This is a genomic window from Virgibacillus sp. GM2-2 (assembly GCF_055329585.1).
In genome coordinates, this window is record NZ_JBUZWC010000002.1 from 1 (window position 1) to 57671 (window position 57671).

General features: G+C 36.2%; 51 protein-coding genes, 2 tRNA genes and 1 other annotated feature (1 of these 54 running past the window's edge). Of the genes, 46 read left to right on the forward strand and 7 right to left on the reverse strand.

Annotated features, from left to right (window positions below; genetic code table 11):
- Positions 1–659: 659 nt before the first annotated feature.
- Positions 660–1592: a ribonuclease HIII gene (gene rnhC, locus ACY9Z2_RS03745; protein ID WP_463608280.1), complete on the reverse strand. Its 933-nt coding sequence runs from the start codon at positions 1590–1592 to the stop codon at positions 660–662.
- Between the two features lie 144 nt (positions 1593–1736).
- Here rnhC and zapA point away from each other — a divergent pair, with 144 nt between their 5' ends.
- The 12 genes from zapA to uvrC all read left to right on the forward strand — a co-directional run bounded on the left by zapA (position 1737) and on the right by uvrC (position 15845).
- Entirely contained in the window at positions 1737–1997 is a 261-nt protein-coding gene (gene zapA / locus ACY9Z2_RS03750; RefSeq protein ID WP_463608281.1) for a cell division protein ZapA, read from the forward strand.
- Between the two features lie 3 nt (positions 1998–2000).
- Entirely contained in the window at positions 2001–2558 is a 558-nt protein-coding gene (locus tag ACY9Z2_RS03755; protein ID WP_463608282.1) for a CvpA family protein, read from the forward strand.
- 125 nt (positions 2559–2683) lie between these two features.
- On the forward strand, positions 2684–4402 hold the full coding sequence (gene polX / locus ACY9Z2_RS03760; protein ID WP_463608283.1) for a DNA polymerase/3'-5' exonuclease PolX: 1719 nt from the start codon (positions 2684–2686) through the stop codon (positions 4400–4402).
- Positions 4403–4586: 184 nt separating this feature from the next.
- The gene (locus ACY9Z2_RS03765) at positions 4587–6932 is read left to right on the forward strand and encodes an endonuclease MutS2 (protein WP_463608284.1); all 2346 of its coding nucleotides are present in this window, start codon (positions 4587–4589) and stop codon (positions 6930–6932) included.
- Positions 6933–6957: 25 nt separating this feature from the next.
- Entirely contained in the window at positions 6958–7365 is a 408-nt protein-coding gene (locus tag ACY9Z2_RS03770) for a DUF350 domain-containing protein (RefSeq protein ID WP_463608285.1), read from the forward strand.
- A gap of 651 nt (positions 7366–8016) precedes the next feature.
- Entirely contained in the window at positions 8017–9711 is a 1695-nt protein-coding gene (locus ACY9Z2_RS03775) for an AMP-binding protein (protein ID WP_463608286.1), read from the forward strand.
- 221 nt (positions 9712–9932) lie between these two features.
- On the forward strand, positions 9933–10520 hold the full coding sequence (fadR, locus tag ACY9Z2_RS03780) for a fatty acid metabolism transcriptional regulator FadR (protein ID WP_463608287.1): 588 nt from the start codon (positions 9933–9935) through the stop codon (positions 10518–10520).
- A gap of 15 nt (positions 10521–10535) precedes the next feature.
- Positions 10536–11309 carry an enoyl-CoA hydratase gene (locus ACY9Z2_RS03785; protein ID WP_463608288.1) on the forward strand — a complete coding sequence of 258 codons (774 nt, stop codon included), beginning with the start codon at positions 10536–10538 and terminating at the stop codon, positions 11307–11309.
- 213 nt (positions 11310–11522) lie between these two features.
- Entirely contained in the window at positions 11523–12296 is a 774-nt protein-coding gene (locus ACY9Z2_RS03790; protein ID WP_463608289.1) for an electron transfer flavoprotein subunit beta/FixA family protein, read from the forward strand.
- 28 nt (positions 12297–12324) lie between these two features.
- Positions 12325–13296 carry an electron transfer flavoprotein subunit alpha/FixB family protein gene (locus ACY9Z2_RS03795; protein WP_463608290.1) on the forward strand — a complete coding sequence of 324 codons (972 nt, stop codon included), beginning with the start codon at positions 12325–12327 and terminating at the stop codon, positions 13294–13296.
- Between the two features lie 146 nt (positions 13297–13442).
- Positions 13443–13757, forward strand: a complete 315-nt coding sequence (trxA, locus tag ACY9Z2_RS03800; RefSeq protein WP_463608291.1) for a thioredoxin — start codon at positions 13443–13445, stop codon at positions 13755–13757.
- Positions 13758–14069: 312 nt separating this feature from the next.
- Complete coding sequence (uvrC, locus tag ACY9Z2_RS03805; protein ID WP_463608292.1) at positions 14070–15845, forward strand: excinuclease ABC subunit UvrC; 1776 nt, start codon at positions 14070–14072, stop codon at positions 15843–15845.
- Between the two features lie 105 nt (positions 15846–15950).
- Here the strand turns inward: uvrC and ACY9Z2_RS03810 are convergent, their stop codons facing one another.
- Positions 15951–16388 (reverse strand): YslB family protein, encoded by a 438-nt coding sequence (locus ACY9Z2_RS03810; RefSeq protein ID WP_463608293.1) that lies wholly within the window; start codon positions 16386–16388, stop codon positions 15951–15953.
- Positions 16389–16781: 393 nt separating this feature from the next.
- Here ACY9Z2_RS03810 and ACY9Z2_RS03815 point away from each other — a divergent pair, with 393 nt between their 5' ends.
- From ACY9Z2_RS03815 to ACY9Z2_RS03830, 4 genes are all read left to right on the forward strand, one after another.
- Entirely contained in the window at positions 16782–17402 is a 621-nt protein-coding gene (locus ACY9Z2_RS03815; protein ID WP_463608294.1) for a succinate dehydrogenase cytochrome b558 subunit, read from the forward strand.
- Between the two features lie 31 nt (positions 17403–17433).
- The gene (gene sdhA / locus ACY9Z2_RS03820) at positions 17434–19185 is read left to right on the forward strand and encodes a succinate dehydrogenase flavoprotein subunit (RefSeq protein ID WP_463608295.1); all 1752 of its coding nucleotides are present in this window, start codon (positions 17434–17436) and stop codon (positions 19183–19185) included.
- Between the two features lie 17 nt (positions 19186–19202).
- On the forward strand, positions 19203–19967 hold the full coding sequence (sdhB, locus tag ACY9Z2_RS03825) for a succinate dehydrogenase iron-sulfur subunit (RefSeq protein ID WP_463608296.1): 765 nt from the start codon (positions 19203–19205) through the stop codon (positions 19965–19967).
- Between the two features lie 179 nt (positions 19968–20146).
- Positions 20147–20590 (forward strand): acyl-CoA thioesterase, encoded by a 444-nt coding sequence (locus tag ACY9Z2_RS03830; RefSeq protein ID WP_463608297.1) that lies wholly within the window; start codon positions 20147–20149, stop codon positions 20588–20590.
- A gap of 391 nt (positions 20591–20981) precedes the next feature.
- Here the strand turns inward: ACY9Z2_RS03830 and ACY9Z2_RS03835 are convergent, their stop codons facing one another.
- The gene (locus tag ACY9Z2_RS03835) at positions 20982–21206 is read right to left on the reverse strand and encodes a helix-turn-helix domain-containing protein (protein WP_089531918.1); all 225 of its coding nucleotides are present in this window, start codon (positions 21204–21206) and stop codon (positions 20982–20984) included.
- 190 nt (positions 21207–21396) lie between these two features.
- Here ACY9Z2_RS03835 and ACY9Z2_RS03840 point away from each other — a divergent pair, with 190 nt between their 5' ends.
- From ACY9Z2_RS03840 to ACY9Z2_RS03930, 19 genes are all read left to right on the forward strand, one after another.
- Positions 21397–22902, forward strand: a complete 1506-nt coding sequence (locus tag ACY9Z2_RS03840; protein ID WP_463608298.1) for a potassium/proton antiporter — start codon at positions 21397–21399, stop codon at positions 22900–22902.
- Between the two features lie 107 nt (positions 22903–23009).
- A complete protein-coding gene (locus ACY9Z2_RS03845; protein ID WP_463608299.1) occupies positions 23010–23462 on the forward strand; it encodes a MarR family winged helix-turn-helix transcriptional regulator in 453 nt (150 codons plus the stop codon).
- Positions 23463–23485: 23 nt separating this feature from the next.
- Positions 23486–24304 carry a glutamate racemase gene (racE, locus tag ACY9Z2_RS03850; RefSeq protein ID WP_463608300.1) on the forward strand — a complete coding sequence of 273 codons (819 nt, stop codon included), beginning with the start codon at positions 23486–23488 and terminating at the stop codon, positions 24302–24304.
- 274 nt (positions 24305–24578) lie between these two features.
- The gene (locus tag ACY9Z2_RS03855) at positions 24579–25634 is read left to right on the forward strand and encodes a GerMN domain-containing protein (protein WP_463608301.1); all 1056 of its coding nucleotides are present in this window, start codon (positions 24579–24581) and stop codon (positions 25632–25634) included.
- Positions 25635–25890: 256 nt separating this feature from the next.
- Positions 25891–26661, forward strand: coding sequence for a ribonuclease PH (rph, locus tag ACY9Z2_RS03860; RefSeq protein ID WP_463608302.1), 771 nt, complete (start codon positions 25891–25893; stop codon positions 26659–26661).
- The gene (locus ACY9Z2_RS03865; protein WP_463608303.1) at positions 26661–27254 is read left to right on the forward strand and encodes an XTP/dITP diphosphatase; all 594 of its coding nucleotides are present in this window, start codon (positions 26661–26663) and stop codon (positions 27252–27254) included. The genes rph and ACY9Z2_RS03865 overlap by 1 nt, the downstream gene beginning before the upstream one ends.
- 26 nt (positions 27255–27280) lie before the next feature.
- Entirely contained in the window at positions 27281–27793 is a 513-nt protein-coding gene (locus tag ACY9Z2_RS03870) for a metallophosphoesterase (RefSeq protein WP_463608304.1), read from the forward strand.
- A gap of 109 nt (positions 27794–27902) precedes the next feature.
- Positions 27903–27976: transfer RNA gene (locus ACY9Z2_RS03875), tRNA-Gly, on the forward strand.
- A gap of 95 nt (positions 27977–28071) precedes the next feature.
- Positions 28072–28145: transfer RNA gene (locus ACY9Z2_RS03880), tRNA-Arg, on the forward strand.
- Positions 28146–28413: 268 nt separating this feature from the next.
- On the forward strand, positions 28414–29232 hold the full coding sequence (locus ACY9Z2_RS03885) for an N-acetylmuramoyl-L-alanine amidase (RefSeq protein ID WP_463608305.1): 819 nt from the start codon (positions 28414–28416) through the stop codon (positions 29230–29232).
- Positions 29233–29364: 132 nt separating this feature from the next.
- Positions 29365–30453: an N-acetylmuramoyl-L-alanine amidase gene (locus ACY9Z2_RS03890; RefSeq protein WP_463608306.1), complete on the forward strand. Its 1089-nt coding sequence runs from the start codon at positions 29365–29367 to the stop codon at positions 30451–30453.
- 140 nt (positions 30454–30593) lie between these two features.
- Positions 30594–31571: a DUF3196 family protein gene (locus ACY9Z2_RS03895; protein WP_463608307.1), complete on the forward strand. Its 978-nt coding sequence runs from the start codon at positions 30594–30596 to the stop codon at positions 31569–31571.
- Positions 31572–31713: 142 nt separating this feature from the next.
- Positions 31714–33000 carry a trigger factor gene (tig, locus tag ACY9Z2_RS03900; RefSeq protein WP_463608308.1) on the forward strand — a complete coding sequence of 429 codons (1287 nt, stop codon included), beginning with the start codon at positions 31714–31716 and terminating at the stop codon, positions 32998–33000.
- Between the two features lie 451 nt (positions 33001–33451).
- On the forward strand, positions 33452–34729 hold the full coding sequence (gene clpX, locus ACY9Z2_RS03905) for an ATP-dependent protease ATP-binding subunit ClpX (protein ID WP_463608309.1): 1278 nt from the start codon (positions 33452–33454) through the stop codon (positions 34727–34729).
- A 379-nt stretch (positions 34730–35108) separates the two neighbouring features.
- Positions 35109–37439: an endopeptidase La gene (gene lon / locus ACY9Z2_RS03910; protein ID WP_463608310.1), complete on the forward strand. Its 2331-nt coding sequence runs from the start codon at positions 35109–35111 to the stop codon at positions 37437–37439.
- Positions 37426–38007 (forward strand): ribosome biogenesis GTP-binding protein YihA/YsxC, encoded by a 582-nt coding sequence (yihA, locus tag ACY9Z2_RS03915; protein WP_463608311.1) that lies wholly within the window; start codon positions 37426–37428, stop codon positions 38005–38007. Before lon ends, yihA begins: the two co-directional genes overlap by 14 nt.
- 473 nt (positions 38008–38480) lie before the next feature.
- The gene (locus ACY9Z2_RS03920; RefSeq protein ID WP_463608312.1) at positions 38481–39296 is read left to right on the forward strand and encodes a transporter substrate-binding domain-containing protein; all 816 of its coding nucleotides are present in this window, start codon (positions 38481–38483) and stop codon (positions 39294–39296) included.
- A 111-nt stretch (positions 39297–39407) separates the two neighbouring features.
- Positions 39408–40058, forward strand: a complete 651-nt coding sequence (locus ACY9Z2_RS03925) for an amino acid ABC transporter permease (protein WP_463608516.1) — start codon at positions 39408–39410, stop codon at positions 40056–40058.
- Positions 40059–40073: 15 nt separating this feature from the next.
- Complete coding sequence (locus ACY9Z2_RS03930; protein WP_463608313.1) at positions 40074–40814, forward strand: amino acid ABC transporter ATP-binding protein; 741 nt, start codon at positions 40074–40076, stop codon at positions 40812–40814.
- 34 nt (positions 40815–40848) lie between these two features.
- Here ACY9Z2_RS03930 and ACY9Z2_RS03935 read toward each other — a convergent pair whose 3' ends face one another.
- The gene (locus ACY9Z2_RS03935) at positions 40849–41331 is read right to left on the reverse strand and encodes a LiaI-LiaF-like domain-containing protein (RefSeq protein WP_463608314.1); all 483 of its coding nucleotides are present in this window, start codon (positions 41329–41331) and stop codon (positions 40849–40851) included.
- A 343-nt stretch (positions 41332–41674) separates the two neighbouring features.
- Here ACY9Z2_RS03935 and hemA point away from each other — a divergent pair, with 343 nt between their 5' ends.
- The 8 genes from hemA (at position 41675) to ACY9Z2_RS03975 (ending at position 50655) form a co-directional block, all read left to right on the forward strand.
- On the forward strand, positions 41675–43051 hold the full coding sequence (gene hemA / locus ACY9Z2_RS03940; protein WP_463608315.1) for a glutamyl-tRNA reductase: 1377 nt from the start codon (positions 41675–41677) through the stop codon (positions 43049–43051).
- Positions 43052–43069: 18 nt separating this feature from the next.
- The gene (gene ccsA / locus ACY9Z2_RS03945; RefSeq protein ID WP_463608316.1) at positions 43070–43888 is read left to right on the forward strand and encodes a cytochrome c biogenesis protein CcsA; all 819 of its coding nucleotides are present in this window, start codon (positions 43070–43072) and stop codon (positions 43886–43888) included.
- Positions 43889–43899: 11 nt separating this feature from the next.
- The gene (gene hemC / locus ACY9Z2_RS03950) at positions 43900–44829 is read left to right on the forward strand and encodes a hydroxymethylbilane synthase (RefSeq protein WP_463608317.1); all 930 of its coding nucleotides are present in this window, start codon (positions 43900–43902) and stop codon (positions 44827–44829) included.
- The gene (locus ACY9Z2_RS03955) at positions 44829–45581 is read left to right on the forward strand and encodes a uroporphyrinogen-III synthase (RefSeq protein ID WP_463608318.1); all 753 of its coding nucleotides are present in this window, start codon (positions 44829–44831) and stop codon (positions 45579–45581) included. Before hemC ends, ACY9Z2_RS03955 begins: the two co-directional genes overlap by 1 nt.
- Before the next feature lie 6 nt (positions 45582–45587).
- Entirely contained in the window at positions 45588–46568 is a 981-nt protein-coding gene (gene hemB / locus ACY9Z2_RS03960; protein WP_463608319.1) for a porphobilinogen synthase, read from the forward strand.
- A 31-nt stretch (positions 46569–46599) separates the two neighbouring features.
- Positions 46600–47889 carry a glutamate-1-semialdehyde 2,1-aminomutase gene (gene hemL / locus ACY9Z2_RS03965; protein WP_463608320.1) on the forward strand — a complete coding sequence of 430 codons (1290 nt, stop codon included), beginning with the start codon at positions 46600–46602 and terminating at the stop codon, positions 47887–47889.
- 951 nt (positions 47890–48840) lie between these two features.
- Positions 48841–49752 carry a LysM peptidoglycan-binding domain-containing protein gene (locus tag ACY9Z2_RS03970; RefSeq protein ID WP_463608321.1) on the forward strand — a complete coding sequence of 304 codons (912 nt, stop codon included), beginning with the start codon at positions 48841–48843 and terminating at the stop codon, positions 49750–49752.
- 171 nt (positions 49753–49923) lie between these two features.
- The gene (locus tag ACY9Z2_RS03975; protein ID WP_463608322.1) at positions 49924–50655 is read left to right on the forward strand and encodes a hypothetical protein; all 732 of its coding nucleotides are present in this window, start codon (positions 49924–49926) and stop codon (positions 50653–50655) included.
- On the opposite strand, the gene ACY9Z2_RS03980 is transcribed toward ACY9Z2_RS03975, so the two are convergent.
- Entirely contained in the window at positions 50652–50840 is a 189-nt protein-coding gene (locus ACY9Z2_RS03980; RefSeq protein ID WP_463608323.1) for a YszA family small membrane protein, read from the reverse strand. The genes ACY9Z2_RS03975 and ACY9Z2_RS03980 overlap by 4 nt on opposite strands.
- A gap of 134 nt (positions 50841–50974) precedes the next feature.
- Positions 50975–51196, forward strand: a binding site (T-box leader).
- A 55-nt stretch (positions 51197–51251) separates the two neighbouring features.
- Between ACY9Z2_RS03980 and ACY9Z2_RS03985 the strand changes: the two genes are divergently transcribed.
- On the forward strand, positions 51252–53897 hold the full coding sequence (locus tag ACY9Z2_RS03985; RefSeq protein ID WP_463608324.1) for a valine--tRNA ligase: 2646 nt from the start codon (positions 51252–51254) through the stop codon (positions 53895–53897).
- Between the two features lie 185 nt (positions 53898–54082).
- Here the strand turns inward: ACY9Z2_RS03985 and ACY9Z2_RS03990 are convergent, their stop codons facing one another.
- Positions 54083–54937 (reverse strand): ATP-grasp domain-containing protein, encoded by an 855-nt coding sequence (locus ACY9Z2_RS03990; RefSeq protein ID WP_463608325.1) that lies wholly within the window; start codon positions 54935–54937, stop codon positions 54083–54085.
- A 1-nt stretch (position 54938) separates the two neighbouring features.
- Positions 54939–55841 (reverse strand): ATP-grasp domain-containing protein, encoded by a 903-nt coding sequence (locus ACY9Z2_RS03995; protein ID WP_463608326.1) that lies wholly within the window; start codon positions 55839–55841, stop codon positions 54939–54941.
- A gap of 76 nt (positions 55842–55917) precedes the next feature.
- Between ACY9Z2_RS03995 and ACY9Z2_RS04000 the strand changes: the two genes are divergently transcribed.
- Together ACY9Z2_RS04000 and ACY9Z2_RS04005 are read left to right on the forward strand one after the other, a co-directional pair.
- Positions 55918–57189 (forward strand): bifunctional folylpolyglutamate synthase/dihydrofolate synthase, encoded by a 1272-nt coding sequence (locus ACY9Z2_RS04000; protein ID WP_463608327.1) that lies wholly within the window; start codon positions 55918–55920, stop codon positions 57187–57189.
- Positions 57190–57286: 97 nt separating this feature from the next.
- Positions 57287–57671, forward strand: the 5' portion of a protein-coding gene (locus ACY9Z2_RS04005) for a sensor domain-containing diguanylate cyclase (RefSeq protein WP_463608328.1). Its footprint extends 1334 nt past the window's final position; only the first 385 of its 1719 coding nucleotides appear in the window; the start codon lies at positions 57287–57289; the stop codon falls past the right edge of the window.

Sequence of the window (57671 nt, forward strand, 5' to 3'; positions counted from 1 at the left end):
ACCCCTTGCCGGGGCAAGGAGGCTCACCAGCCGCCCTAAGGTGCGCGACTGCCCGTAGCGGAAATCAACGTTGCTGGTACCCTAAACATGAAATTCATTAGTTCGCAGTTTACGAATATTAAGAAAAACTTATTAATGTGAGAAAGACTACTAGTAGAAAAATTAAAATTAGCGGACACTAGAGCCCTTATTTGAACAAAATTTGGGTAAATGGGCTTGTTTGCGGACACAGAAGACCTTATTTAGTAAAAAAAGCCTGTTTTCAACCTGTTTTTACCTAAATAAGGTATCCTCAGTCCGCTAAACCCATAAAACACGCCTAAAAAGTTATAATAAGGGCTTCTGTGTCCGTTATCCAGCAGTGCCTGGCCACTATGTCTAGTTCGCAGTAGTTTTTGCAATTCTAAGAAAATAGCCTAAATAATTAGTACCTGAATTTCCTTCGTTTATTAAGAAAAGGAAATTCAGGTACTATTTTTGTTAGCTAAGTTTTGCCTGGCTTGTATTTCATGCTATTCGGACAGTATTTTTATTATTTGGCTTGTAATTCTTCAATTTGGCTAGTAAACCTTATGATTCGGCTAGTAATGCCATTTTAAATCCATTTATTCCATGATTTGTTCATCTGTATATTAATACAGCATAACGTTCAAGAAGTATTAGAGGTAGGCTTCGGCTTTTTTAGTATTCACAAAATGAGTTTTTGCACAAGCATTCAGTGCTTTTTCACCTTTTTGATTCATAATCTTTGCTATCGTTTGATCAACCTGTTTAGAAGCCCCTTTGGGCAAGGTTATCCCCATTTCCTCTGATAAATTATCCATTTCCTTTAAAAAACTTGTTCTTGCAATAATGGAAGCTGCTGCAACAGCGATGGAATAACTCTCAGCTTTCGTAATGAAATATGTTTTTGGAGCACTTTTTTCTTTTTCACTCGCAATATATTTATTGTATAATCCAGGTTCACAAAATTGATCGATAACGATTCCTTCAAATGCATCTTCTGCAACATTTTTGATTACATTTCCGATTGCATGGTGGTGAAGCATAGCTTTCATCTTTCCTTGTGACCATCCGCGAGCTTTTAGAGCATTATATTTGGGGTTTCTTAAGACAAGTAAGGAATACGTTATGTCTAGATTTAATATTTCCTTAGATAGACGTCTAATTGTTACGTCAGTTAGATTTTTTGAATCCTTTACGCCAAGTTTCTTCAGCAATTCGATTTCTTCCTTTTTCACATAAACCGCTGCTACTGTCATTGGACCAAAATAATCACCTGTACCCGCTTCATCAGAGCCAATATGTGACAACTGATAAATGTTTTGTGGTGGTGTAAACTGATGTTTTGACTTCGGTACTTCTTTCGTTTGTTGTGATTTTTCTACATATTCGTCAATCCACTTTATTGATTCAAACTCTGCTCCCTTTCCTTGGAACATGACTTTTCCAGATTTATATGCCGTAATAACACCATTAGAAGTTTTTGCCCGGAAGATGGCTCCTTGTGGGATGTTTGTGATCGATTCCTTATAGTGTTCTTTCATTTTATTAATTTTCTCAATAGAAAACGTATGTATTTCCTGTGACAAAGTCCAACACTCCATTCTAATTCATATTCAAACTATAGCAAAAATCACGCCGCAATGGAATGTAGGACATTGTCGAATGCTTTCCTAAATGGCTGGGTTCATGTTAAGATAAAGTGTATTATTTTTACATAAGGGGGCAATCGTGTGACCCAGCATGATAAAACGCGAACTACTGTTGAAATACATAATAAATCTTATACCATTGTTGGGAATGAAGACGAGCGACATGTGCGTTTAGTGGCGAGTCTTGTCGATCAAAAAATGAATGAAATACAAAAGATGAATACATCATTAGAAACTACTAGGTTGGCAGTTTTAACTGCTGTAAATACAATGAGTGACTATCTTAAATTAAAAGAAGAATACGCTACACTGTTAGGAACAATGAAAAAGAAAGAGGACTAATGTATGGTTGATATTATCTTATTACTTTTATTAATTTTTGGATTTTTGATGGGATTAAAACGTGGTTTTATTTTACAACTGTTCCATCTAATAGGTTTTATTGCGGCATTTATTGTTGCGGTTTTATACTATGATAAATTAGCTTCACGTTTGGCGTTGTGGGTACCTTATCCGGAACTTCCTGACAAAAGTGCTTGGGCTAATTTTCTACAAAATCTTCCGTTGGAAACAGCCTTTTATAACGCTGTTGCTTTTGCGATAATCTTTTTTGCAGTAAAAATTGTCTTGCAAATCATCGCGTCCATGCTAGATTTTGTTGCGGAGTTACCATTGTTACACTCTGTTAATAAGATTCTTGGAGCAATTTTAGGATTCATTGAGATATATTTAATTCTATTTATTGTTTTATACATTCTTGCGTTAACCCCTCTACCTACTATTCAAGCATGGGTTAATGATTCAGGTATTGCTTTATTTATTATCGAGAATACCCCGTTATTTTCTGAAAAAATAAGAGAACTTTGGTTTACGCATGTTCAAGGTTTGATTCAAACTAAATAGCAATTTGGAAAAGTGCTGATTCTTAATAGGTAGAAATACATTTGTTACAACTGTACAATGTATATAACCTAGTTCGGATCAGCTTTTTCACTGAAAACAGTACAAGTGTTAGTGAGGTGCAAAAAATGACTGTGAATAAAAAAGACGTATTAAAGCTATTAGAGAAAATCGCAATATATCTGGAGTTAAAAGGTGAAAATGCATTTAAAACTTCTGCTTATCGAAAAGCAGCGATGGCGCTTGAACAAGATGATCGATCGCTTTCCGAAATAGATGACTTTACGAAGATAAAAGGGATTGGAAAGGGTACTAGCTCGGTTATCGTTGAATTTATCGAAAATGAGAGATCAGAGGCATTGGAGCAGCTAGAGAAAGAGGTTCCCCAAGGATTGGTCCCACTTCTTAATTTGCCTGGGCTCGGTGGTAAAAAGCTAGCGAAGCTCTATCAAGAGCTTGGTGTAACAGATGCAGAATCGTTAAAAACAGCATGTGAATCGGGCGAAGTGGAAAAGCTTGCTGGTTTTGGGAAGAAAACAGCCGAAAAAATACTGCAAGCATTGAAAGAAGCGAACAGCCGTCCTGAACGATTGCCAATTGCTATGATGTTACCAATTGCAGAAAAAATTGAATCGTTTTTAGCAACAATTAATGAAATTGAACGTTTTTCAAGGGCTGGAAGTTTACGTCGTATGCGTGAAACAATTAAAGATATTGATTTCATTATTGCCTCTACGAAACCTAATGATGTGCGAGATGCTTTACTTAAAATGGGAAATATTAAAGATGTAATAGCAAAAGGCGACACAAAGGTATCTGTAATAATCGATGATGTATATGATATAAACGTTGATTTTCGAATAGTGGATCCGAGTGAATTTGTTACAACACTACATCATTTTACTGGCTCAAAGGACCATAATGTAGCGATGCGCCAGCTAGCCAAAAAACGTGGTGAAAAAATAAATGAATATGGTATAACGATTGATGAAAGCAATGAAATCGTTACATTTTCCAAAGAAAGCGAATTTTTTACTCATTTTGGACTTCCATATATTCCACCTGAAATTCGAGAGAACCAAGGTGAAATGGTGGACTTCACAGATGAAATGTCATTACTAGAGTTAGCGGATATACGCGGAGACCTTCACATGCATACAACATGGAGTGATGGTGCGCAATCGTTAGAAGAAATGGTTAACCAAGCGAGACAACTTAATTATGAATACATCGCTATTACGGATCACTCGAAATTTTTGCGGGTAGCAAATGGACTGGATGAAGACAAACTGCGACGCCAACGTGAGGAGATAGAACGCGTAAAAAGTAAATATAACGATATCCATGTTTTTGCAGGTGTTGAAATGGATATTTTGCCTGACGGTAAGCTTGATTTCGATAATGAATTTTTGCAAGAATTAGATTTTGTAATTGGAGCAATCCATTCTAGCTTTAATCAACCAGAAGAAAAAATAATGAAACGGTTAGAAAATGCCATGGAAAATCCGTATGTAACGTTTATTGCTCATCCAACTGGTAGACTAATTGGGAGAAGGTCAGGATATCCTGTTAATATGGAAAAGCTTATTGCTCGTGCAAAGGAAACAGGTACGGCACTTGAAATTAATGCTAATCCTAATAGGTTAGATATTTCCGCAGAATGGGCAAGAAAAGCACAGGAAAATGATGTTAATATTGTTATAAATACCGATGCACATAGTTATCAAATGCTTGAGCATATGAAGCATGGTGTTGGGATGGCACGTCGTGGTTGGATTGAAAGGAATACCGTTATAAACACGTGGCCAAAGGATAAATTAATGCAATTTATGAAACAAAAAAGGTAGTTTTTTCGTATAAGAGGATGTTCAAAAAGTCCGGTAAAAGTGACACGTCGAATTTCTTCGTTAGCTTGCTTTTCCGTTACTCACGTATTAAAAGCATACGTTTCGTTACTCAAAGCTACGCTGCCTCGAAATTCTCGGTCCTTTTTATCCTCCTTTTTGAACACACTATAAAGGAGTAAGTAATATGAATGATCGAATTCTTCGTGTATTAGAATTTAATAAAATAATTGACCAACTCAGTTCACATGCGGCTTCTAGTCTTGGTAAGAATAGGGCATCGCAGCTTAAACCGCTTACTAGTCTAGACGGTGTTTTAGAGATGCAAAGGGAAACTGATGAGGCTGCCCAAATTGTTCGGTTGAATTTGGCTATTCCATTGGGCGGAATAACAGACATACGTGCTAGTATTAAGCGAAGCGTTATTGGTGGTGTTTTAGATACTAGTGAATGCTTGGATGTTGCGAACACCATTTATGGCGGTCGCCAAGTCAAAAACTTTATTCAAAAACTTGAAGAGGAATTACCAATCTTAAAAGAACTAGTGGAACGAATTGAACCACTACGAGAATTGGAGCAACAAATAAAAAGCAGTATTGATGACCATGGGCATGTAATGGATAGTGCCTCAACGAAATTGAAGAGTATACGATCGTCAATCCGTACTTTTGAAAGCAGGGTACGAGAAAAACTTGATGGTTATACGAGAACAAAAAGCGCAATGCTTTCTGATCCGATTGTAACGATCCGTAACGAACGCTATGTATTACCTGTTAAACAGGAATATCGCGGATCAATTGGTGGTATTGTTCATGATCAATCAGCATCTGGTGCAACATTATTCATGGAACCTAAATCGGTAGTAGATTTAAACAACCAACTACAGGAATCCTATGTAAAAGAAAAGCATGAAGTGGAACGGATTTTACGTGAACTGACACAGAAAATTGCTGAAGAAGAATTGTTTATAATGGAGAATGTAGAGGTTCTCAGCAAAATAGATTTTATGTTTGCTAGAGCAAAACTAGGCCAATCCATGAAAGCATCCATGCCGAAGATGAATGATAAAGGTATCATCAAGATGCAACAGGCAAGACATCCATTAATTCCAATAGAAGAAGTTGTACCGAATGATATCGAAATTGGCGAAGACTATACTTCCATTGTAATCACTGGCCCGAATACTGGAGGAAAAACCGTTACATTAAAAATGGTCGGACTCTGCACGTTGATGGCACAATCTGGTCTTCAGGTTCCAGCCCACGATGGTTGTGAAATGGCTGTTTTTAATGAAGTGTTTGCTGATATTGGTGACGAACAGTCGATCGAACAAAATCTTAGTACATTTTCATCACATATGACAAATATCGTCGACATCATGAAAAAAGTTGATTACCAATCATTAGTTTTGTTTGATGAGTTAGGAGCAGGAACTGATCCGCAAGAAGGGGCAGCTCTTGCGATGTCAATTTTGGATGAGGTAATCGAACGAGGTGCACGTGTTATAGCAACAACACATTATCCTGAACTCAAAGCATATGGATATAACAGAGAAAATGTTGTGAACGCTTCAGTTGAATTCAATGTAGAGTCATTGAGACCAACGTATCGACTTCTACTAGGTGTTCCTGGTCGAAGTAATGCATTTGAAATTTCCAAACGCTTGGGACTAAATGAATCGATAATTAGCAATGCCAAAGGTCTTATCGGTGTCGATTCAAAAAGTGTAGAAAATATGATTGCTTCACTTGAGAAATCAAAGCGTCAATCAGAAAAAGACTATGAAGCTGCACACCAAACGATGCTTGAAACGGAAAAGTTAAAACGAGATCTTGAGGTGCAATGGAAAGCGTTCGAGGATAAACGAGAAATGCTTTATAAAAAGGCAGAAGAAAAAGCGAATAAGGCATTGCAGGATGCACGAGAAGAAGCAGAGCTTATCATTGATGAAATAAGAAAAATGAAAACAGATGCATCAATAAAGGAGCACAAATGGATTGAAGCCAAAAAAATGCTGGACGATGCTAAACCCAACTTATCTTCTGAAAAGCAGATTGATAATCAACAAGCTTCATCCAAAAAAGCAAAAGATTTAAATTCAGGCGATACCATAAAATTATTAACCGTCAATCAACAAGGTACTGTATTGGAAAAAATAAGTGCCAATGAATATATGGTGCAAGTCGGAATTATGAAAGTAAAAGTAAAGCGTAAAGACCTTCAGTTTATCAGCGAAAAGAAAGAGTTTACAGAAAAGCCATTGGCAACAGTAAAAGGGTCGAGTTATCATGTTCATCCCGAACTTGATTTGCGTGGAGAACGTTATGAAGATGCTATTTTGCGGTTAGAAAAATATATTGATGATGTAATTCTTGCCAATTACCACAAAGTTTCGATCATACATGGAAAAGGGACGGGAGCACTTAGAAAAGGTGTACAAGATCTAGCGAAAAATCATTCAAGAATTGCGAGTATCCGCCCAGGAATCAGTGGTGAGGGTGGAAGTGGCGTAACAATTATAGAACTGAAGTAATGCGTTAAGGAGATGGACAAATACAATGGATAGCTTTTGGGAGATCACTTACGTTGAAATACCAGCCAGGTTAAGTGTGATAATACTATGTACAGTACTATTTTTAGCTGTATTTGAGTTGGTAACATCCTATAAAAACTGGGACGAAATTAAAAAAGGTAATTTTGCAGTTGCCATGGCGACTGGTGGTAAGATATTTGGGATTGCTACCATATTCCGCTATTCGATTGAGCATAACGATACCATTCTTGAGAGTGTGGGATGGGGAATATTTGGCTTCATTTTATTGTTACTAAGTTATTTTATTTTTGAATTTTTAACACCAAAGATCAAAGTTGATGAAGAAATAGGTAATGGGAACCTAGCAGTCGGGTTTATTTCGATGTTGATTTCAGTGGGTGTTGCGTTTGTGATTGGTGCAAGTATTGGTTAGGAGCGAAAATTAAATGGAGACATTAGCAAAGGTTTTAATTGTAGTGGCAATTATATTTGCAGTTGTAGGAATTGTATACTTAGCTAAATAAAAAATAGTCTTTACCATTTTTACATGGTGAGGGCTATTTTTTTAGGTTTTTAAAATATAATGTCGAGATTCTTATTTAATTTTTTGATAGGTTGTTGTCTTGTAACAATACCCGTAAAGTGCGAAGTAAGCAGGGGGCTAGCGACTGCTTGGTATCGGACTGAGGGTTCCTTATTTACCTTACTTACCTTTATTTTGAGGGTTAACGGACACACGATTCCTTATTCAGCTAAAAAACATGATTTTTAACTGTTTTTACCCAAATAAGGAATCCTGAGTCCGATAAGAACCGCATTTACCCTTATTTTACCCAAATAAGGGATCGTGTGTCCGCTAGCTGACTTCCTGCATGCAATCTTTCCTGTACGTTACTTCACTAGCCTTGCCCGCAGCGGAAATCAACGTTGCTGTTACCATAAGTATGAATTTTCATTAGTTCGCAATTTACTTCAAATACATATCAAAAAGACAAAAAAATGTGTAAAATTTAAAAATAAGATTTCAAAAAATACAAATTAGTCGGTATAATGAATATACATAGATATAAAGGAGGAGAAAATAATGGAAGAACGTGTTTGGCATGCCCACTATCCAAAGGAAATTCCCACTAGTATTGATTACGATACAAAGCCTCTACATCAGTTTCTTGTTGAAAATGCGAAAATTTACAAAGAAAAGAAAGCGCTTCATTTTTTGGGGAAGGAACTAACATTTGATGAACTCTTTACACAAGCAAAAAAGTTAGCATGTTATTTCCAATCGCTAGGATTAGAAAAAGGAGATCGTGTAGCTATCATGCTACCAAACTGTCCACAAGCGGTGATTAGTTATTATGCTTCACTAATGGCCGGCGGAATAGTTGTGCAAACCAATCCATTGTATATGGAACGGGAACTAGAATACCAATTAAATGATTCTGGTGCTACATTTATCGTTTGCTTAGATATTCTATTGCCAAGAGTGACGAATGTTAAAGGTAATACTGCAATCAAGCATACTATTGTTACTGGAATTAAAGACTATCTCCCCTTCCCGAAAAATTTAATTTATCCCTTTATCCAAAAAAAGCAATACAACATGGTAGTAAAGGTGGAACAATCTGACGAAACGCATGTTTGGAATACCATACAAGAACATTCAACTACAAACTATCAGCCAGTAGAAGTGGACGCAAAAGAAGATTTAGCGTTACTTCAATACACCGGTGGAACAACAGGTCATCCAAAGGGTGTTATGCTAACCCATTATAACCTTGTAGCAAATGTACAAATGAGTAAAGCGTGGTTGTATAAGACCCGAGAAGGTGGAGAAACCGTTTTAGGTATATTACCGTTTTTCCATGTATATGGAATGACGACTGTTATGAATATGTCTATTATGCAAGGTTCAAAAATGATATTGTTACCGAAGTTCGAGGTAGAGGATGTATTGAAAACAATTCAAAAACAGAAACCTACACTTTTCCCTGGAGCGCCAACAATTTATGTTGGGTTACTGAACCATCCAAATCTCAAAAAATACGATTTATCATCAATTGAAGCGTGTATAAGTGGCTCAGCCCCACTACCAATTGAAGTGCAAGAACAATTTGAACGAATTACAGGAGGTAGATTAGTAGAAGGCTACGGATTAACAGAATCATCCCCAGTGACACATTCAAATTTTGTTTGGGAGAATCGAGTGAATGGTAGTATTGGCGTACCATGGCCGGATACGGATTGCAAAATTTTTCAAACCGGTACGATGGAGGAAAACCCTGTTGGAGAAGTGGGAGAAATAGTTGTCAAGGGACCACAGATTATGAAGGGGTATTGGAACAATCAGGACGAAACGGATAATGTCCTGAAAGATGGCTGGTTATTTACTGGGGATTTGGGGTACATGGATGAAAACGGTTATTTCTATATTGTAGACCGAAAGAAGGACATGATTATAGCTGGTGGTTACAATATATACCCGAGAGAAATAGAAGAAGTATTGTACGAACATGAAGCAATACAGGAAGCGGTTGTGGCTGGGATACCAGATCCTTATCGCGGTGAGACAGTAAAAGCGTACGTAGTGTTAAAATCTGGGTCTAAACTGACGGAAGAAGAGTTGAATAGCTACTGCCGTGAAAACCTGGCTGCGTTCAAGGTGCCACGAATTTATGAGTTTAGAGATGAATTACCAAAAACTGCTGTTGGGAAAATACTACGTCGTTCACTTATCGATGAAGAAAAAGAAAAATTACAACAATCCACCAAAACTGTTTAAGAATTACGGCTTTACGACACGACGATTTAAACTATATAGATAATTGTTTCCTTACAATTAAGGCTTTCGCCGTTATTGCTGGCGTAAAGCCAAGTTTTTTATTACAATAAATGTACAAGCTATATATGGATTGACATAAATGGAATGCCTCGGTACAATAAAATATGAATGACCATTCATTCAGTTTGCGGCTACGGTCTTTGCTAAGGGGAATGACTTAAATGAAACGAAATAAACCAAAATATAACCAAATTATAGAGGCTGCTGTGCAAGTAATTGCGGAAAACGGTTATCATGCATCACAAGTTTCCAAGATTGCTAAAAAAGCTGGGGTTGCAGATGGAACGATCTATCTTTATTTTAAAAATAAAGAAGATATACTCGTTTCACTTTTCGAAGTGAAAATGGGACAGTTTGTCGAACAGATTAAACAAAGTACAAATGAAAAACAAGGTGCTAGTGAAAAACTTCTTACACTAATTGAGATGCATTTTCGCCAGCTAGTTGAAAATCATTATTTAGCGATTGTAACGCAACTCGAACTTAGGCAGTCGAATAGTGAATTACGATTACAAATTAATAAAGTACTTAAACCCTATTTAGCAGAAATAGATCACATCATACAAGAAGGAATTGATGAAAAAAGCTTTCGGGGAGATTTAAATCTGCCGTTAGTACGTCAAATGATTTTTGGCACCTTAGATGAGGTGGTTACAAACTGGGTTATGAATGAACAGCGATATGATTTACTCGCACAAGCACCTGCAGTACACGCATTAATTATTAACGGACTATCTGTTAGAGAATAGTAGAGGAGGATGAACGTGGCAACTATAGCTTATGAAAAAAAGAACCATGTAGCAATATTAACCATTCAAAAGCCACCTGCAAATGCATTGTCCAGTACACTGATAAAAGATATTGATAAGCATTTGGATGAGATTGAACGTGATCCTGACATTAAAGCAGTAGTATTAAAAGGAGAAGGTAAATTTTTCTCAGCTGGGGCTGATATTAAAGAATTCACTGATCTTCAGGAAGCATCTGATTACGAAGCATTATCTCGAAATGGTCAGCTTGTTTTTGATCGGATTGAGGGACTTTCTATTCCTGTCATAGCTGCGATTCATGGTGCAGCCTTAGGAGGAGGGCTTGAATTAGCAATGTCATGTCACATTCGCTTGGTAACTGAAAGCGCTAAACTAGGGTTGCCGGAGTTGACATTAGGCATTATTCCAGGATTTTCTGGTACACAGCGACTTCCGAATTACATTGGTGCGGCTAGAGCGTATGAAATGCTTCTCAGTGGCACACCAATTACAGGAAAAGAAGCTGCGGATTATGGACTAGCAAATCGGGTTGTGCCAGATGATGCAATTTTCGATGAAGCTATGAAACTAGCAGAAAAAATTGCTTCAAAAAGTAAACCAACAATTAATCATGTAATGCGCTTGATTCCTTTTGCGAAATCAGATAAGTTAAATGATGGGGCATTGGAAGAAGCTAAAGCATTTGGAAAAGTATTTGGATCTGAGGATGCCAAAGAAGGAATCCAAGCGTTTCTTGAAAAGCGGAAACCAAACTTCCAAGATAAGTAAAAAGAAAAGCGAAGGCGACTGTTTAGCGGCGTACAAATAGATAGGCAGGTGAAAAGTAGGAGCATTTTCCCTACGTTCATCCTGACTACCTATTTGCTAGGCGCTAGGAGCCGTAGCTAGACAAGAAAAGCAAAGGCCTAGGAGCCATTGCTGGACAAGAAAAGCACTTGGGGATACCCACATACTAGACAAGTAGATTAAGGAGGAAATCACATGAACATTTATGTTTTGTTAAAGAAGACATTTGACACAGAAGAGAAAATTGCTGTATCAAATGGGCAAATTGAGGATGATGGTGCAGAATTTATCATTAATCCATATGACGAATACGCAGTCGAAGAAGCAATAAAACAACGTGACGAGCATGGTGGCGAAGTTACTGTTGTGACTGTCGGTGACGAAGATTCAGAAAAACAATTACGTACAGCTCTTGCTATGGGGGCAGATAAGGCAGTATTAATTAATACAGAAGACGATCTTGAAGAAGGAGATCAATTCACAACTGCTAAAATTCTTGAAGCATATTTTGAAGAAAAAGATGTTGATCTAATTTTAGCTGGTAATGTTGCAATTGATGAAGCAAGTGGTCAAGTTGGTCCTAGATTAGCAGAACGCATGGGAATTCCATTTGTAACTACAATTACAAGCCTTACAATTGATGGTGATACGGTAAACATTGATAAAGATGTTGAAGGTGACGTAGAAAAAGTAGAAACTAGCTTACCTGTACTAGTTACATGTCAGCAAGGTTTAAACGAACCACGTTACCCATCACTTCCAGGAATCATGAAAGCAAAGAAAAAACCACTTGAAGAATTAGAAATAGATGATCTTGATCTAGATGAAGATGAACTAGAAGCAAAAACAAAAACAGTCGATATCTATCTTCCACCAGAAAAAGAAGCTGGTAAGGTACTTGAGGGAGAATTAGAAGATCAAGTAAAAGAATTGGTTTCATTATTAAAAACAGAATCTAAAGTATTATAAACCTTCATAGAGGAAAGGAGAAACTTTCGTGAGCGATAAATTATTAGTTATTGGTGAATCAAGAGATGGTTCTTTACGTAACGTAACATTTGAAGCAATTGCAGCAGCAAAAAAAATAAATGAAAATGGAGAAGTTGTCGGAGTCATCTGTGGTGACGAAGATCTTCAAAATCAAGCACAAGAAATGATTTATTATGGGGCAGACCGTGTAGTGACTGTTCAACACGATAATCTGAAAACGTATACATCTGAAGGGTACGGTCAAGCAGTAATGGCTGTTATATCTGATGAAGAGCCTGCTAGTATTATTATGGGACATACAGCAATTGGAAAAGATTTAACGCCAAAGATTGCATCTAAATTGGAAACAGGTCTAATTTCCGATGCTACGGATATAGAAGTTAAAGATGGAAAAGCAATCTTTACTCGACCTATTTATTCTGGTAAAGCGTTTGAGAAAAAGATGATAACAAGTGGTATTACATTCGCTACAATCCGACCTAACAATATTGCAGCCCTAGATCGTGATGAATCACGTTCAGGTGACATTTCTTCGAAAGATCTTGATATTACTGATATTCGTACAGTAATCAAAGAGGTTATCCGCAAGGCATCTGAAGGAATAGACTTATCTGAAGCAAAAGTAATTGTAGCTGGTGGACGTGGAGTGAAGAGCGAAGAAGGTTTTAAACCTCTACAAGAACTTGCTGATGTGCTAGGTGGTGCAGTTGGCGCTTCACGTGGTGCATGTGATGCCGATTATTGTGACTATTCCTTACAAATTGGTCAAACAGGTAAAGTAGTAACACCAGATTTATATATTGCAGTCGGTATCTCGGGAGCTATTCAACATTTAGCAGGAATGTCCAACTCAAAAGTTATTGTTGCAATTAATAAAGATCCGGAAGCAAACATCTTTAATGTTGCAGATTATGGTATTGTTGGTGACTTGTTTGAAGTAGTACCAATGCTTATAGAAGAAATTAAGAAAATGAAATAAGTTGAAATGAGTAGAGCTTGATCAATAAGTTTGATCAAGCTCTACTCAAGTGAGTAATAAAAAGAATAAGCAGGATATTAGCTAGGTTATACTAACGGATGGTATACTCATTGTAGATTAAATGCTTGACTAGAGGAGGAATTATAATGGCAATTGTAAATGTATCAGATCAAAACTTCGCAAAAGAAACAGCTGAAGGATTAGTTTTAGCTGATTTTTGGGCACCTTGGTGTGGACCATGTAAAATGATTGCACCTGTCCTAGAAGAAATAGATGGAGAAATGGAAGAAAAAGTTCAAATCGTAAAGCTCGACGTTGATGAAAATCAAGAAACAGCTGGTAAGTATGGTGTAATGAGTATTCCAACGTTATTACTTTTCAAAGATGGAAATGTTGTGGATCAAGTAGTTGGATTTCAGCCAAAAGAGGCGTTAGTTGAGCTAATTAATAAACATGCTTAACCATTCATTTTAATTGATAGTAAGCATTGTTATAATAAAAAGAGCAATCCCTTGTTGCATGTTGTGACAAGGGATTATTTTCGCAGGTAAGAAAGTATAAATCTTTTCTGACTGCATAAGTGTAACTAAGGCTTTCGCCATAAAGGGCTTGGCGATAAGCCAAGTTTTCTAATAACGTCAGAAAGCATAAGTTATGGTAGACCTTATAAGAAAAACTCCGGCACTCGCTATTAAGGACGAGGCGAATGCCGAGCAATTTCTAATAAATACATCTTATCGATTCACTAAGTGTTTATAGAGGATGAATCTAAAATGAATCAAACAATAAAAGAAAAATTAGCTGTACTTCCCATGCAGCCTGGATGTTATTTAATGAAAGATAAACATAATAGCATTATTTATGTTGGAAAATCGAAAGCATTACGAAATAGAGTGAAATCTTATTTCATTGGTGCAAATGATCGGAAAACACAGCGACTAGTATCAGAAATACAGGATTTTGAATATATCGTTACGACATCTGAAATTGAGGCACTCATATTAGAAATGAATTTAATAAAAAAACACGATCCTAAATATAACGTGTTATTAAAAGACGACAAGTCATATCCTTATTTAAAAATTACTGCTGAACGACATCCGAGACTATTAGTTGTGCGCAAAGTTAAAAAGGACAAGGGAAAGTACTTCGGCCCATATCCAAACGTAATAGCTGCTCGGGAAACTAAAAAATTACTCGATCGACTATATCCTCTCAGAAAGTGTAATAAAATGCCAGATCGAGTCTGCCTTTATTATCATATGAAACAATGTTTAGCACCCTGTGTTTATCCAGTCTCAGAAGATACGAACCGTTCAATTGTACAAAGTATCTCTTCGTTTTTAAATGGTGGACATAAAGAAATTAAAAAAGACATTCAGGAAAAGATGTACCAAGCCAGTGAAGACTTAGACTTTGAACGTGCAAAAGAACTGCGTGATCAAATTCAACATATTGAAGCAGTAATGGAGCAACAAAAAATGACGTTAAAAGATCAAATCAATCGAGATATATTTGGATATAGCTACGATAAAGGCTGGATGTGTATACAAGTATTTTTCATCAGACAAGGAAAATTAATCGAACGAGATGTTGCAATTTTTCCTTTCTTTGATGATCCAGAGGAAACATTTATTAGTTATATTGGACGATTTTATTTACACCAACACCATCCAAAACCAAAACAAGTTCTGTTACCTATTGGAGCTGATGCAGATCTTCTAAAAGAACTACTAGAAATAGATGTGACTATACCTTACAGAGGGCGAAAAAAAGAACTTGTAAATTTAGCAATGAAAAATGCACAAATTGCGTTAGAAGAAAAATTTTCTATTATCGAAATTGATGAAGAACGGACAATCAAGGCTGTTGAAAATCTAGGTGAGAAGTTAAATATAGAGGTACCACATCGCATCGAGGCCTTCGACAACTCTAATATACAAGGTACAGATCCAGTCTCTGCAATGGTCGTATTTATTGATGGTAGGCCAAATAAAAAAGAATATAGAAAATATAAAGTGAAGGATGTAAAGGGACCTGATGATTACGATACGATGCGTGAAGTAATAAGACGGCGATACACTCGAGTTTTAAAGGAAAATTTACCACTACCAGATTTGATAATGGTAGATGGTTCTAAAGGACAAATGAGTGCAGCTTTAGATGTATTAGAGAATGAATTGGGTCTAGATATTCCGTTGTGCGGATTAGCGAAGGATGATAAACACAAAACAAGTGAACTTTTGTATGGAAGTCCGCCATCCGTAGTTGACTTATCCAGAAAGTCACAGGAATTTTATTTGATCCAACGAATTCAGGATGAAGTTCACCGCTTTGCCATCACATTTCATCGCCAATTGCGAGGAAAAAGCTTATTTCAATCTGAATTAGATAAAATTCCAGGTGTGGGCGAAAAAAGACGAAGATTGTTATTGACTCATTTTAAATCCATTGAAGAGATAAAAAATAAATCCATTGAAGACATTAGAAAACTTGGAATTCCAAAGGATACAGCAAAATTAATTTTGGATCATTTAAATAGTAAATAAAAAAGAGACTGTCCAAAAGAGTTATCGCCACATTAATTACAAAATACTGTCTATCATTTTATTGATACAGTTGTAATGGGGGATAACTCTTTTTTGGATAACCTCTTAATTCGTGAAAAGAACCGAGAATTCAACCTGCATTATCTTTTTGTTTACTTCCTCTGTACATTCTGCTTCCGTTTCTTTTAACTGTTGAATTGCTTCAGCTAAAAATCCAGCTTCAAGTCGAAAATCTGCTTCAAATGGTGCAGTGAGACGCTTTACTACTGAATCAGACATTAGACTAAATAATATTTCTTTACGCTTATTTTTTAATACTTCTAACTTACCCCATCCAAGTTTCTCAAATATGCTATAAATATCTTCTAATGTATCGAAGTTTAATTTTCTCGCAAGGTTTCTTCCCATAAAGTACAATAATGTATCGGATTCTCTACCTAGTAGTTCAGGTAAACTAATATAACGTAACACATCATATCCAGCTCCGGATGTGTGTAGTTCTTCTAAAAGTGAAGTTGGATATACCTGTTGATTTTTTGACATTGATGTCATCCTTTCATTGGCAGGTAAGAAAGTATAAATCCTTTCTTACTGCATAAGTGTAACTAAGGCTTTCGCCATCAAGGCTTGGCGATAAGCCAAGTTTTCTAATGCGTTAAAAACAAAAAAGTAAGGAATAGATTGCTAGTATTATTATCTATATATTCCTTTTAATGTGCAAGTAATCATCCGATATTTTTTCGATTTGAACAATTAGACCTGTATGAAAAATAAATGGTTCGTTTTCTTGACGCTTTTCAGAGATAGAAGTACAATAAATATGTCACAAATTGTACATTAACGGTCGATTATAGGGAATAGCTAATGCTGAAAAATTAATTTAATGTTAAAGAATTTGTGCTATTACTACATATTTTCTACTGAGGGGGGTAACACATGGCAGGACGTAGCGAATTTAATTATCGCAGATTACATTCACTTTTAGGTGTCATTCCGATAGGGGTTTTCCTGACACAACATCTAATTGTGAATCATTTTGCTGCCTATGGCGCAGAAAGCTTTAATAAAGCAGCAGGTGTATTACACAGCTTACCATTTAAATTGTTATTAGAAACAGTGATTATTTATCTTCCAATTTTGTTTCATGCAATTTTAGGGGTATATATTGTTTTTGTTGCAAAAAACAATGTACAACGATACGGATTTTTCCGTAACTGGATGTTTTATCTACAACGTATAACGGGTATTATTACGTTAATTTTTATTGCGTGGCATGTTTGGGAAACACGTGTACAAATTGCTTTAGGTAATGCTGAAGTTAACTTCTCATTGATGGAAGGTATTCTTGATAATCCGTTTATGTTTTGGTTCTATATTGTAGGGGTTATTTCTACAACTTTCCACTTTGCAAATGGGTTATGGAGTTTCCTAGTATCATGGGGAATTACACAGTCACCTAGATCACAAAAAATTGCTACATATGCAACGTTATTAGTATTTTTGGCTTTAAGCTATGTTGGTGTAAGAGCAATTATCGCATTTGCTTATGGCGTATAAGTTTTAACTTGAGAGGGAGTGAGTATATACAATGAGTAACAAAAAAGTTGTTGTTGTAGGTGGCGGACTTGCTGGACTTATGGCAACAATTAAAGCAGCTGAAGCGGGTGTGAATGTTGACCTGTTTTCAATCGTACCTGTAAAACGTTCTCACTCTGTTTGTGCCCAGGGTGGTATAAACGGTGCAGTAAATACAAAAGGTGAGGGAGATTCTCCTTGGTTGCACTTTGACGATACGGTATACGGTGGCGATTTTCTTGCTAATCAACCACCAGTAAAAGCTATGTGTGAAGCAGCACCAGGTATCATTAATATGTTAGATCGTATGGGTGTAATGTTTAACCGTACACCTGAAGGATTACTGGACTTCCGTCGTTTTGGTGGGACCGCTGTTCATCGTACTGCCTATGCAGGTGCTACTACAGGACAACAACTGTTATATGCACTAGATGAACAAGTTCGACGTTACGAAGTGGAAGGATTAGTAACGAAATATGAAGGTTGGGAATTCCTTGGAGCAATCCTCGATGATGATGGTGTTGGAAAAGGAATTGTCGCTCAAAATATTAAGACACACGAGATAAAATCTTTTGCATCTGATGCAACCATTATGTCTACTGGCGGTCCTGGTATTATATTTGGTAAATCAACTAACTCCATGATTAATACAGGTTCTGCTGCAAGTATTTTATATCAACAAGGTGCTAAATATGCAAATGGTGAATTTATTCAAATACATCCAACAGCAATTCCAGGTGATGATAAACTTCGCTTAATGAGTGAATCTGCACGTGGTGAAGGTGGCCGTGTTTGGACATACAAAGACGGGGAACCTTGGTATTTCTTAGAGGAAAAATATCCTGCTTACGGAAACCTAGTTACACGTGATATTGCGACTCGAGAAATTTTTGATGTCTGTGTAAATCAAAAGCTTGGGATTAACGGAGAAAATATGGTTTATCTCGATTTGTCTCACAAGGATCCTAAGGAATTGGATGTTAAACTTGGTGGTATTATTGAGATTTATGAAAAGTTTGTTGGTGAAGATCCACGTAAAGTACCAATGAAAATTTTCCCTGCTGTACATTATTCAATGGGCGGACTTTGGGTAGATTATGATCAAATGACAAGTATTCCAGGAATCTTTGCATGTGGTGAATGTGACTATTCACAGCATGGTGGAAACCGTCTAGGAGCTAATTCATTATTATCTGCAATTTACGGTGGCGCTGTTGCGGGACCAAATGCAATTAAGTACATCGATGAACTGGATACACATGTAGAAGATCTATCACCTGAGCTTTTTGAAAGAAGACAAAAAGAAGAACAAGATAAATTTGAAGAGCTTATGAAAATGGACGGCGAAGAAAACGCTTATCAGATTCATAAAGAGCTTGGTGAATGGATGACAGACAACGTAACAGTTGTACGTTACAATGATAGGTTAGAGAAAACAGACGAGAAGATTCAAGAACTTCTAAAGCGTTGGGAAAATATTAACATTAATGATACTTCACGTTGGAGTAATCAAGGTGTTATGTTCACTCGTCAATTGCAAAACATGTTACATTTAGCTCGTGTCATTACACTAGGTGCACTAAATCGTAACGAAAGCCGAGGAGCACACTATAAGCCAGATTTCCCTGAACGTAATGACGAGGATTTCTTAAAGACAACGGTTGCAGTATTTAATAAAGAAACAAATAGTCCAGATCTATCCTATGAGGAAGTTGATACATCCCTAATAGAACCAAGATTACGAGACTATTCTAAAAAACATTAGAGGGGAGAAAGAGAAAAATGGCTGAACAAAAAACAGTTACGTTTATAATAACTCGACAAGACAGCCCAGATTCTGCTCCTTATAAGGAAACATTTCATGTACCTTATAAAAAAAATATGAATGTTATTTCTGGGTTAATGGAGATACGACAAAACCCTGTAAATGCAAATGGGGAAAAAACATCACCTGTATATTGGGATATGAACTGCTTAGAAGAGGTTTGTGGAGCTTGTTCCATGGTTATCAACGGTACTGCCCGTCAATCGTGTGCTGCTTTGGTTGATCAATTGGAACAACCGATTCGCCTAGAACCAATGGCAACATTCCCAGTAGTACGTGATTTAATTATTGACCGTGAACAAATGTTTGATGCACTGAAACAAATTAAAGGTTGGGTACCGATTGATGGTACATATGAATTAGGACCAGGACCACGTATGCCTGAGAAAAAACGTCAATGGGCATATGAGTTGTCTAAGTGTATGACATGTGGTGTTTGTCTGGAGGCGTGTCCGAACGTAAACGATAAATCCGACTTTATTGGACCAGCAGCACTTTCTCAAGCGCGTTTGTTTAACGCACATCCAACAGGAGAAATGAACGCAAGTGACCGTTTAGAGGGTCTTATGCAAGATGGAGGTATTTCTGGATGTGGTAATGCACAAAATTGTGTGGAAGTATGTCCAAAAGGAATTCCTTTAACAACATCAATTGCAGCAATGAATAGAGCAACAAATATTCAAGCATTTAAAAATTTCTTTGGCAGTGACAATGCACATTAACATTAAAAGTGATAGTGATAGAAATGGCCCTACCCAATCGTCATGGGTAGGGTCATTTTTCATTTGCACTGTAAGTAAATATAGAATTTTAAGGATTACAGTATAAGAAAAACCTCGGCTTACGCTATATTGGACGATGTGTATGTCGGGTTTTTCAAAAAGAGTAGGAGTTGTACATAGTGAAAAAGATTTCATATATTGAAGATTTGAATGCCTGGAGGGAATCATTTACGTTCTCTACACCTATTAAAATTCGATTTTCAGAAACAGATATGTTTGGTCATGTAAACAATGTCTCACCCTTTATCTATTTTGAAGAAGCTAGGATTGAATTTTTGAAATCAATAGGTTCATTTGACGAAACAAACGCTGAAGATGGAATACCAGTAGCTGCAGATCTGCAGTGTGATTATCATCATCAGATCTTTTTTAACGACAGATTAGATGTATATGTAAAAGTGAACTATATAGGCAATACATCGATTGATGTACATTATATGGGAATTAACCAAGATGATACGCTTTGTTTAACCGGAAGAGGAAGATTAGTTTACATTAATCCAAAAACAGGAAGACCAGTCTCACTTAGTGAGAAGATGAAGGATAATTTGCGGTCTATTTAAATATACAGCGGCTGTTTTATGAAAAAGTATTGTCACATAAAAACGAAAAATTGGGATCCAGACTAACGGGAATATTAGAGTCTGTGAATGTTCAGTAGCGGACACAGGATTCCTTATTTTAAAATTTTGGGGCTTTTTTTAGGGCAAAAGGACCCACGATGCGTTATCTAGCAAAATGTGAGTGATTTTATTCTGAATTCGCCTAATAAGGAATCCTGTGTCCGCGAACAGGGGCATTTTCCTCATTTTTGCAGGAATAGGGAATCTGGTGTCCGTTTAATTCAAATTTCTTAGTAGTAAAATTGCAAATGCTGTTCACGTATAAAGGTTTCAGGAAAAATGTTAAAAGAATCAACAAAAACCGACTACCATTAGTGATAGTCGGTTTTTTTTAGAGCTTTAATTCACCCATGCGAATAAGCTCTAATACAGCCTGTGATCGCCCTTTGACTCCTAACTTTTGCATAGCATTTGAAATGTGATTTCGGACAGTTTTTTCAGAAATAAACAATTCCTGGGCAATTTCTTTAGTTGTTTTGTCTTGTACGAGTAATTCGAAGACCTCTTTTTCCCTTTTTGTTAATAATTGCTTTGGTTTGTAGTCGTTGTCCTTCAAATGTTAACCCCTCCTTGCTGACATAAAGCTGTATAACGAAGGGAAATTATTTAGTCATTATAGCTTATGAATCCTGTAATAATCAGTGCACACAATTTTCAGTGTAATATGTACTAATCCTATTATTATAATGAACTTTGATTTTTTTGCTATAATTAGTGTATAACAATGACTTTATTGGGGGTTTCGCATGATTCATGAAATTTTGGAATCAAATCAATTCATACTGTTAGTTGCACTGTTATTAGTCATAAGTGTACTTGTTACGAAGTTTTCAACTCGACTTGGTGTTCCTTCCCTCGTTCTATTCATAGGTGTTGGAATGTTAGTTGGAAGTGATGGGCTAAATTTTATATACTTTGATAATGCAGCAATTGCACAACTCATTGGTGTATTTGCGTTAGTTATAATCCTTTTCGAAGGTGGTTTACAAACGAAATGGACAACAATTAAACCAGTATTACCTTCTGCCACTATTTTAGCAACGTTAGGAGTCTTAGTTACTTCTCTCCTCGTCGGCATTGCATCAAAATATATCCTCGATATTACCTGGTTAGAGGCATTTCTCGTTGGATCAATTGTAGGTTCAACAGATGCAGCTGCAGTGTTTTCCGTGTTAAAAGGAAAAAATATTACAGGAAATGTTAAGGCGACCCTGGAAGCGGAGTCTGGAACAAACGATCCAATGGCTATGTTTTTAACGCTTTCCGTTATTCAACTTATTACACAGATTGAATCTGGTATTTTGCCACTCATAGGTACGTTTTTCTGGCAAATGGGGCTTGGGCTAGTACTAGGGTTGATTATTGGTAAGATAGGGAGCGTATCAATAAATCGAATTAATCTTGATTCCAGTGGATTGTATCCTTTATTTGGGATCGCGTTTGCATTCTTGACATATAGTATTACCTCATTATTAGACGCAAGTGGACTACTGGCGGTATATATAGCAGCATTGGTTATTGGTAATTCGGATTTGACCTATCGCCATTCTATTATGCGGTTTAACGAAGGATTTGCTTGGATGGCGCAAATTGTTATGTTCGTCATTCTTGGGTTGTTTGTGTTTCCAACGGAACTATTTACCTTAAAAAATATTATTAATGGTTTATTAATATCTGTGATCTTAATATTGGTCGCTCGGCCAGTTGCTGTTTTTATCAATTTAGTAAGATCAGAATATAATGTTAAAGAAAAGATATTTCTATCCTGGGCAGGTCTACGTGGAGCTGTACCAATTGTTTTGGCTGTATTTCCGATGCTTGCCGGGATTGAGAATAGCCAAATCATCTTCAATGCAGTATTTTTCGTAGTCTTGACATCTACATTAGTGCAGGGGTCAACCATTACGTATATTGCAAGGTTATTAGGATTAGAGGGAAAGGAAAAGACAAAACCAATTCACTCATTGGAACTTATTTCAATCGGTAAAACAAATGTAGAAATGGTCGAATATTACGTAACAGAGAATAATCATATTATTGGCCAGACATTGGAAGAATTAATTTTACCAGATAACACATTAATAAATGCTATAATAAGAGATGGGAAAATCATAACTCCAAATGGCCAGACAGCTATAAAAGAAAGTGATACACTTTATGTACTCGTTTCTCGAAATAGTAAAAAGAAATTAAAAGAAATACTTGAAAGAGACCATGAAGGAGAATTAACAAGTGGTGAAACTATTATTTAGTACTGATGTAGAAGTTCTATAGTTATCAGTAAGGACTAATGTAAAGTGTTTATCACAATTATGTTACGATACTATTAGATTCATGAATTTACGGGAGGGTAACCCACTTGGAAAAAAGCATATCTAGTGCAGCTATTGCGGATACAGAAAAAAAACTTCGATATATAGCTGGCATAATCAAACAAAATGGCCGCAAAATTTTAAATAACTATCCCATAACCTCACCACAGTTTATAGCATTACAGTGGTTGTTGGAAGAAGGGGATTTAACTATAGGTGAGTTATCTAATAAAACTGGGTTAGCGTTTAGTACTACAACTGACTTGGTTGACAGGATGGAGAAAAATGATCTTGTCGAACGTGTTAGGGATCAGAACGACCGCCGTGTTGTTCGAATTCATGTATTGGAAAAAGGAAATACAATTATTCACGAAGTAATTAAAAAGCGACAAGAATATTTAGGCGAAGTGTTATCCAACTTTTCGGTTGAAGAAACAGAAACATTAAATAAATTACTCGCTTTTTTACACGAGCAAATGAAATGTGTGCAAGAAAAATAACAACTTAGAAGAGGCGATTGACATTGGATCAAGCTATTGGAGTTATTGATTCAGGTGTTGGTGGATTAACTGTTACACATGAATTGATGAGACAATTACCAAAGGAAAAATTATTGTATGTTGGAGATACATTACGTTGCCCTTATGGACCTAGATCTGAAAATGAAGTGAAAAAGTTCACATGGGAAATGGTAAACTTTTTATTAGAAAAAAATATTAAAATGTTAGTTGTTGCTTGTAATACTGCTACAGCATTTACCTTGTCGGAGTTACAGGAAAGGTTAGACATACCTGTAATTGGGGTGATCAATCCTGGTGCTCGTGCAGCTATAAACGCTACAAAAAACATGCATATCGGGGTAATTGGAACGGATGGGACTGTACGTAGTGAAGCATATACAAAGGCGCTCATTAGTATTCATTCCGATATACATATAAATGCATTAGCATGTCCTTTACTCGTACCGATGGTTGAAAAAGGTATGTTGCATGGCCAAACCACTTATGATATTGTATCGGAAACGTTAGAACCTATGAAACGGAATAATCATATTGATACATTAATACTTGGATGTACACATTATCCGTTAATAAAAGATACAATTCAGCAAGTAATAGGGAATCATGTTTCGATAATTTCATCTAGTGAAGAAACAGCTCGTGATACTAGTGCCATCCTCGAATATCATGAAAAGCTATATAAAGGTGAACGTATACCTACGCATCAATTCTATACAACCGGTGAGTTAAGCACATTTGAAATGATTGCAAAGCGAATTTTCCAAAATACAAATAATGATGTGCAATCAATAGAAATTGAACATGCGACAATGAAAAAATAGATTCTGTTTCCACAGGATCTATTTTTTATGGGGAGAAAATTGTAATTCAAGACGTCAGAAACTATGGCAGACCTTATAAAAAATGCGATACTCGCTAGTAGGGACGAGACGAAAAACGTTTTTCTAATGCATACAAGGATAAAGTTAACAGGGTTTTCGTCTATAAGTTTGGTGAAGAACCAAAATTTCTAATAAAGAAATATGTGATAGGTTGGTCTAATTTTACGATGGGCTCGTATATATAATAGTACAAACCATCGTAGGAGGGAATAACATGCGAATGCGCGGTATTTTTTTGATGACAGGTATAATGAGTATTTCCGTGATATTAAGTGGGTGTTTTCAAGGGGAGCAGTCCTTAGATGACAAAATAGATCCACCACCTGAAAATGCTACGGAAGTAAGTAAAGAATCTGAAGCAACGAAAGAAGATGCAGGCGAGGAAGTGGCAGCAGAAACTGTAAAAAGACAGCTATTCTTACTCGATTCGAATGGAATGGTTGTACCACAAACGGTAGAATTACCAGCAACTGATGAAGTAGCAACACAGGCCATGGAATATTTAGTGAAGGATGGTCCGATCACATCACTTTTACCAAATGGGTTCCAAGCAGTATTACCTGCTGGAACGGAGATCCTCGGACTTGATTTACAAGAAGATGGTACAATGATTGTTGATGTCTCAAGTAATTTTAAAGAATATGAGGCTGAACAGGAGTTAGAAATACTGCAAGCAATGACATACACGTTGACACAATTTGATAGCGTCAAAAAGGTTAAACTTTGGATAAATGGGTATCCTGTAAACGAAATGCCTGTAAATGGCACACCATTATCTGACGGTTATTCTAGAACAAATGGAATTAACATGATTCAAACGGATACAGTTGATTTCCTAGGTGCTACACCGGTAACTTTATATTACCCAACTCAGCACAATGATTTGAACTATTTTGTTCCAGTAACACAATATATTCAGATGGATGGAGCAAAAGATTATCAATCAATTGTAAGTGCTTTAATCGAAGGACCGAACTATAATAGAAACTTAATGCAAGTGTTTAATTCTTCCGTGTCGTTAGTGGAAGAGCCTCAATTAAAAGATGGTGTACTATCACTTGTTTTTAATGAAAACGTTCTGATGGATAAGGAAAAAGCAACGATATCAGATAAGGTAATGGAATCATTAGTACGCACCCTAACTGAAAACAGTGAAGTAGAAGCAGTTAAGGTAAATGTTAATCAAGTAGAAAAAATATTTAATGAAAGTGGAGAGGCATACTCTGAACCGGTAACAAAGAAAATGGTAATGCCAAGTGAAAAACTATAAATGTCGAAAAGGCTGTTTAATCAGCCTTTTTCTGTTGAATGAAAGAATAGTCAATAATAAAAAAATTTGGCATTCATTTGTATGCAAATTTGATTGGAAGATTTTCTAAACTGTTTGTAAACCAGCATATTTGAATTGAAAATCATTTTATCGCCTATGATACTACATGTATATGTAATGGTGCTAATACTTTCCTAACTGTTTTCTCGAGTGAAATATGTTACGATTAATCGTGGAATTGAGGAGGCGAATACATTTGAGAAATGATAATAGAGAATTAGATCAATTACGTGATATTACGATGACTGTGGATTATATCAAACATCCAGAAGGCTCCGTTTTAATAAAGGTTGGGGATACAAAAGTTATTTGTAATGCTAGCATAGAAGATAAAGTTCCACCGTTTTTGCGTGGGCAAGGAAAAGGTTGGATTACTGCTGAATATTCCATGTTACCACGTGCTACTGATAGGCGAAATATACGTGAATCGTCTAAAGGAAAAGTTAGTGGTCGAACAATGGAAATTCAGCGTTTGATTGGAAGGGCTCTTCGGTCGGTAGTTGATCTAGATAAAATTGGTGAGCGTACTGTATGGGTTGATTGTGATGTTATACAAGCGGACGGTGGAACGCGTACAGCATCGATAACTGGCGCATTTGTTGCTGTTGTTCTTGCTTTTGGTAAATTGATAGAAGCAAAAGCAATTGATAAAATGCCTGTAATGGATTTTTTAGCAGCTACATCTGTAGGAGTTCTTGAAGATGGAAAGGAAATTTTAGATTTAAATTACGAAGAAGATTCGCAAGCTCAAGTGGATATGAACATTGTTATGACTGGATCAATGAAATTCGTTGAAATTCAGGGTACAGGAGAAGAAGCTACTTTTTCACATGATCAATTACAAAAGATGCTACAGCTTGCAACAAAAGGCTTACAAGAAATAATGGATAAGCAGAAAACGGTTCTTGGTGAGTTAGCTTCAATCGTTGGAGAGACAAAGAACACACACATAGCAGGTGAAAAATAATGAAAGAAATAATCATTGCTACAAAAAACGATGGAAAAGCAAAGGAATTTAAAAAGTTTTTCTCAGAATACGGTGTACAAGCCTCATCGTTATTAGACCTATCAAAGGATATTCCTGATGTCGAAGAAACTGGTACTACTTTTGAAGAAAATGCGAAACTGAAAGCTGAACAAATTGCTGCATTGTTAAATGTTCCTGTTCTTGCGGATGATTCTGGATTAATGATCGACGCATTGAATGGTGAACCTGGAGTATATTCTGCTAGATATGCAGGAGAACCAAAAGATGACAATGCGAATGTAAAAAAAGTTTTGAAGAATTTGGCTACATTACCAAACAATGAACGTAGTGCCCGTTTTGTTTGTGTACTAGCCGTTGCAACACCAGGAACAAAAACAATTACCCACAAAGGGTTATGTGAAGGTACGATTGCAACTGAACCAAGAGGAGATAATGGGTTTGGATATGATCCAATTTTTATTCCTGAAAATTACACAGTTACGATGGCAGAGTTAACACCAGAAGAAAAAAGTAAAATTAGTCATCGAAAAAATGCACTAAACCATTTGGATAACTGGATTAAACAGTTATAAATCGTACAATCAGGAGGGATTGCATCGTGACAAAGGTTCTGTTTGTAAGTGACAGTCACGGTTCGCTCGAAGAAATTAATCAAGTGAGGAATCAAGTGGACGTTGACCTAATGATCCACTGCGGAGATTCAGAATTAGAGTTAGATGTAAAGGAACTTGAAAGTTTCGTAAAGGTAAAGGGAAATTGTGATTTCGATAGTCGATTTCCAAATGAGCAAATTTTAGAGATTGATGAAATTAATTTTTTTGTTACGCATGGCCACCTTTATCAGGTAAAATCGGGTTTAACGACCATCTCTTATCGTGCAGAAGAACTGCAGGCAAATGTAATTGTCTTTGGCCATACACATGTTGCGGGCGTATGGAAAATGGGGAATCAGCTTTTTATCAATCCTGGGAGTTTAAGACTACCTAGAAGAATAGCAGAGAAAACCTATGCAGTTATGGAATGGGACCAGCTTGATGATATAAGCGTAAAATTTTATACTGTGGAAGGTAAGCTACTTGAAGAATTGACCTATCAAACAACTTTGTCCTAACTAGAAGAGCTTATTAATAATTAATAAGCTTTTCATGGCAAAGTCTTGACAAAAAAAGTTAGAGTGCCTATAATGATTCTTGTCCGTTAAAAATCTGTTTATTATTAGTGCGGGTGTAGTTTAGTGGTAAAACCTCAGCCTTCCAAGCTGATGATGAGGGTTCGATTCCCTTCACCCGCTCCATACATATGATAAGCGAAAGCGATCCGTTAATGATGGTATGAACTGGGCTTTACTGAAGCTGACTAGTCATAGGACGCTATAGCTAAATTATTATTGTCCCAGTAGCTCAGCTGGATAGAGCAACAGCCTTCTAAGCTGTGGGTCGCAGGTTCGAATCCTGCCTGGGACGCTAATGTAAGAGTCTAATCCTTTATAAATATAAAGGGTTAGGCTTTTTTTATTCTATTTTTTTTATTCTATTATGACTATTCTATTACTAAAGAACTGTAGGTAGATTAACGAACTTTGGATTGCTTGTGTAATTAGCTGTTACCGTTTGATATCAAATGCTTACTATAGTTGGTGAGTCTCCATTTTCTTTAAAGGAGAAAGTAGAGCTAGGTTTATCTATCAAATAAAAGTTAGATAGGCTAATAACTTAAAAGGAGAAGATAACTATGGTAACAGTAGCAATAGATATTGGGCATGGATCCGATACGTGGGAAAGCGGAGGTGGAAAAGGAGTTGTCCGAAATGGAGTTGTATACGAAGAGCATACGTTTAATTCCAAGGTAGCCGTAGAATTGGACAAGTTACTCAGGGCAAATGGTATCGATACGCTTTTATATCAGCAACCCTTTTCCCCAGAAATTGGCTTAACCCAACGCACAAACTATTATAATGCACAAAACGTAGATTTAGTTTGGTCGATTCATGCAAACGCAAATAGTTCTTCAAGTCCGAATGGTCGCTGTGCTTTTTATTGGTATACAGCTGATGACTCTAGAAGTTTAGCAGAATTATATACTGAAGAGGTACAAAATGCTGGTTATAGTACACACGGTAATGGACTTCACGCCAGTCAACCAGGTAGTTGGACTAACCTTCACATTTGCCGTGAAACAAATATGACCGCTGTATTAACAGAAAACGGATTTATGACAAATGATGCTGATTTCGAGTTAATCTTTGGTTCGAAGCAATCTGAGTACGTTCGTGAAATCGCAGTAATTCATGCCAAAGCTATTACAAGATATTTCAATATTGACTTTGATGAAGGTGCAGAAACTGGTCAAAAATATGTGGAAGTAATCGTTGACTCATTATGGACGTATAACTCTCCAAATTGGGATGACAAGGCAGTAGTAGTCCACGACGGGGAAGTTTTTACAGTTATTAAGGACAGATTCTATGTGAATGGCGGTTATATGTATCAAATTAAAAGCGGTTTGTATATCACTGCTAATCCAACTTATGTAAGGGCATATACTAGCTAATTTTAAACTTATAATGATTTAGTTTTAACTTTTCAAAAAGGGCTTCTATATTGGGATAAATGAACAATCAACGCTTTATTTTACAGCATAAGCTAGTAATAGTTAATGCTAGTAAAAGAAAGGAAGAGATGAGTGGCTCAATATGTAGTAGCTATTTTTGGAGGGCACAATGAAGATACTTGGGAACGAACAGGGGGAAAAGGTGTACGTACGTCCTTAGAACCGGATGGTGTATATGAGGAACATGATAGTAATATGGATATTGCATCTGAAATTGTAAAATTACTAAACAAACATGATAATGTAACTGTTCTATTTCCACAAAAAAATGGTCATAACAACATGACATTATATGAACGTGTTCAATATTGTAATGACCATCAGGTAGATTTCACAATTTTTGTCCATTCTAATGCGTCTGCAAATCGTTCAGCCACAGGTGCATGTGCATTTTATTATCCTAGTAGTTCAGCAGAGGAATATGCTAATTACTATGCTGAAGAAATGAAAAACGCTGGTTACCCTTTATGGCAGGGCGGTACTTATGAGTGCCAACCAGGAACATGGTCAAATTTCTATGTCGTAAGAAATACAAATATGCCAGTATGTCTCACAGAAAACTTTTTCTTTACAAATCCTGTAGAATTAAGAAAATATTTATTAGATCCTGTTCAGTTAGATAATATTGCAAAAATTCATTATATCGCTGCTAGCCGCTATTTAGGATTATCAGAGCTCGAAAGCTTTGAACCACCTAATACGCAAGTGAAACCAGAAGAAATTGTATGGTATTTAGCGAGAGGTGACAACGGTATACGTGTAGGAAACCTACAACGAAAACTAAAAATGTTAGGATATTATGATGGAGCGATTGATAATAACTATGGCCCATTAACTGAAAAAGCAGTTAAGGAATTTCAGCGTGACCAGGGTTTAGTTGTTGATGGTTACTATGGTCCAAAGACACAAGCTGCATTGAATAATATTGACACTAGTAGTGCAGCGAGTCGATATAACTTGGATTCGATTGTACCTTATCCCGGACCAGTGCAATATGGAGACACGGGAAAAAATGTGAAACGAGTTCAACGGGCTGTTGGAGTAGAAGTAGATGGAATTTTCGGTCCAAAAACATTAGAAGCGGTAAAAGACTATCAACGTGAGAAAGGAATAGCAGTAGACGGTTCTGTTGGACCTATCACGTGGGGTGTTATGTTTTAAGGAAACTTCAAAGTTGAAAGAGAAACCTTTGTAAACTATACTTAGGTTTCTCTCTTATACTGTTAGTTTATTTTATTGTGATTCGGGTATGTATAGTAAAGTGTGTATGGTACAAATAAAAAATAGGGGGTGAACAAAGAGTGGAAAATGGAAATGTAATTTTATTTCCTAAATGGAAGAGATCATTGGAAGAAGATAGTTTACTTGCTTTGAAGGAAAAACGTTATGAAGAGGCACTACATAAACTTGAACAATTAATTCATTATCAAGTGAATAATCACGAAATAGTCATTGGGAAACTTATATGTTTAATGGAGTTAGACAGACACGATGAAGCGCAGGAATTAAGTGAAGAATTATTACATAATAAAAATGAACATTATTATCATTATGTACATATTTATTTAACGATCTTGTTTCAAACAAATCAGTATAATCGACTAATCGAACAAGTTGAATATGAATTTGAAACTGCAGAAGTTCCCCAGCCATTATATGAACAATTTCAGCAACTATATGATATGAGTAAAAAGATGAATATTGATATAATGGATGAAAGGCATAAAGAATACATAAATGAATTACTTGAGGCGGTTAAGGAAGAAAATCATGTAAAACAATGGAGACTGGTTGAGAATCTTCGCAAAATAAATGCATCACCTTCCATTAAAACGGTAGAAACGCTTCTAAAAAAGGATACAGTGCATCCAGTAACCAAAACTGCTATATTTAAATGGCTACAAGATAACGACATTAAAAATCCTATTCAAGTACATAAATTTGACGTAGAAGTATGCGTAGAGCCAAATGCTATTTCAGAAATTCATTCACATAGCACCTACAATCAAATTCAACTATTAATTAACCAAATGGAACAAAAGAATCCATCGCTTTATAATTTAATGGAGACATTGCTGCATCAATACATATATGTGCGCTTTCCTATTATGCCCCCCAGTGAACACGTTGGCCATATAGCGAATGCATTAATGTATTTAGGAGAGACTTATTTAGGGATTAATTCCGTTTCGGAAGAACAAGTAGATTCAGAAGTTCTACGCTATAAAGAAGAAATTCAATTATGTGAAACATTATATTTGAGTATTATCGAGGAGTAGCTATAGACTACAAATGCTTGAAAGACATGGTGATTATGTTATAATGATATGGTTGTAAATTAGATAATTCTATTAAAGACATAACATACTAAATGATTGTGCAAAAGTAATGGAATCAATAGATTTTTGGAGGGAAAATTATATGTCAGCAAAATGGGAAAAGCAAGAAGGAAATGAAGGAGTACTAACGATTGAAGTTAGCGCTGATGAATTTGACAAGGCGCTTGATCAAGCGTTTAAGAAAGTAGTAAAACAGGTGCAAATCCCTGGATTCCGTAAAGGAAAAGTACCACGTAAAATTTTTGAAAACCGTTTTGGAGTAGAATCGCTATACCAAGATGCAGTAGATATCGTTTTACCTACTGCATATACGAATGCAGTAGAAGAGACAGGAATCGAACCTGTTGAACAACCAGAAGTAGATATTGAAGAAATAGAACAAGGAAAAGATCTTATATTTACTGCAAAAGTTACTGTAAAACCTGAAGTAAAACTAGGTGAATACAAAGGACTTGAAGTTGAGGAACAATCTGTTGAAGTTACAGATGAAGACGTTCAAGAAGCAATTGAAAGTCAGCGCGAGCAACATGCAGAATTAATTGTCAAAGAAGAAGGTAACGTTGAGCAAGGCGATACAGTTGTTATGGATTTTGAAGGATTTATGGATGGAGAAGCATTTGACGGTGGTAAAGGAGAAAACCATTCGTTAGAAATCGGATCTGGACAATTTATTCCAGGCTTTGAAGAACAATTAGTTGGTAAGACATCTGGAGAAGAAACAGAAATTAATATCACATTCCCAGAAGAGTACCATGCGGAAGATTTAGCTGGAAAAGATGCTATGTTTAAAGTTACAATCCATGAAATTAAAACAAAAGAGTTACCAGAACTTGATGATGAATTCGCAAAAGATCTTGATGATGAAGTGGAAACACTTGATGAATTAAAAGCAAAGAAAAAAGAAGAACTTGAAAATCAAAAGAAACAAGATGCAGAAAATCAAAAACGTGAAACTTTGATTGAAAAAGCTTCTGATAACGCTGAAGTAGATATTCCTGAAGCGATGGTTAACACTGAACTTGAGCGTATGATTAAGGAATTTGAACAACGCCTTCAGATGCAAGGAATGACTATGGAAATGTATTTCCAATTCTCAGGTCAAGATGAAGATGCATTGAAAGAGCAAATGAAAGACGACGCTCAAAAACGCGTAAAAACGAATTTAGTATTAGAAGCAATTTACAACGAAGAAAACTTGGAAGTTTCAGATGAAGACGTTGATAAAGAGCTTGAAAACATGGCTTCCATGTACCAAACAGAGGTAGAACAACTTAAGCAGATGCTAGGTGGAAACACGGATGCAATCAAAGAAGATTTGAAATTCAAACGTGCTCTTGACTACCTTGTTGAGCAAAGTAAAACAGTTTAATTAAGCTAAATATGTTTATTTCTAACTGAATGAGGCAAATACTAACAAGGCGCGATAATTTCGTGCCTTGTTTTCACTGGTAAGGAAATATAATTTATGGAATACCAGTATAAGTGCGGCTAAGACTTTCACCAAATTTTAATGGCGAATGCTTCGTTTTCTAAAAAACTTTATTGTACATATAGTAAAAGTGAGTAATCTTTCCGTGTGTTGGTTACATATGATAAATCATATACGCTTAAACTCGTCCAACGGAAAGTGCAAAAGTTAAATTTTGGCATTTACTTAGTTATGATTTGACTTTTTTATATATTTCTCCATAATTATAAAATAAATATAGTAAAGTATATTGTTTTGTATTCTAATTGTGTTCTGATATTATGGGCTATGAAAGTTGAATCCTATATAGATGAAATTAGGAGAAGATTTAAACTTTTAGGGGTGAAATGGAATGTTTAAATTTAATGAAGAAAAAGGTCAATTGAAATGTTCTTTTTGTGGAAAGAGTCAAGACCAGGTTCGTAAACTAGTTGCTGGACCAGGTGTTTATATATGTGATGAATGTATTGATCTTTGTACGGAAATTGTAGAAGAAGAGCTTGGAACAGATGAAGAAACTGAATTTAAAGAAGTTCCGAAGCCAAAAGAGATTTGTGACATATTAAATGACTATGTTATCGGTCAAGATAAGGCAAAGAAAAACCTATCAGTAGCTGTATATAATCATTATAAACGGATTAATTCTCCGAAAAATAATGAAGATGTAGAGCTTTCTAAAAGTAATATCGCAATGCTTGGGCCAACTGGTAGTGGTAAAACATTACTTGCTCAAACACTAGCAAGAATTTTGAATGTGCCGTTTGCAATCGCAGATGCTACATCATTAACTGAAGCTGGTTATGTTGGTGAAGATGTTGAAAATATTCTTTTGAAGCTGATTCAAGCAGCAGACTATGATGTAGAAAAAGCTGAAAAAGGAATTATCTATATCGATGAAATTGATAAGGTAGCTAGAAAATCAGAAAACCCATCTATTACAAGAGATGTTTCTGGTGAAGGAGTACAACAGGCATTGTTGAAAATCTTGGAAGGAACTGTTGCGAGTGTTCCACCTCAAGGTGGACGTAAGCATCCTCACCAAGAATTTATCCAAATCGATACAACAAACATCTTATTCATCTGTGGAGGTGCATTTGATGGTATCGATCAGATCATTAAGCGTCGCTTAGGTAAAAAAGTAATTGGATTTGGTGCCGACGATCAAAAACAAGACCTTGAAGTTGGTCAGTTGCTTTCAAAAGTTTTACCAGAAGACTTGTTGCGTTATGGTCTAATTCCAGAGTTCATTGGTCGTTTACCTGTTATTGGAGCATTGGAACCACTAGATGAGGATGCTCTAGTTGAAATTCTAACAAAACCAAAGAACGCATTAGTGAAACAATACGAAAAGTTATTCTTAATGGATGACGTTGAATTAGAATTTGAAGAAGACGCACTAGTTGAAATAGCTAAAAACGCAATTGAACGTAAAACAGGAGCTCGTGGGTTACGATCAATAATAGAAGGGTTAATGCTTGATGTCATGTTTGAACTGCCATCTCGTGATGATATTGAAAAATGTATTATTACGAAGGAAACAGTGCTACTTGAAGATGGAAGTCCTAAACTTATTTTCAAAGATGGTACTGTAAAGGATGACAACAAACCATTACCGAAGGAAAGCGCATAGTAAAAGGTGAACCATACGTAAAATAGACTGACGGAAAAGAATAATTAGCTCTTCCTGTTGCTTCTTAGAATAAAAGGAAGGTTTAATTATTCTTGAAGTCAGTCTTTTTATGTTTAGCTGCAACGCCTAGACACTCGAGACATAAGCAGATTGCTTTCGTGTGGTAAAATTCACCACAATACACCGTTTGCTGATGTTATCGTGTCTTTTGCGCTTTACCAATGTTATAAACATACATAGACCCTTTATAGGTAATACTAACGGTACAACAATTGGACAAGACTACATATACGTTTACAAATGGAAAAGTTTTCTTTAAACTTAAATGATATTAAAGAAAATGAGTAATTTTTATTTGATTATTCTGGAGGTACATATAATGACAAATGAAACTAAACGGCTTTCCCTCCTACCATTACGAGGTTTATTAGTTTTCCCATCCATGGTGATTCATCTTGATGTTGGTAGGGAGAAGTCTATTCAAGCCTTGGAAAAAGCAATGATGGAAGACCAAATAATTTTCTTAGCTGCACAAAAAAAAGTGAGTGTTGACGATCCTACTCCTGAAAATATATATCGTGTTGGTACAGTAGCAAAGGTAAAACAAATGCTGAAGTTACCAAATGGAACAATTCGAGTTTTAGTAGAAGGATTATACCGTGCAGAAATCATTGAATTTCTCGAAGAAAAAGAGCAATTTATAGTTGATATAGAGGAAATAGTGGAAGAACGCGGTGATAAAAATGAAGAAGAAGCACTAATGCGTTCGTTATTAAATCAATTTGAACAATATATTAAGGTCTCTAGGAAAATTAATCATGAAACCCTAGCTACCGTTACCGATATAGAAGAAGCTAGTCATCTTGCTGATATCGTTACTTCACATTTATCGCTAAAGTTGAAGGACAAGCAGGAACTGTTAGAAATGGAAAATGTTAAACAACGGATTCAACGGTTAATTAAATTAATTTCTAACGAGAAGAAAGTATTGGATTTGGAAAAGAAAATAGGTCAACGCGTAAAGAATTCTATGGAGAAGACTCAAAAAGAGTATTATCTTCGTGAGCAATTAAAGGCCATACAAAAAGAACTTGGTGAAAAAGATGGAAAATCAGGTGAAGTTGAACAGCTCCGCGATAAAATTGAACAATCCGATATGCCTGATCGTATATTAGAGGTTGCTCTTAAAGAATTAGACCGATATGAAAAGGTACCTCAAAGTTCAGCTGAAAGTTCTGTCATTCGTAACTATTTAGAGTGGTTGATAGCATTACCTTGGACAGAGGAAACACAGGATACAATAGAAATAGACCATGCACACAAAATTCTAGATGAGGATCATTATGGTCTAGAAAAAGTTAAAGAACGGGTACTAGAATATCTAGCTGTTCAAAAACTCACTAACTCAATCAAAGGTCCAATATTGTGTATTGTTGGTCCTCCGGGAGTTGGTAAGACATCATTAGCCAAGTCGATTGCACGAGCAATTAATCGAAACTTTGTGCGTATATCATTAGGTGGAATTCGTGATGAAGCTGAAATTAGAGGACATAGACGCACCTATATTGGTGCTATGCCTGGTCGAATCATTCAAGGCATGAAAAAAGCGAAGACGATTAATCCCGTTTTTTTACTGGACGAAATAGATAAAATGTCAAATGATTTTCGGGGCGATCCGTCGTCAGCGATGTTAGAAGTGCTTGATCCTGAACAAAACAGTAATTTTAGTGACCACTTTATTGAAGAAACATATGATTTATCTAGTGTAATGTTTGTTGCAACTGCTAACTATGTAAATAACATCCCCGGACCATTGCTTGATCGAATGGAACTTATTTCGATTGCTGGCTATACCGAAGTGGAAAAGGTTCATATAGCCAAAGAACATCTGTTACCAAAACAGTTGAAAGAGAATGGCTTGAAAAAAGGGAATTTACAAGTTCGTGATGATGCATTATTAAAGCTAATTCGAACGTACACAAGAGAAGCGGGAGTTCGTAGCTTAGAACGCCAAATTGCTAGGCTTTGCAGAAAGGCTGCGAAAATAATAATTTCTGAGGATAAGCAAAAAGTTATCGTTACAACCAAAAACATGGAGGATTTGCTTGGAAAACCTGTTTTTCGATACGGACAAATGGAGCAGGAAGATCAGGTTGGAACCGCTACTGGATTAGCATATACTGCAGCTGGCGGGGATACGCTCGCTATTGAAGTTTCACACTACCCAGGTAAAGGGAAACTAACACTTACAGGAAAATTGGGTGACGTTATGAAAGAATCTGCACAGGCAGCATTTAGCTATATCCGATCACGTGCAGAAGAATTAAACATTGATCCTAACTTTCATGAAACGTTTGATATCCATATTCACGTGCCAGAAGGAGCAACACCAAAAGATGGTCCTTCTGCGGGGATAACGATGGCAACTGCATTGGTATCTGCTCTATCTGGAAAGGCTGTTAAAAAAGAGGTAGGAATGACCGGAGAAATTACGCTTAGAGGAAGGGTCTTACCAATCGGTGGCCTAAAGGAAAAGTCATTGAGTGCCCATCGTGCTGGTATATCAACTATTATCATTCCTGAAGAAAATGCAAAAGATATTGATGATATACCAGAAAGTGTACGTAATGAATTAACGTTTATTAAAGTAAATCATTTGGATCAAGTGTTAGAGCATGCGCTAGTGAGGGATGATCATGAAGGTAAATAATGCAGAGATTGTTATTAGTGCGGTAAGTAAAAAACAATATCCAAATGATCGACTTCCTGAAATCGCACTTGCTGGAAGATCGAATGTTGGAAAATCATCATTTATTAATCGGTTAATTCATCGGAAAAATCTTGCTAGAACATCATCAAAGCCCGGAAAAACACAAACCTTAAATTTTTATAAGATAAATGAATACTTTTACTTTGTTGATGTTCCTGGTTATGGATACGCCAAGGTTTCCAAGAAGGAACGTGAAAAATGGGGCGTCATGATGGAAGAGTATTTCGAAACGAGAGATACGTTAAAAGCAGTTTTATTAATAACAGATATCCGTCATGAACCAACTGCAGATGACCAAAATATGTATGAATTTTTAAAGCACTTCGAACTGCCAGTAATTGTCATTGCTACAAAACTAGATAAAATTCCAAAAGGGAAGCGTGCAAAGCATTTGAAAAGAACGAGAAACACACTCCAAATGGAAAACGAAGATCGGCTTATTCCTTTCTCTGCAGAAACAGGAGAAGGAAAAGATGAGGCTTGGAGCGTTATCAGATCGTTTCTATAGGCTGTTTTCTACAAGTGTTGATTTGCACAATGTCGGTAATGTGTGACACCTCGTGGCACTTAATAATGGTCGATTAAAGACAACAGAACTTATAAAAAGAGCAGTTCTATAAAATGAATATACAATTGTTGCTTCGGTGAGTTATTTGATTCACCGAAGCTTTTTTGAGTTGTGAGTTTATTATAAATAATAGAGTTTTGCCTTATAATCTAGCGGAAAATTTTATAATGTTGAGTTCAAAATACTCCTTAGGTAGAGGAGTATTTTGTTGCATACGGAGGTATTTGTACGCTATTACGAGGTATACTTCTGAGAGTATTAAATATGTATGTATAGTCAGAAATATAGGAAAATAGAGAATTCGTATATTGTCTGTCAACTTGCTATAATAAAATGTATCAGTTCTGAAAGCAAAAATAGTTACATACACAGTAGTATATGGACTATAACAAGAGAGAAAGGGTGGTTAGTTTATGAAAAGACTGAATATTATGTTAATAATTGGATTAGTAGCTATCTTGTTAGCTGCATGTGGATCAGAGGGGGAAACTAACTCTGGAGATAGCGGGGAAGCTTCTGGAGATGGACAGGATTTAAATTTAATAGAGGATGGCAAACTTATATTTGCTGCATCTGGAGAATTCAAACCGTTTAGTTACATGAAAGACGGAAAAATGGTGGGATATGATATCGCTGTTGCTGAAGCGGTAGCTGAAAAATTAGGACTCGAGGCTGTGCAAGAAAAAGCTAAATTTGCTGCAATTGTAACTGGTGTTAAGCAAGGTCGATATGATATAGCTGTTGCAAGTCATACAATTACAGAGGATCGTCTAAAACAAGTAGACTTCTCAGAGCCCTATTATTACTCAGGTCCAGTAATTTACACAAGACCTGATAGTAACATTGAGTCTGCTGAAGATTTAAAAGGAAAAGAGATTTCAGTATCAAGGGGATCAACTTACGTTAAGATAGCCCAGGAATATACGGACAATATTCCTCAGGTAGATAGTGATGTTGTTGCACTTCAATCATTAGCTAAAGGGCATCATGATGCGGTAATTACAGATAAAATTACTGGTCAAACTGCAATTGATAACGGTTTAGAAATTGAAAGTCGTGGACAATTAGGAGTTAGTAAACAGGCAATTGCAGTAGCTAAAGATAATGATAAATTATTAGAAGCTGTAAATGGAGCTCTAAAGGAATTAAAGGAAGAAGGTACATTAAAAGAATTAGCAATGGAATGGATTGGCGTAGATATTACAGCAGTTCCTGAAGAAGCTAAGTAATTTCATGTATACAAAAATGATCAAATGTGCGCATACTATGCGCACATTTGTACCTTTCATTGATAGTAAACAGAATAAGTTCATAAGGAGTTGAAATTCTTGTCAGCCATAATGCATTTTTTTGACGTATTTATAAGTAGTTTTGATTTATTTATTGATGGGCTTAAACTGACATTTCTGTTATCAGCAGCCTCATTAGCAATTGCTTTTGTAATTGGTTTGATTTTTGCTATATTTAAAATTTCTAATATAAAAATTTTAGAATGGATTGCCGATGCTTATATTTGGATAGTTCGAGGAACACCACTTATTGTTCAAATATTTGTTCTATACTACGGGTTAGCAGAAATCGTATTACTTTCTCCATTTTGGGCAGGAACTGCTGGTCTTGCTTTTCATAGTGGGGCATATATCGCAGAGATTATTCGTGGATCAATTCAATCAATTGATAAAGGACAAAGAGAAGCTGGTCGTACATTAGGTATGACAAAAGGGTTAACGATGCGCAGAATAATCTTACCTCAAGCATTTCGTCGAGCGGTACCTTCTTTAGGGAACCAATTTATTATTGGTATTAAGGACTCCTCATTAGTATCCTTCATTGGAATGCAGGAATTGTTTGGAGTAGCTAGTACGCAAGGATCCAACAATTTTGACTACTTACCATATTACTTAACAGTTGCAGTTTATTACTTATTCATCGTTCTAATTCTAACTGTAATTGTTAACTTAATTGAGAAAAAACTGGCTAAAAGTGATTAAGTGAGGAGGTTTAACATGAGTGAAAAACAAGAAATGATTCGCGTTGAAAAGTTAAATAAATCATTTGGAGATTTACATGTATTAAAAGATATTGATATGACAGTAAAAGAAAGCGATGTTGTTGTGTTGATTGGTGCTAGTGGTTCTGGAAAAAGTACGTTACTTCGTTCACTTAATTTTCTAGAAATTAAAGACAGTGGCAAAATCGTTATAGAAGGAGAACAAATTGAACGAGATACACATGATTTGAACAAGGTACGCGAACGTGTAGGTATGGTATTTCAACATTTTAATTTGTTTCCACATAAAACCGTGTTAGGTAACGTAATTGAAGCACCGATCCAAGTTAAAGGTATGAAGAAAAGTCAAGCAATTAAAGAAGGAAAAGATTTGTTAGACAAAGTGGGTCTAGGCGACAAATACGATGTTTATCCATCGACACTGTCAGGTGGACAGAAGCAACGTGTGGCTATTGCAAGAGCGTTAGCAATGAAGCCCCAGGTAATGTTATTCGATGAACCAACATCAGCACTTGACCCAGAACTAGTTGGCGAGGTGTTGGCAACAATGAAAGAACTTGCAGTAGAAGGAATGACGATGGTAGTGGTAACACATGAAATGGGATTCGCACGTGAAGTCGGGGACCGAGTAATTTATATGCATGACGGTAAGATTGTCGAGCGTGGAAATCCTAATGAAATTTTCGATAACCCAAAAGAAGAACGTACGAAGGAATTCTTCAGTTCAATCTTATAAAGCGAAGGGCGCTGTTGTATTTCAGCGCTCTTTTTTATTTTTTTCTTTTTAAGAAATATATTCCTAAGCCAATCAAAATAACTGCCCAAAACTGTTCGATAAAATTTAGAATGTGCAAAATCCATTGTAAATATGGTGGTAAATTTACCGAGAAGATCAAAATTAATGATAATAAAATCAAAATTATCCCCGGTAATAATCCTTCCTTTGTTTTTACATAACGCACCATAAACGCGATTCCAACGATTAATAAGTATACTCCCCAATGATCAATCCAAAATGAATAGTGATTGACTCCATGGAAGTGAATGCCTAGTCCTAAGATAACTGTTCCGCTAAATAAATGTTGATAATCTTTTGCTTGATAGCTATGGATAAGAAAAGCTAGACCGATAATAATAAATAATGTTGGCCATGAATAAAAATCGGTGATTATTGGTAGTTTAAGTTGAGTTAAAAGAAAGTATAAACCTATACCAATCAGTAAATATCCAGTAAAGGTGTGCTGTTTTTTCATCGGAATTCCTCTCTTTGTTTAGTTCCAGCACCTACGGTCAGCTTGACATAAGCAAGAAATCTATGTAGAGGAACGCTTCCTTATGAAACATCATGTGAAGGATAATGTTCCATGATTTTTTGCTTACGCGCACTAACCTAGAAGCAATTTGTATGCACTTTTTCATTTACATATCGATTTCTTGCTTCTAAATCACTGGTATGATAAAGTACTTACGAGTTCGTTTCCAACTATAACTAGTGTGGATTCGAAATCTGTTCACATTTTACCAGAAATCATATATCTTTTCTATGTTATAATGAATAAAGAATTAGTTTTTTAGTTTTATCGGGGGTAGATCGCTGTGCACATACTAAAAGTTGGATTTAACTATAAGTCAGCCCCAGTAGAAATAAGAGAAAAGCTCACATTTTCTGAAGAAGACATGGATAATGCTATGTTGCTATTGAAAACACAGAAGAGTATTTTAGAAAATGTTATCGTTTCTACATGTAACCGTACCGAAATATATGCGGTGGTTGATCAAGTTCATACCGGACGTTATTATATAAAGCAATTTTTGGCAGACTGGTTTAAACTGGACAAGGATGAGTTTTCACCTTACTTGAGAATAGTGGAAAGTGACGGAGCAGTTGAACATTTATTTAAAGTTACTGCTGGTCTTGCTTCAATGGTATTAGGAGAAACGCAAATTCTAGGACAGGTAAAACAAGCATTTTTAACTGCACAAAAAATGAAAACAACTGGAACGATTTTTAATGAGCTTTTCAAACAAGCTATTACATTTGCTAAAAAAGCACACAAAGATACAGCAATTAGTGAACACGCTGTGTCTATTAGTTATGCTGCAGTAGAATTAGCTAAGAAAATTTTTGGGGATTTACAAAATAAACATATTGTTATTTTTGGTGCCGGTAAAATGGGCGAATTGGCAGTTAAAAATCTCCATGGATCTGGGGCAACCAAAATCACCATGATAAATCGTACGTATGAAAAAGCAGTAGAATTGGCTAGTAAGTTTAATGCAAAAGCAGAACATACGGAAAAACTAGTCGATGTGATGCAAGATGCAGATATTCTGATTAGCTCTACTGGATCTGATTCTGTAGTCATTACTAAACAAATGCTTGAGCCTATTCAGAAAAAGCGCAAAGGTAGTCCTCTATTCTTAGTGGACATTGCAGTACCACGAGATATCGATCCGAAAATAAGTACATTGGATAGTGTTTTTCTATATGATATCGATGACTTACAGCATATTGTGGATCAAAACCTTCATTCTAGAAAGAAAGCTGCTGAATCAATAGAAATAATGCTAGAAGCAGAAATTGTTCAATTTAAAGAATGGCTACAAACACTCGGAGTGGTACCGGTAATATCTGCCCTGCGACAAAAAGCGTTAGCTATTCAGGCTGACACGATGGACAGTATTGAACGAAAAATGCCTAATTTAACGGTTCGTGAAAAAAAGGTCTTGAATAAGCATACGAAAAGTATAATTAATCAGCTGTTAAAGGAACCTGTTACGCAGGCGAAAGAATTGGCTGCTAGTAAAGACGCTACGGATAAACTTAATTTGTTTATTGATATATTTGGAATTCAAGAAGAGGTTCAAGAAGAATTGGACAAGCAAGCAAATAAAAAAAGCACTACGATTAGTAATTCAGAATCAGACAAAAAAGTATCCTTTCCATTAGTGGAAAAACTATCAACCAATTAAGATGAAAGGGTATTATCTATGCTAGAACTTAGATGGCTCTCTGAAATCATTCTAATTATTTATGGTCTAAGTTTGACCTGTTACTTCATTGATTTTATTCAAAATAACCAGAAGGCAAATCGGACCGCCTTCTGGTTACTTAGTATGGTCTGGATTATCCAAAGCTTTTTTTTGTTTAAACAAGCCTTTATTGAAAATAGCTTTCCTGTTTTATCTATCTATGATGGATTGTTCTTTTACTCTTGGGTTTTAGTAACTTTTTCATTAATTATTAATCGTTTATTCTCGATACACTTTATCGTTTTCTTTACTAACTTATTTGGATTCTTTATTTTATTGATGTATATATTAACTGAAGCAGAACAAAAAGGACTTCAACAAGGTGTTCGATTAGTGAATGAAATATTAATCACACATATTACCTTATCCATTGTGTCATATGGCTTTTTTACACTTTCCTTTTTGTTATCGATTATGTATTTAATACAATATCAATTTCTCAAGAACAAGAAGGGTATGAAATGGATATGGCGGTTAGGTGATTTAAAGCAGCTTGATCAGTTATCTTTTAAGGCTGTTACCCTGGCCGTACCGTTATTACTAATTGGAATTATCCTTGGTGTTGTATGGGCGTATGTTGCTAATGCTGAATTTTATTGGTTTGACTTAAAAACGTTAGGTTCATTTTTTGTATTAGCTGTTTACGTCCTCTATTTATTGTTACGGGTTGTTAAAAAATATCAAGGTAAATCCATATCTATCTATAATACAGCAGCATTTTTAATCTTACTTATTAACTTTTTGTTATTCAGCTTATTATCTAATTTCCATTTTTAGGAGGAAAAAGCATGCGAAAAATTGTAGTTGGAACAAGAAAGAGTAACCTTGCTATTACACAAACAAATTGGGTTATTAATGAATTGAAAAAAGCAGGTGTTCCCTACGAGTTTGAAACTAAAAAGATTGTTACAAAAGGTGATAAAATTTTAGATGTGACATTATCTAAAGTTGGCGGTAAAGGGCTCTTTGTTAAAGAAATTGAACAGGCTATGTACGATAAAGAGATTGATTTTGCTGTTCACAGTATGAAGGACATGCCTTCAGAAATGCCCGAGGGGCTAATAATAGCCTCCATTCCTGAACGTGCAGATCATCGTGATGCATATATCGCAAAGAATCACGTCAAATTAAAAGATCTGCCCGAGGGAGCGATTGTAGGAACTAGTAGCCTTAGACGAGCAGCGCAGGTTTTAGCTGAGCGTCCAGATGTTTCCATCAAACCTGTACGAGGAAATATCGAAACACGTTTACGCAAGCTAAAAGAAGAGAACTATGATGCAATTATATTAGCAGTTGCAGGTATGCAACGTGCTGGTTGGGATGAGGAAATTATTACGGAATATCTAGACCCTGAAGTTTGCTTACCAGCTGTTGGCCAAGGTGCTCTTGCGATCGAGTGCCGTGAAGGAGACAGCGAGGTTATCGAAATGCTAATGAAAATAAACAATGACTACACTACAAAAACGGTTACCGCAGAACGAACTTTCTTAAAGCTATTAGAAGGTAGTTGCCAAGTACCAATTGCTGGTTATGCATATCTAGAAAATGATGAAATAATCTTAACAGCCCTAGTTTCTAGTGCAGATGGGAAAATTATTCTACGCGATACTATACGTGGAAACGACCCTGTTGAAGTAGGAAAAGAAGCTGCTACAAAATTAATTGACCGTGGTGCAAAGGACCTTGTAGATGAAGTGAAAGAGGAGCTTAATGATTAATGCATGCTCCATTACACGGAAAAGAAATTCTGATTACTAGGGAGAAAAATAAGTCTAAAGCGTTTGCTGATTTAATTACAACACACGGTGGTATACCCGTTGAGATACCATTACTGAAGATTTCGTGTAATTCTTTCAATGCGAAAATAAACATCTCTAATTATCAGTGGATCTTTTTTACTAGCGCCAATGGGGTTACGTGTTTTTTTGAAAAGGTGCAAGAATTGCCTGATACAATTCGAATTGCTGTTGTGGGTCACAAAACAGAGCTGGCACTTCAGCAATTCGGCAAGCAAGCAAATTTTATACCTACACGTTATAATGCAGATGTAATGGCTTCTGAGTTTTTACAGCGAGAAAAAATAGAAGGTCCAATTTTAATCATAAAAGGTAATAAATCACGTGGGGTACTTCAGCAAGAATTTCAAATGAATAATATTTATTATGATGAAATGGAAACATATACGACGTCTATTTCTACAGAAAGCAAGTCATTGTTAAACACATATTTTAAAGACTCAAAACCTGACTATTTGACTTTTACTAGTCCATCAACTGTTGAAGCGTTTGTCGACATGATGGAATCAGAAGTTGAATTAAACAATGCCAAAGAAATTCCTTGTGTTTGTATTGGATCGACTACTGAAGAACGTGCAGCACAATTGGGTTTTTGCCAAACATTAATTCCCAACGAATATACGGTTGAGGGAATGGTTGATAAAATGACAGATTACATACGAAAGAAAGGATAGATTGTTATGACAACTAATTTGAATTTTGCACGTCACCGTAGACTTAGATCATCTTCCGCTATGCGTTCAATTGTTCGGGAAAATCATTTACAGAAAGAAGATTTAATATATCCGTTTTTCGTTATTGAAGGTCAGGGTATACGTAACGAAGTTTCTTCAATGCCAGGCGTTTTTCAGCTTTCATTAGACAATGTTATTGAAGAAATGAAAGAAGTTCATGAATTAGGGATTACTTCTGTCATTGTATTTGGTGTTCCAAATGAAAAGGATGAAACTGGCACAGGTGCTTACGTGAACGATGGGGTTGTGCAACAAGCTATTCGGATTATTAAACAGGAAGTACCAGAACTATTAGTTATCGCAGACACTTGTTTATGTGAATTCACATCACACGGTCATTGTGGTGTTATTCATGATGGAGATGTAGCGAACGATGAGTCGTTAGAATTGTTAGCTAAAACGGCGGTTTCACAGGCTGAGGCTGGTGCAGATATCATTGCTCCGTCCAATATGATGGATGGATTTGTTATCGCTATACGTACTGCTTTAGACGAAGCAGGCTACACGAACATTCCAATTATGTCTTATGCGGTCAAGTATGCATCAGCATTTTATGGTCCTTTCCGTGAGGCAGCTGATAGTACCCCGCAATTTGGTGATCGTAAATCCTATCAAATGGATCCAGCCAATCGTTTAGAGGCAATCCGTGAGGCTGAATCTGACATCGAGGAGGGTGCAGACTTTTTAATCGTAAAACCTGCACTGTCTTACCTTGATATTGTCCGGGATATAAAAGATAACTTTAATGCACCTGTTGTCGCTTACAATGTGAGTGGAGAGTATGCAATGGTAAAAGCGGCTGCAATGAATGGGTGGATTGACGAAAAGTCATTAGTAATGGAAAAGCTCACTTCAATGAAGCGAGCTGGTGCAGACTTAATCATTACTTATTTCGCAAAAGATGTTGCTAAATGGTTGGCTAAGTAAAAACAATATTACAGATACGAGGTGATTTTTAATGAAACAATTTACACAATCAATTGATGCTTATAAAGAGGCTGTAGACTTGATGCCAGGGGGAGTCAACTCTCCTGTGCGTGCGTTCAAATCTGTTGGTATGTCACCTATTTTTATGGAGTCAGGAAAAGGTTCAAAAATTAACGATATTGATGGTAATGAATATATCGACTATGTATTGAGTTGGGGTCCACTAATTCATGGCCATGCTGATGAGCGAGTAGTAGAAAAGTTAAAAGAAACTGCTGAAAAAGGAACAAGCTTTGGTGCACCTACACGAATTGAAAATAAGTTAGCTGAACTAGTTATTGAACGTGTACCGTCGATTGAAATGGTGCGCATGGTAAACTCAGGAACTGAAGCTACCATGAGTGCATTACGCGTTGCACGAGGATATACTGGACGCGATAAAATTTTAAAGTTCGAGGGTAATTATCACGGCCATGGAGATTCTCTTTTAATTAAAGCTGGTTCAGGGGTTGCGACATTAGGATTACCAGACAGTCCTGGAGTTCCAGCATCTATTGCTCAAAATACCATTACAGTACCATACAATGACATGGAAAGCTTGCGTTTGGCGTTTGCTAATTATGGTGATGACATTGCTGCAGTTATTGTAGAACCAGTTTCAGGAAATATGGGTGTGGTTCCACCAAAGGATGATTTCCTTCAAGAACTAAGGGCAATAACTAGTGAGCATGATTCTGTTCTTATTTTTGATGAAGTAATGACTGGATTCCGAGTGGGTTATAATTGTGCACAAGGTTATTATGGGGTAACACCAGATTTAACTTGTTTAGGAAAAGTAATTGGTGGTGGATTACCTGTAGGTGCTTACGGTGGTAAACGTGAAATTATGGAGAAGGTAGCCCCTGCGGGTGAAATCTATCAGGCGGGAACACTTTCTGGTAACCCACTTGCAATGGTTGCTGGATATGAAACATTACAAGGTCTTACTCCTGAATCTTATACAAAAATGAATGAAAAAGTGGATAAGCTAGTTGAAGGATTTAAACAAGCAGCAGTGGATTATTCTATTCCATTGCATATTAATCGTGCCGGATCAATGTTAGGTGTCTTTTTCACAAATGATCCTGTAGATAATTTCTCTACAGCTCAAAGTGCTAATTTAGATTATTTTGCACAGTATTACCGGGCAATGATTGAGAATGGTGTGTTCCTTCCACCATCGCAATTTGAAGGGTTATTCCTTTCAACAGCACATACAGACGAAGATATAGAAAAAACGATTACAGCTATACGGAATTCTTTTTCTGCTATACAAAAGTAAAAAAAATGCTACCAATTCTTTCTTGGTAGCATTTTTCCTGTTTACATAAGAATGGGAGTATTGGATGCATTTTCCGTAAACTGCGAACTAAAGGAAATTCATGTCTATTGTAACAGCAACATTGATTTCCGCTGCGGGCAGTCGCTTTCCGCGGGCGGCTGGTGAGCCTCCTCGTGCTTCGCACCCCGAGGTCTCACCTATGCCTATTAATCCCGCAGGAGTCGACTGTCCTCCGCTCCAATCAACTGCCAAAATAGCAGATAATTAATGTTTTTAAGCGTCCTATAAAAGAAATAATAGTTATTGAACACAACTCCAGTGGAGAAAATACACTTTGACTCCTGCGGAAAAAGCGAAGACGATGAGACCCCGCAGTGAGTGATTTTCTCACGAGGAGGCTCATCGCGAGCCCGCGGAAAGCAAAGTGTATTTTCGTAACGGCTATGGAACACTGATCATGAATTTTCACTAGTTCGCAATTTCCTTCAATTGTAAACGAAAATTTCTGTCTAAGACGCTGTTTGGTATCGGACTGAGGATGCCTTATTTGCCTATTTTAGCTTTATTTTAAGGTTTAACGGACACACGATGCCTTATTCAGCTAAAAAGTATGGTTTTTAACTGTTCTTACCCAAATAAAGAATCGTGAGTCCGATAACAACCGCATTTACCTTTATTTTTCCCAAATAAGAAATCGTGAGTCCGTTAGCTGCAATCCAGCATGTAATCATTCCATTACCCTCGAAAATGTTACTTCACCAGCCTTACTGGAAGCGGAAATCACCGTTGCTGTTAGCCTTATCTTAAATTTTCACTGCTTTGCAATTACTTCGATCTCACTTTCTACTCATGAAATAAAGAGCCTTATAAACATTCATATATTCCTACCTTGTTTCATATAGTTGTATAAAACATTTGTTTATTTTTAAGTGTTAGGAAGGAGGAAGTATGTTGTCACAAGAAAATCCAGTATTTAGCTTTGAGTTAAATGAATCGCTTTATTTTGAACCGGGACAGGAAGTAGCGGAGATTTTAGGTATTTCACTGGATCCAGAAATTTCGATACAACCATTTAATGATTACATATCTATAAGAGGTGTAATTGAATTGAATGGCGAATATCAACGTGTAAGTGAAAGTAGATCAGGCGATGAAAATTATCCTGATTTAGACGATTTTCCTTCACGGCGTTACGTTGAACAGGTATTTGAGGCGGAACGTGGTGAAACATCATTTTCCCACCGTTTTCCTGTTGAGATTTCGGTTCCTACTTATCGCGTAAATGATCTTGATGATGTAACCGTTTCTGTTGACTACTTTGACTATGAGCTTCCAGATCAGAATCAAATACGCTTATCTTCCATCATTGCTATTCAAGGAATTAATGAATTAGCCGAGTCACCAGAACAAGTTGAAGATGAAGTGGAAGAGCAGAATCAAGTACTTGCTGAGGATGTAGAGGAAACATTTCGTTTTGATTGGAAAAATCAATATGAAGAAGAACAGGAAGAAGAGACGGATGCCCCTGTTGAATATGCACAAACTCGAGAGGAGCATGAAGAAGAGGTAGCGATAGAGGAAGAAAGTAATGACCCACCGTCATCTATTGTTCATTCCCCAGAGCAAGAAGGTTCCGAGAAACCTGAAGGAGAAAAAATCGATTACTTGTCCAACATGTTTAGAGAGACAGAAGAGAATTATACAAAAATGAGATTATGCATTGTGCAGGATAATGATACCATTGAAACCATCGCTGAACGCTATCAAGTAAATCCGCTTGTCATCTCAAAGCAAAATAACCTAGAAGATGAAGAGGTGGATGAAGGTCAATTACTGTATATACCTGTCCAACATCAAAAATAAATTTTGACAAATCAATATATTATCCCCTTGTTTATTATTTTTGGCTTAATGGTTACCCGGTAGATCTTCAGTCAAGCCTCTAATCGAAACTTGACTGAAGATACACTTGAGGTAATGTAGTCATCTAGTGTTAACAAGGGGGTTAATGTTTTCGAAAGGTGGAAAATATCCATGAAAAATAATAGAAATTTATATACATATGGAAAAGAATTAACAATACAAGACATCTTTCGAAATATAGGCTATGCTCACAAAGGAACTTCACAAATCATTCCGCTCAATCATGAAGAAGTAAAAAATACGTTTGTACAGTACTTAGAAAAGAATGAACAAGATCGTCAGCGCTTTGATCAATACATAGATGAATTTGAACAAAAACGGTACATGTCACCGGTTGAATTATTGGTTTGTACGCATTATCGAGATATTGCATATGTTTACAACGAATTGTTTAACAGAATTAATCAATTTACCAGCACTCTTTCTGAAACTAATGAGTGGAAATATTGTCGTTGTTACGGCAATAAAAATATTAAAAGTTTGCTTGTAAAACGACATTTGTACCAGAATAGTCATGAAGCGTTTTTTCATGGTAATGCAGTAATTGACGTTGCAGCAATGATAAAATACCATTACGAATACTACCAATGGGAAGAGAGAAGTCTCTCTGATCTATTCTCAGACTATACTTCAGAAAATCCACTTAAACAAATAGAACTACACTTATTAGCTATTTATTTATTGAATCCAATAAACTATTTTAAAGCAGTAGAGAGCTATGCCACGAATGCTTCAGATAAAACGATGATTCAACACGTGATTTTTCTAAAACGTAATCAACAATGGCTCATCAAGATGGCGGAATGGACACATGAAAATTTGACATTGGATGAAACGGATTAAATCCATTCCAAATAAAAAGCAATAAAAATTCCGATAATGATTCCTAACAAAAATACGTCAAAAGTTGTTGGGAAAAATAAAGTCCTAATTAGTTGGAAAATTAATATCGGTAGCGTGACTTTTTCAAGAACGCAAATACAGTGTCTTGCCCATGGTGGTATTTTGTATCTATAATAACGTCCCATTTTTTATCACATCCTTCACATAATCCGTAATTTTTATTATAATATGTTTACACACATTGTTTTTGTGCAGAATATAAAATAACACTTGATTTACTAGGAAGAAATAGGTAATATAGATAAAACAAACAGGATAGTTAAAAGCGATGAATGGGAAGAGTACAAGATAATACCTTAAGAGAGGGAAATGGTTGCTGAGAATTTCCTAGGATTATTAACTTGGAAGGTCGCCCAAGATGCTACTTCTTTGAAATACGAGTAGAAGAAGTCGGATAAAACCGTTAAAAATGACGAGTGTGTAGGCTATTTTAGCCTGCAAACAAAGGTGGTACCACGGAAACAGTCTTTTCGTCCTTTATTGGATGAAAGGATTTTTTTATTGTTTAAAATCAGTACTCAAAGGAGGAAAAAGTCATGTCAGAAAAACCGAAAAATGCATTACCTCCAAAATATGATCCACAAGCAGTTGAGAAAAATCGTTACCAGTTTTGGCTTGATGGAAAATATTTTGAAGCGACAGGAGATAAAAACAAGGAGCCGTTTACAATTGTAATACCTCCTCCAAACGTTACTGGACGTTTACATTTAGGGCATGCATGGGACACAGCTATGCAAGACACTGTCTCAAGAATGAAACGGATGCAGGGCTATGACGTATTGTGGCTACCAGGTATGGATCATGCTGGTATTGCTACACAGGCCAAGGTTGAAGCAAAATTAAAGGGAAAAGGGCAGTCACGTTATGATTTAGGACGAGAAAAATTTGTTGAAAAGGTCTGGGACTGGAAAGAAGAATATGCAAGCTTCATTCGACAGCAGTGGGAGAAGCTTGGTCTTGGACTAGATTATTCCCGTGAACGTTTTACGATGGATGAAGGATTATCTGATGCAGTACGAGAAGTTTTTGTTACGTTGTATAATAAAGGATTAATTTACCGTGGTGAATATATCATTAATTGGGATCCAAAAACAAAAACAGCACTTTCCGACATTGAGGTAATTCATAAAGAAATTCAAGGTCATTTTTATCATTTGCGTTACCCGATTAAAGATAGCGATGAAGCAATTGAAATTGCTACTACTCGACCAGAGACGATGTTAGGTGATACTGCTATTGCGGTACATCCGAAAGATGATCGTTACAAGCACTTAGTAGGTAAAAAGGTAATCTTACCTATTGTGGGACGAGAGATTGAAATTGTAGAAGATGACTATGTTGACATGGAATTCGGATCAGGGGCTGTTAAGATTACTCCCGCGCATGACCCGAATGACTTTGAAATCGGTAATCGACATAACTTAGAACGGGTTCTTGTTATGAACGAAGATGGCACGATGAATGATAACGCAGGTAAATACCAAGGGATGGATCGCTTTGAATGCCGTAAGCAAATTGTTAACGATTTAAAAGATCTTGGCGTACTGTTTAAAGTTGAAGAACATATGCATACAGTTGGACATTCTGAGCGAAGTGACGCTGTCGTTGAACCATACTTGTCTACACAATGGTTTGTAGATATGCAACCGTTAGCGGATGCATCCGTTGAAATGCAGCAAAGTGAGAAAAAGGTTAATTTTGTTCCTGATCGTTTTGAAAATACGTATTTACGTTGGATGGATAATATTCGAGACTGGTGTATTTCAAGACAACTCTGGTGGGGACATCGAATTCCTGCATGGTACCACAAAGAAACAAACGAAATTTACGTTGGTAAAGAAGCTCCAGCTGATAGTGAAAATTGGGAACAGGATGAAGATGTGTTAGATACATGGTTTTCTTCCGCTCTATGGCCATTTTCAACGATGGGCTGGCCAGACAAAGACGCTGAAGATTTCAAACGTTATTTTCCAACCGATGTACTGGTAACTGGTTACGACATCATATTTTTCTGGGTTGCACGTATGATTTTTCAGTCAAAAGAATTTAATGATGAACGACCATTTAAAGATGTATTAATTCACGGACTTATTCGTGATGCAGATGGTCGCAAAATGAGTAAATCACTTGGAAATGGTGTCGATCCAATGGATGTTATCGATAAATATGGAGCGGATTCATTACGTTACTTCCTTTTAACAGGAGCATCACCTGGCCAAGATCTACGTTTTTATTGGGAAAAGGTTGAAGCAACTTGGAATTTTGCCAATAAAATATGGAATGCTTCACGATTCTGTCTGATGAATATGGAAGATTTTGCTTATGAAGATATTGATTTGTCAGGTGAAAAGTCTGTTGCAGATAATTGGATTTTAACTAGATTAAACGAGACCATTGAACAAGTAACGAAGAATACTGCTAAATATGAGTTTGGTGAAGCAGGTCGATATTTATACAATTTCATTTGGGATGACTTATGTGACTGGTATATTGAAATGGCCAAACTGCCATTATATGGTGATGATGCCGAGAAGAAAAAGACGACCCAATCGATCCTGGCGTATGTACTAGACAACACAATGCGCATGCTTCATCCATTCATGCCATTCATTACAGAAGAAATTTGGCAACAGCTTCCTCATCAAGGTGAGTCCATCACAATCGCTAGCTGGCCAGAGGTTCGTACGGATTTACATGATGAACAAGCTAAACAAGAAATGGAACAATTGGTTTCAATTATCAAATCAGTTCGGAATATCCGTGCGGAAGTAAATACGCCTATGTCGAAACAAGTAAAGCTTTTAATCCAAGCTGAAAATGATTCCACAGTAGCCGAGTTGGAAACTAATAGAAACTATATCGAACGTTTCTGTAATACCGATGAGTTGAAAATCGCAGCATCAATTGATATTCCAGAAAAGGCGATGTCAGCAGTGGTTACGGGAGCAGAATTATTTCTACCGCTTGAAGGTTTAATCGATCTTGATAAGGAACGGGCAAGACTGGAAAGCGAATTGGAAAAATGGAGTAAGGAAGTTGAACGCGTTCAAAAGAAATTAGCAAATGAAGGCTTTGTTAAAAAAGCACCAGAGGCTGTAGTTGCTGAAGAAAAACAGAAAGAAAAAGATTATCTAGAAAAGCATGCTAAAGTAAAAGCACGTTTACTTGAACTAAATGCTTAACAAAAAAGCGGAATTTCATGTAAAAATGAAATTCCGCTTTTTAACGTATACTATCCTGTCTTAATATATAACATTGCTATGTTGATTGATTTCCTTTCTAGCAGTCAGCACTCATCGCACAATCAGGGGCTCAACTACCATTCAGTGGGGGAGAAAAAGAAACCCCCACTGAATGAAGCTTCACTTTATAGTTGGTTTATGATATGTTTCATGTATTTTTGCAGAATGTTTATATCACTTACTGCGCTTAACGTCCGTGAACCAACTACATCCTCAATCTCATTAAATTGTAATGTTCCATCAACACTAAATAAAAAATCAATACCCACCATATCAAATGAAAAATAATTAATGATCGTATCTATTAATCTTTTTTCACTTTCATTTAACGAATACCAAGTCGCAGAACCACCAAGCTTAAAATTTGCTCGGAAATCTTTCTTATTTTCACGAAGCACTGCTCCTACTATCTCTTTCCCGATAACAAAAACGCGTAAGTCTTTTCCGTGAATAACTTTACTAGATTGTTTAATAATGGTTGTTGAATGTATTCTTGGTAAATTTGCTACTAATTCATATTCATTATTTATTAGAAAAACTTGTTTTCCACTGCGGCCGGTAGTTTCTTTTATGACAAAAGGAAATTCGTGATTGGTATCGTATTCTAACTGTTTTCTAGTAGTAAAATAGGTGCTAACCATGGGTATGTTTAGTTGACTTATGTGTTGGTGAGTAAGTGCTTTATCATTACAAATCTGCGAAACAGTAGATGAGTTAAATACACGAACACCTAGTTGTTCTAAATGTAAGCTTAATAAAGGATCTATTGTTCGTACAACAGCAAAGTCTGGTAAATTCATTTTTTTCCCGTTTACATGTATGCACTTATTATTGTCAACTATTGCTGGTATTATATCTTCTCTTATTATTAATGAAAGCTCCGCATTTTGTAGTTTTGCCTCTTCTATAAACCAGTTAATATAAGAAGCGTTTTCCTCGGAATCTTGTTTGTTATAGATTAACCACCCTTTATAGGTCAACTTAAATCACCCTACTTTGAAGTTGATAAATATAATCGATAATATGGTCCGCTACATTAATTCCAGTACAATCGTACATGTTACGTATATGTGCATTGGAGTTTACCTCACATATAATGGGTGTATCATCTGGACCAAAGAGTAAATCCACTCCTGCAAAATCCGCACCAATAGCTTTTGTTGCGGCAATTGCAACTTTGGTTTCTTGCTTAGTTGGCGTGTATGTTTGCATTTTACCACCAGCTGTTACATTGGCACGAAAATCGTTAGTTGCTGTACGAATCATGGAAGCAACAACCTCATCTCCGACTACATGCATACGAATATCACGTCCATAGCTTGTATTAATAAACTCCTGAAATACATAAGATTTACCTTGAAGTACATTTACTTTGTTCTCTAATTGATTTTCCGTTTCGATTAGATAAACTTGTTCACCAAAGGAACCAAATGCTTCTTTTATAATGAGCGGTAGCCCAAAAGTATTAATTACTTTTCTGCAAATGGTTCTATCTAGGTCTCCATTATTTAAAAATGCTTTAGGAGCTATAATCGTTTTTGGTATTGGAAGCTTATTTTTCGCTAAAACTTGATAGGTTAGTATTTTGTCGTCACTGATTCGAATAGCGTCAGAGCAATTGTAAACGCGTATACCTAATAGTTCTAACTGATTTGCTAGATAGATATCTTTGTCTGTAAAGATTACAAAGTCAGGTAATGTATATTCTTTATCAATTAGTAATGCGAAATTTTGATCTGTTAAATAGGTTAGTAGTTCATTATTCTTCCAAATGGTAGTTGCAATACCTTTGGCTGAAGCAGATTTTTGTAACCATTCAGCAAAATCCAAAAATTTATTTCCGCGAAGATAGCCATTGTAAATAATCCATCCAGTAATTTCCACTATCCTACTTCCTTTCTATATCAATTGGTTCAGTGCTATACTATATTCGTTACTAATCTTACACGTAGGTGAAATAATGTTTAACTATTTTAATGAAATTGAAGCTTTTTTTGAACAACGTAAATCGGCTGGAATTAAACCTGGTTTAGACCGAATTAAATCATTACTACAGTCAATCGGGAATCCAGAACAAAAAATTAACGGTATTCATGTAGCAGGTACAAACGGAAAGGGGTCTACCGTTCAGTATATCAAACATGCACTTATCCAAAATAACTACAAAGTAGGTGTATTTACCTCTCCAAGTTCAACTGGATTAACTGGTCATATAATGATAGATGATGCTCCAATCAAAGAAGAGACATTCATAGACTTAATGAATAGTATGTATCCCCAAATTAAACAGTTGGATTTACTTGGTGAACATCCAACAGAATTTGAGATAGTAACCTCGCTTGCGTTTTTATACTTTTCCAATTCTGTTGATATTGCTTTAATCGAAGCCGGAATGGGTGGTCGTGAAGACACGACAAATTGTTTTCAACCTCTTCTCTCTATTATAACAAATGTAAGCCGTGATCATATGACTTTCTTGGGCGATACCGTTGAAAAAATTGCTACCCATAAAGCAGGTATAATTAAAACTAATACACCTGCAATTATTGGTCCGATGTCCGATAATACAATGAAGGTTATGGAAAAAGAAGCAAATCAAAAGAAAGCCGAGTTATATAGATTTGGAAGAGAATTTGAATGTAACGTTGAATCAGGCGATAGCTTTACTTGGAAAAATAAGAAAAAAACGATGCAGGTGAAGCTACAAATGAATGGTGAGCATCAAAAAATAAACGCATCTTTAGCCATAATGGCAATAAACCTACTTGCAATTAAAGGGTTCGTTATCGATGATCAGAAAGTCCTTAAAGGAATTCATCATACAACGCTACAGGGCCGATACGAACTTATTCACGAACAGCCACGAATTATTATAGATGGGGCTCATAATGAAGCGGGGATTTTATCGTTTATAAAAACGGCTCGTTCAACTGATACAAGAAAAAAGAAGCAGGTTATTTTTGCGGCATTTAAAGATAAAGATATTAATAGCATGATACACTTACTAGAGCAAAACTTTGACTCAGTCATAGTAACAACGTTTGACCATCCACGTGCGGCTACTATTGACGAGCTAGCAAAATATAACAAACCCGAAAAGGTAGTTGTACAGGATAACTGGCAGAATATAATGAAAACCGTGTTAGGTTCTTCTAACGCAGATACACTGTATTATGTCACAGGTTCTTTACATTTTATTACAAATATTAGAAATTTCGTAGCGCAACAATAGATAATATGATAGTCTTACATTATCTGAAAAATTTTAATAAATAGGTAAAAAGTTGGTGGTTTTCGATCTTTTGATCGAATAAAGGGGCGGATGACACATGATTTCTGAGAAAAGAATAAATATATTGCTCGTGATTTGGGCAATTCTCTGGCCATTGAGTTTACTGACTACATATAATTACAATTTTTTAAATGTTGATGGTCAACTCGTTGATATTTTATTATTTGCTCTGTTTATGTTTGTTGTCGCTTCATTTCCTTTAATCATCAACAATGCACCAGTATTTTTTATTAATGGAATTAGTATCGCCGTCTTTCTCTCGTTTGGTATTTTTGTTGAAATGGTCCTTACCCAATTAGCCATTTTAGTAGTTTTAATACGAGTGCGAGTTGGAAAAAAAGAATATTATCGCTACCCACTGAATCTTACGATGTTTTCCGCAGTTTCGTTAAGCGGGGCATTTGTTTTTTGGTTTTTAGGTG

Coding starts and splice junctions, on each gene's coding strand:
- ACY9Z2_RS03755 (WP_463608282.1), top strand. CDS start 2,001: ATGGTTGATATTATCTTATTACTTTTATTAATTTTTGGATTTTTGATG.
- polX (WP_463608283.1), top strand. CDS start 2,684: ATGACTGTGAATAAAAAAGACGTATTAAAGCTATTAGAGAAAATCGCA.
- ACY9Z2_RS03765 (WP_463608284.1), top strand. CDS start 4,587: ATGAATGATCGAATTCTTCGTGTATTAGAATTTAATAAAATAATTGAC.
- ACY9Z2_RS03770 (WP_463608285.1), top strand. CDS start 6,958: ATGGATAGCTTTTGGGAGATCACTTACGTTGAAATACCAGCCAGGTTA.
- ACY9Z2_RS03775 (WP_463608286.1), top strand. CDS start 8,017: ATGGAAGAACGTGTTTGGCATGCCCACTATCCAAAGGAAATTCCCACT.
- fadR (WP_463608287.1), top strand. CDS start 9,933: ATGAAACGAAATAAACCAAAATATAACCAAATTATAGAGGCTGCTGTG.
- ACY9Z2_RS03790 (WP_463608289.1), top strand. CDS start 11,523: ATGAACATTTATGTTTTGTTAAAGAAGACATTTGACACAGAAGAGAAA.
- trxA (WP_463608291.1), top strand. CDS start 13,443: ATGGCAATTGTAAATGTATCAGATCAAAACTTCGCAAAAGAAACAGCT.
- uvrC (WP_463608292.1), top strand. CDS start 14,070: ATGAATCAAACAATAAAAGAAAAATTAGCTGTACTTCCCATGCAGCCT.
- ACY9Z2_RS03810 (WP_463608293.1), bottom strand. CDS start 16,388: ATGTCAAAAAATCAACAGGTATATCCAACTTCACTTTTAGAAGAACTA.
- ACY9Z2_RS03815 (WP_463608294.1), top strand. CDS start 16,782: ATGGCAGGACGTAGCGAATTTAATTATCGCAGATTACATTCACTTTTA.
- sdhA (WP_463608295.1), top strand. CDS start 17,434: ATGAGTAACAAAAAAGTTGTTGTTGTAGGTGGCGGACTTGCTGGACTT.
- sdhB (WP_463608296.1), top strand. CDS start 19,203: ATGGCTGAACAAAAAACAGTTACGTTTATAATAACTCGACAAGACAGC.
- ACY9Z2_RS03840 (WP_463608298.1), top strand. CDS start 21,397: ATGATTCATGAAATTTTGGAATCAAATCAATTCATACTGTTAGTTGCA.
- ACY9Z2_RS03855 (WP_463608301.1), top strand. CDS start 24,579: ATGCGAATGCGCGGTATTTTTTTGATGACAGGTATAATGAGTATTTCC.
- ACY9Z2_RS03865 (WP_463608303.1), top strand. CDS start 26,661: ATGAAAGAAATAATCATTGCTACAAAAAACGATGGAAAAGCAAAGGAA.
- ACY9Z2_RS03885 (WP_463608305.1), top strand. CDS start 28,414: ATGGTAACAGTAGCAATAGATATTGGGCATGGATCCGATACGTGGGAA.
- tig (WP_463608308.1), top strand. CDS start 31,714: ATGTCAGCAAAATGGGAAAAGCAAGAAGGAAATGAAGGAGTACTAACG.
- clpX (WP_463608309.1), top strand. CDS start 33,452: ATGTTTAAATTTAATGAAGAAAAAGGTCAATTGAAATGTTCTTTTTGT.
- lon (WP_463608310.1), top strand. CDS start 35,109: ATGACAAATGAAACTAAACGGCTTTCCCTCCTACCATTACGAGGTTTA.
- yihA (WP_463608311.1), top strand. CDS start 37,426: ATGAAGGTAAATAATGCAGAGATTGTTATTAGTGCGGTAAGTAAAAAA.
- ACY9Z2_RS03920 (WP_463608312.1), top strand. CDS start 38,481: ATGAAAAGACTGAATATTATGTTAATAATTGGATTAGTAGCTATCTTG.
- ACY9Z2_RS03925 (WP_463608516.1), top strand. CDS start 39,408: ATGCATTTTTTTGACGTATTTATAAGTAGTTTTGATTTATTTATTGAT.
- ACY9Z2_RS03930 (WP_463608313.1), top strand. CDS start 40,074: ATGAGTGAAAAACAAGAAATGATTCGCGTTGAAAAGTTAAATAAATCA.
- ACY9Z2_RS03935 (WP_463608314.1), bottom strand. CDS start 41,331: ATGAAAAAACAGCACACCTTTACTGGATATTTACTGATTGGTATAGGT.
- ccsA (WP_463608316.1), top strand. CDS start 43,070: ATGCTAGAACTTAGATGGCTCTCTGAAATCATTCTAATTATTTATGGT.
- hemC (WP_463608317.1), top strand. CDS start 43,900: ATGCGAAAAATTGTAGTTGGAACAAGAAAGAGTAACCTTGCTATTACA.
- ACY9Z2_RS03955 (WP_463608318.1), top strand. CDS start 44,829: ATGCATGCTCCATTACACGGAAAAGAAATTCTGATTACTAGGGAGAAA.
- hemB (WP_463608319.1), top strand. CDS start 45,588: ATGACAACTAATTTGAATTTTGCACGTCACCGTAGACTTAGATCATCT.
- hemL (WP_463608320.1), top strand. CDS start 46,600: ATGAAACAATTTACACAATCAATTGATGCTTATAAAGAGGCTGTAGAC.
- ACY9Z2_RS03975 (WP_463608322.1), top strand. CDS start 49,924: ATGAAAAATAATAGAAATTTATATACATATGGAAAAGAATTAACAATA.
- ACY9Z2_RS03980 (WP_463608323.1), bottom strand. CDS start 50,840: ATGGGACGTTATTATAGATACAAAATACCACCATGGGCAAGACACTGT.
- ACY9Z2_RS03985 (WP_463608324.1), top strand. CDS start 51,252: ATGTCAGAAAAACCGAAAAATGCATTACCTCCAAAATATGATCCACAA.
- ACY9Z2_RS04000 (WP_463608327.1), top strand. CDS start 55,918: ATGTTTAACTATTTTAATGAAATTGAAGCTTTTTTTGAACAACGTAAA.